The organism is Caulobacter sp. 05L422 (assembly GCF_056397765.1).
In genome coordinates, this window is the sequence record NZ_JBFTOB010000013.1 from 105,841 (window position 1) to 157,443 (window position 51,603).

Annotated in this window: 45 protein-coding genes, 1 tRNA gene and 2 pseudogenes (1 of these 48 only partly in view); 35 read left to right on the forward strand and 13 right to left on the reverse strand. The window is 68.3% G+C overall.

Translation table 11 applies throughout. The features are described from left to right. Both AC1DMQ_RS14035 and AC1DMQ_RS14040 read left to right on the forward strand, forming a co-directional pair. Positions 1 to 1,237 carry the 3' portion of a Y-family DNA polymerase gene (locus AC1DMQ_RS14035; RefSeq protein ID WP_477034172.1) on the forward strand. 218 nt of this gene lie to the left of the window's left edge, so 1,237 of the gene's 1,455 nt are visible here — the last part of the coding sequence; its start codon lies off the left edge, out of view; it ends in the stop codon at positions 1,235 to 1,237. A gap of 120 nt (positions 1,238 to 1,357) precedes the next feature. After that, positions 1,358 to 4,762 carry an error-prone DNA polymerase gene (locus AC1DMQ_RS14040; RefSeq protein WP_477034173.1) on the forward strand — a complete coding sequence of 1,135 codons (3,405 nt, stop codon included), beginning with the start codon at positions 1,358 to 1,360 and terminating at the stop codon, positions 4,760 to 4,762. Positions 4,763 to 4,775: 13 nt separating this feature from the next. Here AC1DMQ_RS14040 and AC1DMQ_RS14045 read toward each other — a convergent pair whose 3' ends face one another. The 3 genes and pseudogenes from AC1DMQ_RS14045 to AC1DMQ_RS14055 form a co-directional block, all read right to left on the reverse strand. Then, entirely contained in the window at positions 4,776 to 6,602 is a 1,827-nt protein-coding gene (locus AC1DMQ_RS14045; protein ID WP_477034174.1) for a response regulator, read from the reverse strand. A 141-nt stretch (positions 6,603 to 6,743) separates the two neighbouring features. Further along, positions 6,744 to 8,675 (reverse strand): polysaccharide biosynthesis protein, encoded by a 1,932-nt coding sequence (locus tag AC1DMQ_RS14050; protein WP_477034175.1) that lies wholly within the window; start codon positions 8,673 to 8,675, stop codon positions 6,744 to 6,746. A 105-nt stretch (positions 8,676 to 8,780) separates the two neighbouring features. Continuing rightward, positions 8,781 to 10,048: pseudogene (locus tag AC1DMQ_RS14055) on the reverse strand (molybdopterin molybdotransferase MoeA). A gap of 74 nt (positions 10,049 to 10,122) precedes the next feature. Here AC1DMQ_RS14055 and lepB point away from each other — a divergent pair. Then, complete coding sequence (gene lepB, locus AC1DMQ_RS14060; protein ID WP_477034176.1) at positions 10,123 to 10,947, forward strand: signal peptidase I; 825 nt, start codon at positions 10,123 to 10,125, stop codon at positions 10,945 to 10,947. Between the two features lie 43 nt (positions 10,948 to 10,990). Here lepB and AC1DMQ_RS14065 read toward each other — a convergent pair whose 3' ends face one another. Next, positions 10,991 to 11,833 carry a ferredoxin--NADP reductase gene (locus tag AC1DMQ_RS14065; protein WP_477034177.1) on the reverse strand — a complete coding sequence of 281 codons (843 nt, stop codon included), beginning with the start codon at positions 11,831 to 11,833 and terminating at the stop codon, positions 10,991 to 10,993. 456 nt (positions 11,834 to 12,289) lie between these two features. Here AC1DMQ_RS14065 and AC1DMQ_RS14070 point away from each other — a divergent pair, with 456 nt between their 5' ends. Further along, positions 12,290 to 12,508 carry a hypothetical protein gene (locus AC1DMQ_RS14070; RefSeq protein WP_477034178.1) on the forward strand — a complete coding sequence of 73 codons (219 nt, stop codon included), beginning with the start codon at positions 12,290 to 12,292 and terminating at the stop codon, positions 12,506 to 12,508. Positions 12,509 to 12,514: 6 nt separating this feature from the next. On the opposite strand, the gene AC1DMQ_RS14075 is transcribed toward AC1DMQ_RS14070, so the two are convergent. After that, the gene (locus AC1DMQ_RS14075) at positions 12,515 to 12,733 is read right to left on the reverse strand and encodes a hypothetical protein (RefSeq protein WP_477034179.1); all 219 of its coding nucleotides are present in this window, start codon (positions 12,731 to 12,733) and stop codon (positions 12,515 to 12,517) included. 246 nt (positions 12,734 to 12,979) lie between these two features. On the opposite strand from AC1DMQ_RS14075, the gene AC1DMQ_RS14080 reads away from it, so the two are divergent. From AC1DMQ_RS14080 to AC1DMQ_RS14100, 5 genes are all read left to right on the forward strand, one after another. Further along, positions 12,980 to 13,055 (forward strand) — tRNA-Trp (locus AC1DMQ_RS14080). Positions 13,056 to 13,119: 64 nt separating this feature from the next. Next, positions 13,120 to 13,440, forward strand: a complete 321-nt coding sequence (secE, locus tag AC1DMQ_RS14085) for a preprotein translocase subunit SecE (protein ID WP_477034180.1) — start codon at positions 13,120 to 13,122, stop codon at positions 13,438 to 13,440. Positions 13,441 to 13,448: 8 nt separating this feature from the next. Next, positions 13,449 to 14,006: a transcription termination/antitermination protein NusG gene (nusG, locus tag AC1DMQ_RS14090; protein WP_422178370.1), complete on the forward strand. Its 558-nt coding sequence runs from the start codon at positions 13,449 to 13,451 to the stop codon at positions 14,004 to 14,006. 138 nt (positions 14,007 to 14,144) lie between these two features. Beyond that, on the forward strand, positions 14,145 to 14,510 hold the full coding sequence (locus AC1DMQ_RS14095) for an ArsR/SmtB family transcription factor (protein ID WP_477034181.1): 366 nt from the start codon (positions 14,145 to 14,147) through the stop codon (positions 14,508 to 14,510). Beyond that, positions 14,488 to 14,976 carry an SRPBCC domain-containing protein gene (locus AC1DMQ_RS14100; protein ID WP_477034182.1) on the forward strand — a complete coding sequence of 163 codons (489 nt, stop codon included), beginning with the start codon at positions 14,488 to 14,490 and terminating at the stop codon, positions 14,974 to 14,976. The genes AC1DMQ_RS14095 and AC1DMQ_RS14100 overlap by 23 nt, the downstream gene beginning before the upstream one ends. 85 nt (positions 14,977 to 15,061) lie before the next feature. On the opposite strand, the gene AC1DMQ_RS14105 is transcribed toward AC1DMQ_RS14100, so the two are convergent. Together AC1DMQ_RS14105 and AC1DMQ_RS14110 are read right to left on the reverse strand one after the other, a co-directional pair. Further along, positions 15,062 to 15,430, reverse strand: a complete 369-nt coding sequence (locus tag AC1DMQ_RS14105) for an imine reductase family protein (RefSeq protein WP_477034216.1) — start codon at positions 15,428 to 15,430, stop codon at positions 15,062 to 15,064. A gap of 36 nt (positions 15,431 to 15,466) precedes the next feature. Next, positions 15,467 to 15,943: pseudogene (locus AC1DMQ_RS14110) on the reverse strand (NAD(P)-dependent oxidoreductase); the annotation flags it as partial. An 86-nt stretch (positions 15,944 to 16,029) separates the two neighbouring features. Here AC1DMQ_RS14110 and AC1DMQ_RS14115 point away from each other — a divergent pair. Then, positions 16,030 to 16,383 carry a winged helix-turn-helix transcriptional regulator gene (locus AC1DMQ_RS14115; RefSeq protein WP_477034183.1) on the forward strand — a complete coding sequence of 118 codons (354 nt, stop codon included), beginning with the start codon at positions 16,030 to 16,032 and terminating at the stop codon, positions 16,381 to 16,383. A 2-nt stretch (positions 16,384 to 16,385) separates the two neighbouring features. Here AC1DMQ_RS14115 and AC1DMQ_RS14120 read toward each other — a convergent pair whose 3' ends face one another. Beyond that, a complete protein-coding gene (locus AC1DMQ_RS14120; protein WP_477034184.1) occupies positions 16,386 to 16,793 on the reverse strand; it encodes a MerR family DNA-binding protein in 408 nt (135 codons plus the stop codon). 76 nt (positions 16,794 to 16,869) lie between these two features. Between AC1DMQ_RS14120 and AC1DMQ_RS14125 the strand changes: the two genes are divergently transcribed. From AC1DMQ_RS14125 to AC1DMQ_RS14135, 3 genes are all read left to right on the forward strand, one after another. Continuing rightward, positions 16,870 to 17,622, forward strand: a complete 753-nt coding sequence (locus tag AC1DMQ_RS14125; RefSeq protein WP_477034185.1) for a MauE/DoxX family redox-associated membrane protein — start codon at positions 16,870 to 16,872, stop codon at positions 17,620 to 17,622. Between the two features lie 102 nt (positions 17,623 to 17,724). After that, the gene (locus AC1DMQ_RS14130; protein ID WP_477034186.1) at positions 17,725 to 17,955 is read left to right on the forward strand and encodes a hypothetical protein; all 231 of its coding nucleotides are present in this window, start codon (positions 17,725 to 17,727) and stop codon (positions 17,953 to 17,955) included. 40 nt (positions 17,956 to 17,995) lie between these two features. Continuing rightward, complete coding sequence (locus AC1DMQ_RS14135; RefSeq protein ID WP_477034187.1) at positions 17,996 to 18,454, forward strand: N-acetyltransferase family protein; 459 nt, start codon at positions 17,996 to 17,998, stop codon at positions 18,452 to 18,454. 21 nt (positions 18,455 to 18,475) lie between these two features. Here AC1DMQ_RS14135 and AC1DMQ_RS14140 read toward each other — a convergent pair whose 3' ends face one another. After that, positions 18,476 to 19,054 (reverse strand): TetR/AcrR family transcriptional regulator, encoded by a 579-nt coding sequence (locus AC1DMQ_RS14140; protein ID WP_477034188.1) that lies wholly within the window; start codon positions 19,052 to 19,054, stop codon positions 18,476 to 18,478. Positions 19,055 to 19,159: 105 nt separating this feature from the next. Between AC1DMQ_RS14140 and AC1DMQ_RS14145 the strand changes: the two genes are divergently transcribed. Further along, entirely contained in the window at positions 19,160 to 20,128 is a 969-nt protein-coding gene (locus tag AC1DMQ_RS14145; protein ID WP_477034189.1) for an SDR family NAD(P)-dependent oxidoreductase, read from the forward strand. A gap of 72 nt (positions 20,129 to 20,200) precedes the next feature. Here AC1DMQ_RS14145 and AC1DMQ_RS14150 read toward each other — a convergent pair whose 3' ends face one another. Continuing rightward, complete coding sequence (locus tag AC1DMQ_RS14150; RefSeq protein ID WP_477034190.1) at positions 20,201 to 21,661, reverse strand: FAD-binding oxidoreductase; 1,461 nt, start codon at positions 21,659 to 21,661, stop codon at positions 20,201 to 20,203. A 246-nt stretch (positions 21,662 to 21,907) separates the two neighbouring features. Between AC1DMQ_RS14150 and rplK the strand changes: the two genes are divergently transcribed. The 3 genes from rplK (at position 21,908) to AC1DMQ_RS14165 (ending at position 24,377) form a co-directional block, all read left to right on the forward strand. Then, complete coding sequence (rplK, locus tag AC1DMQ_RS14155) at positions 21,908 to 22,339, forward strand: 50S ribosomal protein L11 (RefSeq protein WP_007661528.1); 432 nt, start codon at positions 21,908 to 21,910, stop codon at positions 22,337 to 22,339. A gap of 4 nt (positions 22,340 to 22,343) precedes the next feature. After that, on the forward strand, positions 22,344 to 23,033 hold the full coding sequence (gene rplA, locus AC1DMQ_RS14160; protein ID WP_056441045.1) for a 50S ribosomal protein L1: 690 nt from the start codon (positions 22,344 to 22,346) through the stop codon (positions 23,031 to 23,033). A 111-nt stretch (positions 23,034 to 23,144) separates the two neighbouring features. Beyond that, entirely contained in the window at positions 23,145 to 24,377 is a 1,233-nt protein-coding gene (locus AC1DMQ_RS14165; protein WP_477034191.1) for a BaiN/RdsA family NAD(P)/FAD-dependent oxidoreductase, read from the forward strand. On the opposite strand, the gene AC1DMQ_RS14170 is transcribed toward AC1DMQ_RS14165, so the two are convergent. Beyond that, positions 24,358 to 25,716 (reverse strand): alpha/beta fold hydrolase, encoded by a 1,359-nt coding sequence (locus AC1DMQ_RS14170; protein ID WP_477034192.1) that lies wholly within the window; start codon positions 25,714 to 25,716, stop codon positions 24,358 to 24,360. The two genes, AC1DMQ_RS14165 and AC1DMQ_RS14170, sit on opposite strands and share 20 nt — an antisense overlap. Positions 25,717 to 26,237: 521 nt before the next feature. On the opposite strand from AC1DMQ_RS14170, the gene rplJ reads away from it, so the two are divergent. The 11 genes from rplJ (at position 26,238) to AC1DMQ_RS14225 (ending at position 42,471) form a co-directional block, all read left to right on the forward strand. Next, complete coding sequence (rplJ, locus tag AC1DMQ_RS14175) at positions 26,238 to 26,756, forward strand: 50S ribosomal protein L10 (RefSeq protein ID WP_477034193.1); 519 nt, start codon at positions 26,238 to 26,240, stop codon at positions 26,754 to 26,756. Between the two features lie 44 nt (positions 26,757 to 26,800). After that, positions 26,801 to 27,184 carry a 50S ribosomal protein L7/L12 gene (gene rplL, locus AC1DMQ_RS14180; RefSeq protein WP_477034194.1) on the forward strand — a complete coding sequence of 128 codons (384 nt, stop codon included), beginning with the start codon at positions 26,801 to 26,803 and terminating at the stop codon, positions 27,182 to 27,184. A 205-nt stretch (positions 27,185 to 27,389) separates the two neighbouring features. Continuing rightward, positions 27,390 to 28,163, forward strand: a complete 774-nt coding sequence (locus tag AC1DMQ_RS14185; RefSeq protein ID WP_477034195.1) for an RDD family protein — start codon at positions 27,390 to 27,392, stop codon at positions 28,161 to 28,163. After that, the gene (locus AC1DMQ_RS14190) at positions 28,163 to 29,257 is read left to right on the forward strand and encodes a GYF domain-containing protein (protein WP_477034196.1); all 1,095 of its coding nucleotides are present in this window, start codon (positions 28,163 to 28,165) and stop codon (positions 29,255 to 29,257) included. Before AC1DMQ_RS14185 ends, AC1DMQ_RS14190 begins: the two co-directional genes overlap by 1 nt. Positions 29,258 to 29,325: 68 nt before the next feature. Beyond that, a complete protein-coding gene (locus tag AC1DMQ_RS14195; RefSeq protein WP_422178341.1) occupies positions 29,326 to 29,484 on the forward strand; it encodes a hypothetical protein in 159 nt (52 codons plus the stop codon). 89 nt (positions 29,485 to 29,573) lie between these two features. Continuing rightward, positions 29,574 to 31,946, forward strand: a complete 2,373-nt coding sequence (locus AC1DMQ_RS14200) for a glycoside hydrolase family 31 protein (RefSeq protein WP_477034197.1) — start codon at positions 29,574 to 29,576, stop codon at positions 31,944 to 31,946. Positions 31,947 to 32,072: 126 nt separating this feature from the next. Continuing rightward, positions 32,073 to 32,447 carry a hypothetical protein gene (locus tag AC1DMQ_RS14205; RefSeq protein ID WP_477034198.1) on the forward strand — a complete coding sequence of 125 codons (375 nt, stop codon included), beginning with the start codon at positions 32,073 to 32,075 and terminating at the stop codon, positions 32,445 to 32,447. 380 nt (positions 32,448 to 32,827) lie between these two features. Continuing rightward, positions 32,828 to 36,910, forward strand: a complete 4,083-nt coding sequence (rpoB, locus tag AC1DMQ_RS14210; RefSeq protein ID WP_477034199.1) for a DNA-directed RNA polymerase subunit beta — start codon at positions 32,828 to 32,830, stop codon at positions 36,908 to 36,910. Between the two features lie 98 nt (positions 36,911 to 37,008). Beyond that, the gene (rpoC, locus tag AC1DMQ_RS14215; protein ID WP_477034200.1) at positions 37,009 to 41,199 is read left to right on the forward strand and encodes a DNA-directed RNA polymerase subunit beta'; all 4,191 of its coding nucleotides are present in this window, start codon (positions 37,009 to 37,011) and stop codon (positions 41,197 to 41,199) included. A 159-nt stretch (positions 41,200 to 41,358) separates the two neighbouring features. Then, a complete protein-coding gene (locus AC1DMQ_RS14220) occupies positions 41,359 to 41,832 on the forward strand; it encodes a hypothetical protein (RefSeq protein ID WP_477034201.1) in 474 nt (157 codons plus the stop codon). Between the two features lie 90 nt (positions 41,833 to 41,922). Next, on the forward strand, positions 41,923 to 42,471 hold the full coding sequence (locus AC1DMQ_RS14225; protein WP_477034202.1) for a hypothetical protein: 549 nt from the start codon (positions 41,923 to 41,925) through the stop codon (positions 42,469 to 42,471). 3 nt (positions 42,472 to 42,474) lie between these two features. On the opposite strand, the gene AC1DMQ_RS14230 is transcribed toward AC1DMQ_RS14225, so the two are convergent. Further along, positions 42,475 to 43,398, reverse strand: a complete 924-nt coding sequence (locus AC1DMQ_RS14230) for a LysR family transcriptional regulator (RefSeq protein ID WP_477034203.1) — start codon at positions 43,396 to 43,398, stop codon at positions 42,475 to 42,477. Between the two features lie 94 nt (positions 43,399 to 43,492). Here AC1DMQ_RS14230 and AC1DMQ_RS14235 point away from each other — a divergent pair, with 94 nt between their 5' ends. The 3 genes from AC1DMQ_RS14235 to AC1DMQ_RS14245 all read left to right on the forward strand — a co-directional run bounded on the left by AC1DMQ_RS14235 (position 43,493) and on the right by AC1DMQ_RS14245 (position 47,034). Beyond that, positions 43,493 to 44,110, forward strand: coding sequence for a glutathione S-transferase (locus AC1DMQ_RS14235; RefSeq protein WP_477034204.1), 618 nt, complete (start codon positions 43,493 to 43,495; stop codon positions 44,108 to 44,110). Position 44,111: 1 nt separating this feature from the next. After that, positions 44,112 to 45,026, forward strand: coding sequence for a pyridoxamine 5'-phosphate oxidase family protein (locus tag AC1DMQ_RS14240; RefSeq protein ID WP_477034205.1), 915 nt, complete (start codon positions 44,112 to 44,114; stop codon positions 45,024 to 45,026). Between the two features lie 166 nt (positions 45,027 to 45,192). After that, positions 45,193 to 47,034 carry a methyl-accepting chemotaxis protein gene (locus AC1DMQ_RS14245; RefSeq protein WP_477034206.1) on the forward strand — a complete coding sequence of 614 codons (1,842 nt, stop codon included), beginning with the start codon at positions 45,193 to 45,195 and terminating at the stop codon, positions 47,032 to 47,034. On the opposite strand, the gene AC1DMQ_RS14250 is transcribed toward AC1DMQ_RS14245, so the two are convergent. Continuing rightward, positions 46,961 to 47,713 (reverse strand): hypothetical protein, encoded by a 753-nt coding sequence (locus AC1DMQ_RS14250; protein WP_477034207.1) that lies wholly within the window; start codon positions 47,711 to 47,713, stop codon positions 46,961 to 46,963. The genes AC1DMQ_RS14245 and AC1DMQ_RS14250 overlap by 74 nt on opposite strands. 473 nt (positions 47,714 to 48,186) lie before the next feature. On the opposite strand from AC1DMQ_RS14250, the gene rpsL reads away from it, so the two are divergent. The 4 genes from rpsL to AC1DMQ_RS14270 all read left to right on the forward strand — a co-directional run. Next, complete coding sequence (gene rpsL / locus AC1DMQ_RS14255; protein ID WP_007661566.1) at positions 48,187 to 48,558, forward strand: 30S ribosomal protein S12; 372 nt, start codon at positions 48,187 to 48,189, stop codon at positions 48,556 to 48,558. Between the two features lie 13 nt (positions 48,559 to 48,571). Further along, on the forward strand, positions 48,572 to 49,045 hold the full coding sequence (rpsG, locus tag AC1DMQ_RS14260; RefSeq protein WP_007661568.1) for a 30S ribosomal protein S7: 474 nt from the start codon (positions 48,572 to 48,574) through the stop codon (positions 49,043 to 49,045). Between the two features lie 114 nt (positions 49,046 to 49,159). Beyond that, a complete protein-coding gene (fusA, locus tag AC1DMQ_RS14265; RefSeq protein ID WP_477034208.1) occupies positions 49,160 to 51,238 on the forward strand; it encodes an elongation factor G in 2,079 nt (692 codons plus the stop codon). A 117-nt stretch (positions 51,239 to 51,355) separates the two neighbouring features. Next, the coding region (locus AC1DMQ_RS14270; protein WP_477034209.1) for a GTP-binding protein at positions 51,356 to 51,603 on the forward strand (248 nt) is incomplete at its 3' end.

Sequence of the window (51,603 nt, forward strand, 5' to 3'; positions counted from 1 at the left end):
GGCCGTGGCCCTCGACGGGCTGGACGGCCTGCTGCTGGACGTCGAGGGCGTCTCGCACCTGTGGGGCGGCGAGGCCGCCATGCTGGACGACCTGCTGGCCCGGCTGGAACGCTGGGGCGCGCCGGCCCGGGGCGCGATCGCCGACACCCCCGGCGCGGCCTGGGCCCTGGCCCGCTACGCTCCCGACCGCACGATCGCCCCGCCCGGCGGCCAAAGCTCGTTGCTGGCGTCCTTGCCGGTCGCCGCCCTGCGCCTGGACGAAGCGGCCCAGGCCCAGTTGCCGCGTCTGGGCCTGTTCCAGGTCGGCCAACTTCTGAGCCTGCCGCGCGCCCAGCTGGCCAAGCGGTTCGGGCTGAGCACGGTGCTGCGCATCGACCAGGCCCTGGGTGCGGCCCGCGAGGCCCTGGTCTTCCGTCGCCCGGCCACCCCGTGGTTCGACCGTCTGGCTTTCTTCGAGCCGATCAGCGCCCTGGAAGACCTGGAGCGGGTGACCGCCGACATCTGCGCCCTGCTGTGCGCGCGCCTGGAAGCCGAGGGGCAGGGGGCGCGGCGGTTCGAGCTGGTGTTCCACCGCCTGGACGGCAAGGACCAGCCGGTGCGCGTGGGGCTGTCGCGTCCGGGCCGCGATCCGGCCCGGATCGCCAAGCTGCTGAAGCCGAAACTGGACACGGTCGATCCGGGCTTCGGGATCGAAGTCGTCACCCTGTGGGCCGCCGACGTCGAGCCGCTGTCGACGGCGCAACGCAGCTTGGACGCCGACGGCGGGGTCAGTCTGGAGGAGGGCCTGGCGCCGCTGGTCGACCGGTTGATCAACCGCCTGGGCGAGGACCGGGTCTGGCGGGCCGATCCCTATGAAAGCCACGTGCCGGAACGCTCGGTGACGCGCGCCGCCCCGCTGGATCCGACGCCGGAAACGGGCTGGGACCCCGACCGTCCCCGGCCGTCCCGCCTGCTGCGCCGGCCGGAGGCGATCGAGGTCATGGCCAAGCTGCCCGACGACCCGCCGGTCCAGTTCCGCTGGCGCGGCAAGTCGCGCCGCGTGCGCCTGGCCGAGGGCCCCGAACGGATCGGCCAGGAATGGTGGCGCAAGGCCTTCGACGATGTCGGGCCCGGCAAGGTGCGGGACTATTACCGGGTGGAGGACGAGACGGGCGAGCGGTTCTGGATCTTCCGGGCGGGGCTGTATGGCGACGGGGAGAAGGTCCCGAAGTGGTGGTTGCATGGCCTGTTCGGCTGAGCAGTCCCTCCCCCTGTGGGGGAGGCGATCGCGTAGCGATCGGTGGGGGGATACGGCTGGGGTGGGACCACTCCCCCCTCCGGCCCATTCGGGCCGCCTCCCCCACAGGGGGAGGACCTGATGGCGCGCTACGCCGAGCTTCAGACCACCACCAACTTCTCCTTCCTGCGCGGGGCCTCCCACGCCCAGGAGCTGATGCTGACCGGCCAGGCCCTGGGTCTGAGCGCCGTGGGCGTCGCCGACCGCAACAGCCTGGCCGGGGTGGTGCGGGCCTGGACGGCGGCCAAGGACCTGTCGATCCGCGCCCTGACCGGCTGCCGGCTGGACTTCATGGACGGCACGCCCAGCCTGCTCTGCTACCCGTCCGACCGCGAGGCCTTCGCCCGCCTGACCCGGCTGCTGACCGTCGGCCAGCGCCGGGCCGAGAAAGGCGAGTGCCACCTGTTCTGGAAGGACTTCCTGGAGCACGCCGACGGCCAGCTGGCCCTGATCGTGCCGCCGGCCAAGCTGGACGAGGCCTTCGAGACCGACCTGACCCGCATGGCCGGCGAGCTGCGCGGCCGGGTCTGGCTGGCCGCCAGCCGGGCCTACGCCGCCCAGGACCTCAAGCGCCTGTCGCGGCTGTCGGACCTGGCGCGGGACGCCCGCGCGCCGATGGTCGCCACCAACGACGTGCTCTATCACGGCCCCGAGCGGCGGCCGCTGCAGGACGTGATGACCTGCATCCGGGAGGGCTGCACGATCACCGAGGCGGGCTTCCGGCTGGAGGCCAATGCCGAGCGCCACATCAAGACCCCGGCCGAGATGGCCCGACTGTTCGAGCGCTGGCCCCAGGCGGTGGAGCGCACGATGGAGATCGTCGAGCGCATCGGCTTCGACCTGGGCGACCTGAAGGAGCAGTACCCCGACGAGCCCGTGCCGCCCGGCAAGACGGCCATGCAGCACCTGACCGACCTGACCTGGCAGGGCGCGGCCTGGCGCTATCCGAAAGGCGTTCCGGACAAGGTCGCCGACCAACTGCGCGAGGAGCTGCGGCTGATCGCCAAGATGGACTACCCCAACTACTTCATCACCGTGCACGACATCGTCCACAAGGCGCGGGAGATGGGCATCCTGTGCCAGGGGCGCGGCTCGGCGGCCAATTCCTCGGTCTGTTTCTGCCTGGGGGTGACGGCGATCGACCCCACCGAGCACCGCCTGCTGTTCACCCGCTTCATCTCCGAGAACCGCGGCGAGCCGCCGGACATCGACGTCGACTTCGAGCACGAGCGGCGCGAGGAGGTGATGCAGTACGTCTATGCGCGCTATGGCCGCGAGTACGCCGCCATCTGCGGCACGGTGATCCACTACCGCCCGCGCAGCGCCATCCGCGACGTCGGCAAGGCCCTGGGCCTGACCGAGGACATCACCGCCATCCTGGCCAACACCGTCTGGGGCAGCTGGGGCGACGGCCTGCCCGACGAGCACATCCAGCAGACGGGACTGGACCCGAAGAACCCGCAGATCGCCCGGGCCATCGCCCTGGCCACCGAGCTGCTGCAGCACCCGCGCCACCTGTCGCAGCACGTCGGCGGCTTCGTCCTGACCAAGCGACGGCTGGACGAGACCGTGCCGATCGGCAACGCGGCGATGAAGGACCGCACCTTCATCGAGTGGGACAAGGACGACATCGACAGCCTGGGCCTGATGAAGGTCGACGTGCTGGCCCTGGGCATGCTGACCGCCATCCAGCGGGCGTTCGGCATGCTGCGCGCCGATCATGGCCAGCCGATCGTCGACCTGGCCGACGTGCCGGTCGAGGTGAAGGGCGTCTACGACATGCTGTCCAAGGCCGACAGCGTGGGCGTGTTCCAGGTCGAGAGCCGGGCCCAGATGTCGATGCTGCCCCGGCTGAAGCCGAACAAGTTCTACGACCTGGTGATCGAGGTGGCGATCGTGCGGCCGGGGCCGATCCAGGGCGACATGGTCCATCCCTACCTGCGGCGGCGACAGGGATTGGAGAAGGCCGAGTGGCCCGCGCCGTCGCCTGAGCACGGGCATAAGGACGAACTCAAAGGCATCCTCGGCAACACCTACGGCGTGCCGCTGTTCCAGGAGCAGGCCATGAGCCTGGCCATCGAGGCGGCCAAGTTCACGCCCGACGAGGCCGACGGCCTGCGCAAGGCGATGGCCACCTTCAAGAACCTGGGCGACCCGGCCCAGTACCGCGACAAGTTCGTCGAGGGCATGGTCTCGCGCGGCTACGAACGCGACTTCGCCACGCGGTGCTTCAAGCAGATCGAGGGCTTCGGTTCGTACGGCTTCCCGGAAAGCCACGCGGCCAGTTTCGCCAAGCTGGTCTATGTCTCGGCCTGGCTCAAATGGGCCTGGCCGGACGTGTTCTGCGCGGCCCTGATCAACTCCCAGCCGATGGGCTTCTACCAACCGGCCCAACTGGTGCGCGACGCCCGCGAGCACGGGGTGGAGGTGCGGGCCCCGGACGTGCTGATGAGCGACTGGGACTGCACGCTGGAGGCCAGCACTTTCTCCTCACCCGCCCACTCCTCACCCGCAACGCGGGGGAGGTGGCGCGATGCGGATACGCATCGTGACGGAGGGGGCGTCCAGCCGCCGCACGACGCCCCCTCCGTCACGTCGCTGCTAGCGACGCGCCACCTCCCCCGTTTCACGGGGGAGGAGAAGCGGATCGCCGATGACAAGCTCTTCAATCCAGATACCCGCCCATCCTGGAAGGCGGTGCGCCTGGGCCTGTGTCAGATCAAGGGGCTGAAGAAGAAGAAAAAGCCGGAGGACGCCGACCTCGACGCCGATCTCATCATGGCCGCCCGCGACGCCGGCGCACGGGCCCCCGCCGACTTCGCCCGGGCCGGGGTCTCGCAGCGCGGGCTGGAGCTGTTGGCCGAGGCCGACGCCTTCGCGTCCACGGGGCTCTCCCGCCGCGACGCCCTGTGGGCGGTCAAGGGGCTGAAGGGCGAGGTCAAGGTCGACAGCCAGGCGCCGCTGCTGGCCGGCCTGCCGCTGTTCGAGGACGCCGTCGCCCTGCCGACCATGGCCCTGCCCCAGCAGGTGGCCGAGGACTACCGCACCACCAGCCTGTCGCTGAAGGCGCATCCGCTGCGGTTCTTCCGACCGATGCTGGACCGGTTGAACGTCACGACGGCCGAGCGGCTGAAGGGTCTGCCCAACGGCCGCAAGGTCAGCGTCGGCGGCCTGGTTCTGATCCGCCAGCGGCCAGGCACCGCCAAGGGCGTGGTGTTCCTGACCCTGGAGGACGAGACCGGCGTGGCCAATGCGGTGGTCTGGAAGGACTGCTTCGACGCCAACCGCCGCACGGTGATGAGCGCCTCGTTCCTGATCGTCCACGGCAAGGTGCAGGCCGCCGACGGCGTGATCCACGTGGTGGCCGAGGGCTTCACCGACCTGTCGGCCGAACTGGCGCGGATGAAGGAGGACCCCGAGGGGCCGGCCCCGTCGGTGCGGATGCGGACGTCCGGCCGGCTGCAGCGGAGCCGGGATTTCCATTGAGGGTTTCCCTCTCTCAAAGAGAGAGGGATTCGGATGCGCGGCTTGCCGTTTCCTCGATCGCCACCTTCGTCCCCGCCACCTTGGCCAGCAGCGCGAACAGGGCCGCCGTGTCGATCGGCTTGCGCAGCACGCCGTCGGCGCCGTCGGCCCGGTAGCGGGCGACGTCGTCGTCGAAGACGTTGGCGGTCAGCATCCAGACCGGGGTGCGGGGACGCAGGGTCGCGATCTCGAGCTGACGGATCTGGGCCAGGGCCGCCACCCCGTCCAGCACCGGCATGTTGACGTCCATCAGCACCAGGTCGAAGGCCTCGGCCCGCCAGGCGTCCAGGGCCTGGGCGCCGTCCTCGGCGAAGACCAGCTCGACCGACGAGGCGGCCAGCAGGGCGGCCAGCACCCGGCGGTTGGCGGGGTTGTCCTCGGCCGCCAGCACCCGGATCGGCGTGGTCACGCGGGCCTCCGCCGCGGCGGCGGCGGCGGGCGCCGCCAGAACGTCCGCCTCGAAGGCGAACCAGAAGACCGCGCCGCGTTTGGCGCCCTTGGGCGGCTGGGCGTCGCCTTCGGGAATGTCGTCAACGCCGATCTCGCCGCCCATCAGGGCCAGGTTGGCCGCGCAGATCGACAGGCCCAGCCCGCTGCCGCCCAGGCTTCGTCCGCGCTCGGTCTGGTCGAAGGCGTCGAACATCCGTGGGCGATCTTCCGGCGGCACCAGCGCGCCGGCGTCGCGAACCTCGATCAGGGCGGTCAGCCTCTGGTCCTTCGCCATCCCAGCCAGGCGGACCACCACCGCGCCGCCCGACGGCGAGGCCTTCAGGCCGTTGGAGACAAGGTTGACCAGGGTCTGCTCCAGCTTGGCCTCGTCGGCCAGCAGGCCGTAGGCCAGGCTGGGATCGGCGTCCTCGAAGCTCAGCAGCACGCCGACCGCCTGGGCATGGGCGCTCCACACCCGCACCACCGTGCGGACCAGGCGGCGCAGGTCGACCGGCGCCAGGGTCAGGGCGGCCTGGCCGGCCTGGACCTTGGTCAGGTCCAGCACGGTGTCGAGCAGCCGGGTCAGCTGGGCGCCGCCCTCCAGCACGCCTTGGGCCAGGTCGGCCTGGGTCGGGGTCAGGAAGGTGTCGCGGCGCAGGGCGTGGGCGAAGCCGAGCACGGCGTTGAGCGGGGTGCGGATCTCGTGGCTGGCGACGGCCAGCAGGTCGGACTTGGCGAGGCTGGCGGCCTTGGCCTCGGCGACGGCCTCTGTCAGGTCGGCGTTCTTGCGGGCCACGTCGCGCAGGGCCTGGGCCAGGGCGCGGTCGGTCGTCTGCTGACGCCAGGTGGCGGTCAGGACGGCGGCGATGAACAGCAGCATGGCCGCCGCATAGTGGTTGGCGGCCAGCGGCGTGTGGCGGTCCAAGGCGATCCACAGCAGCGTCGCCACCGGCGGGGCGACGGCGGTGGCGTAGCTGATCTTGCCGGTGTGCACGCGCAGGGCGGCGAACAGCAGCACGCAGACCGCCAGCAGGGCGGCTTCCATCCGCATCGTCGGCTCGCCCATCAGCCGGATCTTCACGGCCAGGAAACAGGCGTTGGCCGACAGCAGGAAGACCAGGGTGATCGACTGCCAGCGCAGTCGCCGCAGGGCCTGGATGGGATCGGCATGGCGCAGCGCCAGCTCGGTGGCCATGAAGAGGGCCGCGTAGATCGCGATCTCGACCAGGCCGAACAGGGTCATGCTCAGGGGCGTATAAAGCGCCAGCAGAACCACGAAAACGGCGACCAGAGCCAGGCGGGCGCGCACGATGCCGCGCGTATATCGAACAAACCCGTCCAGGCGGGTGACGTCCACCGTCTGTTCGAACATCCAGGCTCCCGCCGACGCTACTGATGTCCCAAGGCTGAGACGGCTCGCCATTGCAAGCGTGGCGAGACAGAGCATGGGAGGCTGATTCTGGCTTTCCCGCTCGCCTCACACGCGATGTCGAGGCGACAAGATTCGGTCGGATCAGACCTGGGTCTTGGCCGCGGCGATCCTGCCCTTGCTCGTGGCGGCTTGGGCGGGAGAAACGGCCCGCAGGCCTTCGACCAGGGCGAACAGCTGGGTGCGTACGCTGAACTCGTCGCCGGCCAGGGCGGCGGTCTCCAGGGCGGCCAGGGCCTCGGGCGGGATCGGCGTCAGCGGCGTCAGCGGCGTGGCCTCGGTGACGCCCTCGGCCTTGGGGCGGGCGGTCTCGTTGATGTCGACCAGGGCCTCGGTCAGCTTCTCGCCGGGGCGCAGGCCGGTGATCTTGATCTCGATGTCGCGGTCGGGGACCAGGCCCTGCAGCTCGATCATCCGTCGGGCCAGGTCGATGATCTTGACCGGCTCGCCCATTTCTAGCGTCAGGACGCCGGTGGGGGGCTCCACGTCGCCGGCCGACAGGGCCACGGCCCGCAGCACCAGCTGCACGGCCTCGGGGATGGTCATGAAATAGCGTTCGACCTCGGCGTCGGTCAGGGTCACCGGACCGCCGCGGGCGATCTGGTGCTGGAAGATCGGCACCACCGAGCCGGCCGAGCCCAGCACGTTGCCAAACCGTACGACGCTGACCCGGGTATGGGATCCGTCCCCTTCGGAACCTTGGGCGAACTGGCGGACGACGGCTTCGGCCACCCGCTTGGTCGCGCCCATCACGCTGGCCGGGGCCACGGCCTTGTCGGTGGAGATCAGGGCCAGGTGGGCCGCGCCGCAGGCCTTGGCGGCGGCTGCGACGTTGCGGCTGCCCAGCACGTTGGTGCGCACGCCCTCGCAGGGGTGGTTCTCGACCAGGGTGACGTGCTTGAGGGCGGCGGCGTGGAAGACCAGTTCGGGCTTCTCGGCGGCGAACACCAGGTCCAGGCGGGCGGCGTCGCGCACGTCGCACAGCACGTCGCGGCGCGGCAGGGCGGGCCAGGCCTCGCCCAGTTCACGGTCGATGTGGAACAGGTTGGCCTCGGCGGCGTCCAGCAGGGTCAGCTGGGCCGGACCGCTGGCGGCGATCTGGCGGGCCAGCTCCGAGCCGATGCTGCCGCCGGCCCCGGTGACCAGCACCCGCTTGCCGGCCACCAGCGCGCGGACGGGCTGGGGATCCAGCCGCACCGGCGCCCGGCTGAGCAGTTCTTCCAGGCTGATCTCGCGCAGGGCCGAGGCGCCGCTGCCCGTCGAGGCCGCCATGTCCACCAGGCCCTGGCGGCGCAGCAGGCGCACGCCCTCGGTCTTCAGCCGGCCGAGACGCTCGGTCCCGAAGGCGCTGAGCGGGCCGTCGCTGAGGAACAGCAAGGCCGACGGCTGCAGGCCGCCGTCGCGCAGCTGGGCCATGACCGCGTCGAAATCGTCGATGACGCCCAGGATGCAGACGCCGCCCAGTTCATCGCCGGTCTCTCGGGCCTCGGGGGTCAGCACCCCGACCGGGGCGTAGCGTTCGCCCAGGGCGGCGGGGGCGCGCAGGAAGGCCTCGGCCTCGTTCGCCGAGCCGACGATCAGCAGGCGGGGCAGGGCGGGTGAGGCGGGCGCCGGGCGCAGTCGGGTCAGGGCGTCGACCAGCACCTTCTCGTGCAGGGCGCGGCGCACGATGCGCAGTCCGGCGAGCAGGGCGGTCAGCAGCAGGAAGGCGGCGGCCAGGGTGCGCAGGCCGCCCGGCTGGCGCACGTCCATCAGGCGGGCGACCAGGGCGAAGGTCAGGACCGCCAGCAGGGCCGAGCGCGCCAGGCGCAGGCCGTCGCTGGCCGCGAAGAACCGCCAGGGCGAACGTTCCACCTGGAACAGGATCTCGACCAGCAGGGCGCAGCCGGCGAACAGGGCGGCGAGGGCAAGGGGTGAGGCGGTGAAGGGCGTCGCGCCGGCGGTCAGCGCCTGGGCCGCCAGCATGGCCATGAAGGCCAGCACCATGTGCGCCGCGATCTTGCCCATACGACCCATACGCAAACTCCCGCCGCGGTCGCCGTAGAGCCGCTTCGAACGCGGCTTAGCACGCTCCGCGTGCGTCGTCGCCGGTTGAGGTGGCCGTGTCGTCGACGTCGTGCGTCAGCCCCGCGCCAGGGGCAGCAACTGGACCACCTCGCCGACCGCCGCCGCCGGCGCGCCGGCCGGGCGCATGACCAGGCAGTCGGCGCGGGAGAACACGCCGATCAGCGAGGAGTCCTGGTCGGGGAAGGGCGTGACCGTCACCCGGCCTTCGGCGTCGATGGCGCGGGCGGCGCGCATCCAGTGTTCGCGCGGGCCGGTGGCGGGCAGGGGCGCGGTCAGGACCCCGGCGCTGATCTCCAGGGCCGGATCGGCGCCGGTCAGGGCGGCCAGCAGCGGCCGCAGGAACAGCTCGGCGCAGACCAGGGCCGAGGCCGGGTTGCCGGGCAGGCCCAGCACGCGGCGGCCGTCCTTCCCGTTCTTTGGGGCCAGCGTTCCAAACCAGGTCGGCTTGCCCGGGCGCACGGCGATGGTCTGGACGCGCAGGTCCAGGCCCAAGGTCTCCAGGGCCGGCTTGACCAGGTCGTGGTCGCCGACCGAGGCCCCGCCGACGGTGACGATCAGGTCGGCCTCGGCGGCGTCGACCGCGCGGGCGATGGCGGCCAGGTCGTCGGCCTGGGCCTTCAGCTTGACGGCCTCGCCGCCCCAGGCCGTGACCAGGGCCGCCAGGCTGAACGAGCCGGACTCGAAGATCTGGTCGGGCGCCGGGGTCGCGCCGGGCGGGACCAGCTCGTCGCCGGTGGCCAGGATGGCGACGCGGGGCGGCGCGCGACGCTCAGGTCGGCGCGTCCGGCCGCGGCGGCCAGCGACAGTCGCCAGGCGTCGATCCGCGCGCCTTCCGCCAGCAGAAGATCGCCGGACCGGAAGTCGCCGCCGGCCGGCCGGATGTTGCCGGGCGGCGGGTCGCGATCGATCGTGAAGCCGACCGTGTCGCCGTCGCGCACGGCGTTCTCCTGGATCACCACCAAGTCGGCGCCGGGCGGCACGGGGGCGCCGGTGAAGATCCGCACCGCCTGGCCGGCCTCGACCGGCTGGGCGTAGGGCCGGCCCGCGGCGCTCTCGCCGACGATGCGGAACCGCGCTTCGGGCAACAGGTCGGCGCGGCGGATCGCCCAGCCGTCCATGGCCGAGGCGTCGAATGGCGGCTGGTTGCGGTCGGCGGCGATCGGCGCGGCCAGCACCCGGCCGATGGCGTCGGCCAAGGCGACCTGCTCGATCCCCAGCCGCGCGGCGTCGGCCAGCATCCGGCTCCGCGCCTCCACGACGGTCAGGTTCTTAAGTTGAAGCTCGTCGCCGCCCACACCCGCACTCCCGCAACCATGAGCCATTTGTAACGCGCGTCGCCGGGCCGCGCTGTTATGGTTTTCCGATAGCGGTCCTAGAATTGATCGGGGAGATCTTCGTGACCACCAAGCGCGACGGCGACGGCGACAACAGCCTCCGCGGCTGGCTGAGGACCATCCTCCTGACCCTGGCCATCGTGCTGGTCCCAAGGGTGGTGCTGTGCCAGCCCTTCACCATCCCGTCCGGCTCGATGGAGCCCACCCTGCAGGTCGGCGACTACATCCTGGTCAGCAAGTATCCCTATGGCTGGAGCCGGCACTCGATCCCGCTCAGCCCGCCGCTGCCGCAGGGCCGGCTGCTGGGCCAGGCGCCCGCGCGGGGCGACATCGTGGTGTTCAAGAAGCCCAACGACGGCCGCACCGACGTGATCAAGCGGCTGATCGGCCTGCCGGGCGACAAGGTCCAGATGGTCGAGGGCGTGGTTCGGATCAACGGCCGCCCCGTGCCGCGTGAGCTGGTCGAAACCTCGGTCGAGGCCCCGTTCGGCGAGGCGATCCCGGTCGGCCGGTTCAGGGAGACCCTGCCGGGCGGCAAGACCTATGTCACCAACAGCTGGGGCTCGGGCACGCCCGGCGCCAACACCGGGGTCTACACGGTGCCCGAGGGCTGCTTCTTCGTGATGGGCGACAATCGCGACAACAGCCTGGACAGCCGTTTCGACGCCGGCGCGATCCCCAAGGGTCAGTCGGCCTGCGCCTGGGACGGCGCGCTGGACGCCTATCTGCCGCCGGAACTGGGCATGGGCTACATCCCCGCCGACGACCTGGTGGGCCGGGCCGAACTGGTGGTGGCCTCGATGAGCCCGGGGGCGAGCGTGCTCCAGCCCTGGACCCTGGTCAGCCACATGCGCTGGGACCGGACGTTCAAGCGGTTGGGCGTCTAGGCACGGTTGGGGACAGGCGCATGCGCCTGTCCCCGTCGGTGGGTCACCCCACGAAGGCCCGCTCGATCACGAAGTCGCCCGGCTCGGCGTTCGAGCCTTCGACGAGGCCGTGGGCTTCCAGCAGGTGGGCGGTGTCCTTGATCATCGCCATCGAGCCGCACAGCATGGCGCGGTCGTGCTCGGGGTCGAACTTCACCTGCTCCAGGCCGAGGTCGGCGAACAGCTGGCCGCTCTCGATCAGGTCGGTGAACCGGCCCTGGCGCTCGAACGGCTCGCGGGTGACGGTGGGATAGTAGACGAGCTGGGCCTTGGCCTCGTCGCCGACCAGCGGGTCGTCGTGGATCTGCGCGGTGAACAGGTCGCGATAGGCCAGCTCCTGCACCTCGCGCACGCCGTGGGCGACGATCACCTGCTCGAAGCGGCTGTAGGCGTCGGGGTCGCGAGCCACCGACAGCCAGGGCGCCAGGCCCGTGCCGGTGCCGAACAGGAACAGGCGCTTGCCGGGCCGCACGGCGTCCAGCACCAGGGTGCCGGTCGGCTTCTTGCCCAGCAGGACCTGGTCGCCTTCCTTGATCTGCTGCAGGCGCGAGGTCAGGGGGCCGTCGGGCACCTTGATCGAGAAGAACTCCAGCTCCTCGGCGAAGTGCGGCGAGCCGATCGAATAGGCGCGCAGGATCGGCTTCTTCTCGCCCAGCTCCTCGCGGGGCGGCAGGCCGATCATCACGAACTCGCCCGAGCGGAAGCGGAAGCTGGCCGGGCGGGTGATGGCGAAGCTGAACAGGCGGTCCGTCCAGTGCTTGACCCACAGCACGGTCTCGGTGTGCCAGGCGGCTTCCTTGGGAGCCGGGGGGGCGGACGCGGGAGCGGTGGTTTCGATGGCCGTCATAATGTGCGTTTCAAGTCCTGGACGCGCGGCGGACCGCGAGGTTCGAAAGATGGCGCCGCCACGGCCCTGAAGCGACTGCGTCTCATGTGAGCACAGGCGCGTGGATGTCAACTTTGGTGGTCTGAAAGGGCTTTGAGAAAATCTTCCCCAAAAGCGTCAAAATGGCGGGCGCCTGTTTTTTGAACCGTGTCAAAATTGTGATTGCCGCCTCCCGAAACGGGGCGCACTCTTCCTCTTGTTTCCACGTCGCAAGACGACGCGGGGGCCAATGATACGGAGGAACGTATGCGGGTAAGGTTCGTAAAGGCCGCCGCGGCGGCCAGTCTGTTAGCGTTAAGCGTAGCTGCCTGCGGGCAGGAAACCGGAAGCTCAGCTCAACAAGCCCAACAGGTCTCCCTAGAGGGCAAGTCGGTCACGGCTTCGGGCTGCGTCCGGCCCGTGGAATCGACGTCGTGCATGGTGGTTCGCGGCCCAGGCGGCGGCTACTACGACATCTCCGGGGCTGCTCCAGCGCCGGATCCCACCAAGGGCGTGGCGATCTCCCTTCAAGGACGCGACCTGGGTGAGAACACCCAATGCGGCCGCAAGCTCGCGGACGTGAAGTGGTCGTACCTGAACATCCAATGCGCCGCCCTTACCCCGGCGCCCGCGCCGGAAGCCGAAAAGGCCGGCTGATAGACCTCAGGCTTCGCCGGAGCCCGGATCCGTCCGGGTCTTCGGTGAAGTCGAACTGCCCTTCGCGCCGGCAGGCTCGGTCGCGGGACGCGGCGCCTTTCCGCCGTCACGATCGGCGCCCTGGTCCACGCCTTGGGCGGGACGCTGGTTCTCGTTCTCCACCTCGCGGTTCGAGGGACGTTCCTGGCTAGGGTTGGCCGGGTTCGGGCTGGCGGATGTCGGCATGGCGCGTTTCCTCCGGACTTTGGTTTGACGCCAAGGCCTAACGCGTCGCGCCGACGGCTGATCCTTCGGACCCGGAGCCATCGAATGCGCGGATCGCGCTCCGGCCGCTTGCCGGGCTCGAACGACCCTGCTAAACGACGCGGCTCTGGCGATGAGACCAACGCGCTGGCGGGCTTCAAAGAGCCTACCGGCGCGATGTTCATTGTCGGAAAGCCGGAATCTCCGCTAAGGGGATCGCGGTTCCGCAGGAGTGTAGCTCAGCTGGTAGAGCATCGGTCTCCAAAACCGAGGGTCGTGGGTTCGAGTCCCTCCACTCCTGCCACTATATGTCATCGGTCACCCCGGCTTTCGGGCTGACCTATCGAAAGTCGCGAGCCTCTTAAGTCATGGCCAGGAAACCGGGTTCTAGCCCGTCTGCGATCAAGAACCGCGCCGCGAAGACGGCCGCGGCGCTCGCGCCCGCCGGTCAGGCGTCGACCGCCGCCGCCAAGGCTCCGGCCGCGCCGAAGAAGCCGTTCAATCCGCTTCGCTTCGCGCAGGAAGTCCGCGCCGAAGCCCGCAAGATCACGTGGACCACCCGCAAGGAGACTTGGATCACCTCGGTGATGGTCTTCATCATGGTGGTGCTGGCTTCGCTGTTCTTCACCTTCGCCGACTGGATCCTGGGCCTGGGCGCCAACCTGCTCCTCAAGATCGCCGCGGGATAAGAAACATCATGAGCACCGAAACCGCGTCCAATCCGAACCACAAGTGGTACATCGTCCACGCCTACTCGAACTTCGAGAAGAAGGTGGCCGAAAGCATCCGCGAACAGGCCAAAAGCCACGGTCTGGAAGACAGCTTCTCCGAAATCCTGGTTCCGACCGAGGACGTCGTCGAGATCCGTCGCGGCCGCAAGGTCAACGCCGAGCGCAAGTTCTTCCCCGGCTACGTGCTGGTGAAGATGAACCTCTCGGACGAAGCCTATCACCTGATCAAGAACACCCCGAAGGTCACGGGCTTCCTGGGCAGCGCTTCCAAGCCGCAGCCGGTCTCCGAAAAGGAAGTCCAGCGCATCATCGGCACGATCGAAGAGGGCGTCGAGCGTCCCAAGACCGTGGTGCTGTTCGAGGTCGGCGAGAACGTCCGCGTCACCGACGGTCCGTTCGCCAGCTTCAACGGCTCGGTCGAGCAGGTCGACGAGGAGCGGGCCCGCCTGCGCGTCACCGTCTCGATCTTCGGTCGCGCCACCCCGGTGGAACTGGAATACAGCCAGGTCGAAAAGATCGCCTAAGGGCGGCCTGATCGCCGAAGCTTCGAAAACCCCGCGTCGGAAACGGCGCGGGGTTTTTGCTGTCCGGAGCGCCGGGCGAGGGTTGACGTCGCCACTTCAATATAGCCAATTAGCAATATAGCTAAGAGGCAATCCACGATGCTCGCCGCTCAACCCCAGCAGCTGGACCTGGTGTTCGCCGCCCTGGCCGATCCCACCCGGCGGGCCATCCTGGCGCGGCTGGCCCAGGGCGAGGCCACGGTCAACGACCTGGTGGCGCCGTTCGACCTGGCCCAGCCGACCATCTCCAAGCACCTGAAGGTGCTGGAGGGCGCGGGCCTGGTGTCGCGCGGCCGCAGCGCCCAGTTCCGCCCCGTGCGCCTGGAGGCCGGCCCCCTGGCCAGCGTCGAGCAATGGGTCGGCGGCTACCGCCAGTTCTGGACCCAGAGCCACGACCGCCTCGAGGCCTATGTCAAAATCCTGCAAGCCGAGGAGACCTCGCATGACGCCCCCCACGAAGACTGAGTCCGAAACCGATCGTCAGATCATCATCGTCCGCCAGTTCGACGCCCCGGCCCGCGTCCTGTTCTTGGCCTACAGCAAGCCCGAGCACCTGAAGCAGTGGTTCGGTCCGGTGGGCTGGCCGCTGACGCGGTGCGAAATGGATTTCCGGGTCGGCGGGCTCTACCGCTTCGCCATGACCGGCCCGGACGGCGCCGAGGGCCCGCTGTTCGGCGGAGAGTATCTCGAGATCGAGCCCGGCAAGCGGCTCGTCTACACCAACGGCTTCGAGGCACCGGGCTCGCCGCGCTTCGAGGTGGCCATCACCTTCGACGAGGCCGGCGGCAAGACGACCCTGACCATGGTCTCGACCTTTGAGTCCAAGGCCGTGCGCGATCAGTATGTCGAGCTGGGCTTCAAGGAGGGGACGAACTCGGGCCTGGATCAGCTGGCCGGCGTGGCCGCGGCGCTGCAGGCGAAGGCGGACTGAGGCGGATCTGGGGACGCACACTCATGGCAAGGCCTCGCCAAATGTCGTGAAGACTCAGGTGTGAGTGTGTGTCCCCGCCCGTGGGCTAGGCGGCGCCGCGCAGCACCTTGATCAAGGCGGCCAACTCCTCGTCCGCCAGACCTCGCGCCTCGGCCTTGCGAAGCCAGGTGTTGACCAGGTTGGGCACGGCGTCGTCGAGGCCCAGGTCGCGCGAGCTGGCCAGGATACGCTCCACCGCCGAGATCGAGATGCGCAGCGGGCTTTCGCTGATCGTGAAGTCGTCGGACTGGATCACGCGGCCTTCGTGGGCGAAGAACGCGCCGAACGAGGGCGAGATGTCCTCCACCAGCTTGCCGTAGACGGCCACGTCGATGCCGACGGTCTCGGCGATGCGCGCGCCGTGCAGGAAGCCGGCATAGGCCCCGTAGACATAGGACAGAGTCGCCAGGTCCATGAAGGCGGCGGCGTCGATCCGCTCGCCCACCCGCACCAGGTTGCCGCCCAGCACGCGGAGCACGGGTTCGACGGCGTCGATATCGCCGGACGCGCCCGAGATCAGGATCGGCGTGTCCGGTTGGCCCATCTGGCTGGGCGCCGCCTGGATCGCGCCGTCGACATAGCGGCCGCCGGCCGCGGCGACGCGCTGCTCGAAGGCGCGTGCGGCCTCGGGGCCGCTGGTGCCGAGATTGACGATCAACCGGCCGGCCAACGACTGGCTGACGCCCTCGGCCGAGAGGACGGCGTCCGTGGCCGCGTCGTCGTAGAGGATCACCAGCGTGACCCGGCTGGCGGCGATGGCCTGGGCCGGACCCGAAGCCGCCTTCACCCCGCTGGCGGCCAGCGCGCGGGTCTTGTCCGGCGAGCGGTTCCAGGCCGTGACGGAATGGCCCGCGGCGACAAGGAGTTTGGCCAGGACCACGCCCATCTGGCCCAGTCCGATCAAGCTGACGTCCGACATTTGCGTTTTCTCCGATGCAAATCCGTTGGACGTCGGAAGTGGGGAAGCTACCTTCCCAACCGCAAGAACTCACCAATTTGTCAGGTACTTACCAAATGGTCAGTCATGGAGCGGCGGCGACGCCGAACTACGCCTGCGGCATCGGCCCGGCGTTCGCGGTGATCGGCGGCAAGTGGAAGGCCGCCCTGCTGTGGGAGCTCCGCGACGGCCCGCTCCGCTATGGCGAACTCAAGCGCCGCATCCGGGGCGTGACCGAGAAGATGCTGATCCAGCAACTTCGGGAACTGGAGCGGGATCAACTGGTGACGCGTCACATGTTTCCGCAGGTTCCGCCGCGCGTGGACTACCAGCTGACGGATTGGGGCGAACGGCTGAACGCGGCCCTGGCGCCAATCGCCGACTGGGGAGAGGCCTACGCCAAGGCGACAGGAACCTACCCCGAAGCGTGACCTCAGGCCTCCTCGAACGCCGACAGGATGGGGCAGGTGCCGGCGGTGGTCTCGCCGCAGGCTCGGGCCAGGCGCTTGAGCGCATCGCGGGCCGTCTCCAGCTCGGCGATCCTGGCGTCCAGGGCGGCGATGCGCTCCAGGGCCAGGCCGCGGGCCCGGGCGTGATCGTCGCTGGCGTCCAGGGCCAGCAGCTCGGCGACCTGCTCCAGGGTGAAGCCGGCGGCCTGGGCCGCGCGGATGAAGCGCAGGCGACGCACGTCGGCCTCGCCGTAGCGGCGCACGCCGCCGGCCGAGCCGCCGCCCTCGGGCCGGGCCGGCTGGTCCAGCAACCTGCGCCGCTGGTAGTAGCGGACGGTCTCCACGCCCACCCCGCCGGCCTTGGCCAGTCCCGCGATCGTCGTCGTCTTCATGTCTTGACTCCGTACCATGGTACGGAACCCATATGAGCGGGGTCCCGTTCTCGGGCAAGCCGGAGAGACCCTCGCGATGACCGCCGCCGCCAAGACCCCGCCCCGGACCGCCGTCCTCTATCGGATGGCCACCGCCCAGCACCTCTGTCCCTGGGGCCTGCGCGCCAAGGACCTGCTGCGCCGCCAGGGCTACGCCGTCGAGGATCACCTGCTGACCACGCGCGAGGCGATCGACGCCTTCAAGGCCGACCACGGCGTGGCGACCACGCCCCAGACCTTCATCGACGGCCGGAGGATGGGCGGCTACGACGACCTGCGCCGCCACTTCGGCAAGCCGATGCGCGACCCCAAGGCCAAGACCTACACGCCGGTGATCGCGGTGTTCGCCGTCACCGCCCTGATGGCCCTGGCCGCGAGCCGCGCCGCCACCGGCCAGGCCCTGACCCCGCAAGCCCTCCAGTGGTTCATCGCCTTCTCGATGTGCGTGCTGGGCGTCCTGAAGCTGCGCGACGTCGAGACCTTCGCCACCATGTTCCTGGGCTACGACCTGCTGGCCCGGCGCTGGCCGCCCTACGGCTATCTCTACCCGTTCGCCGAGGTCGGGGCGGGGGTGCTGATGATCGCCGGCGTCCTGACCTGGCTGTCGGCGCCGGTGGCGCTGTTCATCGGCGGCGTCGGGGCGGTGTCGGTGTTCAAGGCCGTCTATGTCGACAAACGCGAGCTGAAATGCGCCTGCGTCGGCGGCGACAGCAATGTGCCGCTGGGCTTCGTCTCGCTGGTCGAGAACCTGATGATGGTGGTCATGGCGATCTGGATGCTGGCGATGTAGCGGCCTTTACGCCCCGCTTACGCCGGCGGCGCGGAGTCGAATGGAGCCCTTACGCGGTTCGGCGCGACAAGGACGGGTGTTTCCCAGACTGGAACCCATCCGATGTCCGCCTTCCACTGCAAGCTCGCCTCCCTGGCCCTGGCCCTCGCCGCGGTCGGGGGCTTCGTCCTGTTGCTGGTGCTCGCCGCCCAGCATCCGCACGAGGCGCCGCTGCTGCGCATCCTGGCCTTCCTGTGGCTGGTCGCGGCGGGCGCGTCGAAGCTGGTCTTCGACCTGACCGAGGCGGTCGGGCGCCAGGAACGGCCCAAGCCGTTGCGCCGCGCCAAGGAATAGGGAGGATGCGCCCGCCCGCCGCCGCTTCCAGGACCCGACCATGACCGACCTCGTGATCCGCCCTGTGACCCGCGCGGACTTCGAGCAATGGCTGCCGTTGTGGGATGGCTACAACGCCCACTACGGCCGCTCGGGCGACACGGCGCTGGATCCGGTGGTCACGGCGATGACCTGGTCGCGGTTCTTCGACGCCTACGAGCCGGTCCATGGCCTGGTCGCCGAACAGGACGGCCGCCTGCTGGGCCTGGCGCACTACCTGTTCCACCGCAGCACCATCTCGATCGAGCCCAACTGCTACCTGCAGGACCTGTTCTCGACGCTCGGGGCGCGCGGCAAGGGCGTCGGCCGGGCGCTGATCGAGGCGGTCTACGACGCGGCCAGGGCGGCGGGGGCGAGCCGGGTCTACTGGCAGACCCACGAGACCAACACCACGGCCATGCGGCTGTACGACCAAGTGGCCGAGAAGTCGGGGTTCGTCGCCTATCGCAAGCTGCTCTGACCTCTTCCGCGCGGGAAGGCGCTACCTCGCCCGCAGCCCCGCCATCATCACGCTCAGCAGCCGCCGCGCGCCGGCGTCCCAGCCAGGCTGCTCGTAGCCGATGCTGAGGCCGCTCATCATCCTGAGGATGTCTTCGAAACCGATGTCGGGCCGGATGTCGCCGGCGGCGCTGGCGGCTTCGGTCAGGCGCTCCAGGGTCGGCAGGATGGTCGCGCCCGAGCTGGCGTAGAGTCTCGAGCCTTCGCCGGGATCGGCGCGCAACGCGGGGGCCACGACCCGCTTGGTGGCCATGTAGTCGATCAGCAGGTTCAGCCAGGCCTCCAGCGCTTCGCCGGCGGCGCGCTCCGCCAGCAGGGCGTCGGCCGAGGCGGCGAGTTGCTCGATCTCCCGCGCGTAGACGGCGGCGATCAGGGCCTCCCGCGTCGGAAAGTGGCGATAGAGCGTGCCGATGCCGACGCCGGCCCGCCTTGCGATCTCCTCCAGCGGCGCTTCGGCGCCCAACGCGGTGAAGGCCGTCTTAGCCGCCGTCAGCAGGAGGTCGCGGTTTCGCAGGCTGTCGGCGCGGGGCTTGCGGGCCTTGATTTGGGAATCTTCGGGCATCGGCCTTGAAAAACGGAGGGTGCCTCCGAATATGTATCCGGAGCCTTCCTCCATTTAATCTCCCCGGCGGGCTCGGACAACAACCCTGCAAGGGAATCGAGAGTCATGAGCGAACAATTCGGCGCCAAATCCACCACCGACGACGTCCTGGCCGGCGTCGATCTGACGGGCAAGCGCGTCCTGGTCACCGGCGTTTCGGCCGGGCTGGGCGTGGAGACCGCCCGCGTCCTGGCCGCCCACGGCGCGGACGTCGTCGGGGCGGCCCGCGACCTGGCCAAGGCCGAAGGCGCGACCGCCGTCGTCCGCGAAGCCGCCGCCAAGAGCGGTGGTTCGCTGTCGCTGGTCGAGTTGGACTTGGCGAACCTGAAGAGCGTCCGCGCCTGCGCCGACGCCCTGGTCGCCGACGGCAAGCCCTTCGACCTGGTCATCGCCAACGCCGGGGTGATGGCCCCGCCGTTCGGCAAGACCGCCGACGGCTTCGAGACCCAGTTCGGCACCAACCACCTGGGCCATTTCGTGCTGATCAACCGCATCGCCAGCCTGCTGAAGGCGGGTTCGCGCGTGGTGTCGCTGGCCTCGTCGGGCCACCGCTTCTCGGACGTGAACCTCGAGGATCCGAACTTCGAGACCACCGAATACGTGCCGTTCGAGGCCTATGGCCGCTCCAAGACCGCCAACATCCTGTTCGCCGTCGAGTTCGATCGCCGCCACAAGGATCGCGGCGTGCGGGCCGCGGCCGTCCATCCGGGCGGCATCCAGACCGAGCTGGCCCGGCACCTGGACCCGGCCTTCATCCAAGGTTGGATCGACCAACTGAACGCCCAGGCCGCCGCCGCCGGCCAGCCGCCCATCGAATGGAAGACCATTCCGCAGGGCGCGGCCACCAGCGTCTGGGCCGGGGTCAAGGCGCCGGTCGAAGAAGTCGCCGGCCGCTATAGCGAGGACTGCCACGTGGCCGAGCTGGTCGACGACGCCTCGCAGATCCGCGCCGGCGTGCGGTCCTACGCCCTGGATGCCGCCCGCGCTCAGGCGCTGTGGGCGCTGAGCGAGCGGATGGTCGGCGAGACGTTCTAGGGCCTATCGGCCTCCGGCGCTGGCCCTCGTCCTTCGGAGGACGGGGGCCATTGCCGCTCCCCGGTCCTCGGCTCAGGCGCGGCTCGCGAAGTAGCGGTCCCACATCGTGTTGCGAAACAGGCCGCGCGGATCGCGTCGGCGTTTCGCGGCGATGAAGCGCTCGAGGTTGGGATAGGCGCGATCCAGCTGGTCGGCGCGCGCATGCAGGCGGTAGGGCAGGTAGAAGGATCCGCCGTGCGCGATGGCGCGGTCGATCAAGGCCTGGGTCACGGGCTTCATCTTCGCGTCGGCCTCGGTCGTCTTCGGCTGAGAGAAGGACATGACCGCCGCCACGCGCTCGGTGGGGGCGAAGGCCATGACGCTGACGGGATCGGCGGCGATGTAGCGCAGGGTGACGTTGAGAAGCTCCGCGTCCGACTTGGGAATGATGTCCCGGCAATCGGCCAGGAAGCCGCCCAGGTTCGCGGGCGGAAGGAAGTACTCGTGTAGGATGTCGGTGCGATGCGGGTTCCGCTCCGCGAGATCGCTGACCGGCGAACTGATCAAGGTGTTGCGGGTGGTGAGCTTCGGATCGAGTTCGGGCTTCAGCACCGTCTCGGCGTACCACCGGGCGCGCTTCCAGGTCTCGGAACCGATCTGAGAGCGATAGACCTGCCGCGTCAGGCCCGAGAGGTGGTCCGGCTCGCTGGATAGGCGCGCCGGCGGCCCTTCGACCTGCTTGTAGGTGACCAGAAGCGTGTCCTGGAAGAAGTTGCGCCGCGCCACGGACAGGCGGCCATAGCCCATGGTGACGCCCGGGGCGTGCAAGGCCTTCACGAAGCGCGGCCCGAACTCCGCCGCCGGCATTTGCGCATAGCTGGGCGTCAGGCGGGTGTTCGCCGCCATCTCCACCTCGAAATCCAGGAGCACGCCGAACAGGCCGTAGCCGCCCATGGCCAGGCTGAACAGGTCCGACTCCACGCTCGGCGAGCAGCGAACGACCTCGCCGTCCGCCAGCATGATCGTCGCGCCGCGGACCGTGGACCCCATGGGACCCAGCGGCGCGGCCCAGCCGTGGGCGTTGACCGAAAAGGCGCCGCCGAGGGTGAAGTCGCTGTTGGCCTGGGTGACCTTGGGCGCGAAGCCGACGGGGTCCAGCGCGGCGATCACCTCGCGCCACCGCGTGCCGGCCGGGGCGCGATAACTCATCGCCCTGGCGTTCGGGGCGCACCATCCCTGGTCGAAGGTGATCGCGGTGCTGTCGCGCGAAAGGCTCTGTCCGCCCATGGAGTGCCGGGCGCCGCCCACGCAGACGGGGCGATTGTCGGCGGCGGCCGCTTTCAGCTCCCGCCGCAGGGCGTCGACGAACGCGCTGTCGTGGCTTCGAGGGCGCAGGTGGCGGGCGACCCGGGTCGCATCCAGACCGCTGGCGTCGTCGAGGACGATCGGCGGCGTCGCCGCCTTGGCCGCCGCCGTGGCCGAGGCGATGGGAGCCGCGAGCGTCGCGGCGACCGCCCCCTTGAGCGTTGCGCGACGCGAAAGTCTCCCAGACATCGGCGTCGCTCCAGCCCCGGCAAGTGGCGCAAGCTTAGCCGACCGAGCACGGGCGTCGAGCGTCTTGGCGCGCCGCCCCGTGCTAGACTCCCCGCATCCCACCTGCTACATGCCGCGCCTCGCTCCAGGACCCTGTCCCGGGGCGTGCTCGTCGTTATGGCGAGATCAAATCCGTGGAAGGGACGCCAAGCCCGCACCACGGCCAACCAGCGAAGGCCGTTAGCTCGGCTTTCTTGAGAGGATACAATGGCTAAGAAGATCCTGGGCTATATCAAGCTCCAGGTGAAGGCCGGCTCCGCCACGCCTTCACCGCCCATCGGCCCCGCACTGGGCCAGCGCGGCGTCAACATCATGGGCTTCTGTAAGGAGTTCAACGCGCGCACCGAGAACGTCGAAAAGGGCACCCCCCTGCCGACCGTGATCACCGTGTACCAAGACAAGTCGTTCACCTTCGTCACCAAGACGCCCCCGGCGACGCACTATCTGAAGCAGATCACCGGCCTGAAGTCCGGCGCCAAGCTGACCGGTCGCGAGACCGTCGGCGAAGTGACCCGCACCCAGCTGCGCGAGATCGCCGAAAAGAAGATGAAGGACCTGAACGCCAACGATCTCGAGGCCGCGGCCAAGATCATCGAAGGCTCCGCCAAGGCCATGGGCCTGAAGATCGTGGAGGCCTAAGACCATGGCCAAGCAACCCAAGCGCATCCAAGCCTGGACCGGCGATCGTGAAGCCGCCCACGCCGTCGCCGACGCCATCGCCCTGGTCAAGGCCAACGCCAAGGCCAAGTTCGACGAGTCGATCGAAATCTCGGTCAACCTCGGCGTCGACCCGCGCCACGCCGACCAACAGGTCCGCGGCGTCGTGAACCTGCCGTCGGGCACCGGCCGCGACGTCCGCGTCGCCGTCTTCGCCAAGGACGCCAAGGCGGCCGAAGCCACCGCGGCCGGCGCCGAACACGTCGGCGCCGAAGATCTGTACGAAAAGATCGCCGGCGGCTTCATGGACTTCGATCGCGTCATCGCGACCCCGGACATGATGGCCCTGGTCGGTCGCCTCGGTAAGGTGCTGGGCCCGCGCGGCCTGATGCCGAACCCGAAGGTCGGCACCGTGACCCCGAACGTCGGCCAAGCCGTGAAGGACGCCAAGGGCGGCGCCGTCGAGTTCCGCGTCGAGAAGGCGGGCATCGTCCACGCCGGCATCGGCAAGGTCTCGTTCACTGACGAAGCCCTGCTGCTGAACGTGAAGGCCATGGTCGACGCGCTCAACAAGGCCAAGCCGACCGGCGCCAAGGGCATCTACGTGAAGCGTATCGGCCTGTCGTCGACGATGGGCCCGGGCTTCAAGATCGACGTCGCTTCGATCAACGCCTAAGCCTCACGGCCTAGACTATGCGAGCGGGCGCTGGAGCGATCCAGCGCCCGCTTTGCGTTTGGGGCCCTATAAGAGCGATAACCTCTTCTCGCTGACGGACATCCAGCCCGCGTGACCGACCCCCAAGTTCTCGACGTCGCCGTGATCGGCGGCGGGCCGGCCGGGCTGATGGCGGCCGAGGTGCTGAGCGGCGCCGGGCTGTCGGTGGCGGTGTTCGAGCGGATGCCGACCCTGGGGCGCAAGTTCCTGATGGCCGGGCGGGGCGGGTTGAACCTCACCCATTCCGAGGGCTTCGAACGGTTCGTGACCCGCTATGGCGCGGCGGCGCCGGTTCTGCGACCCATACTGGAGGCGTTCACGCAGGCCGACCTCGTGGCCTGGGCCGAGGGGCTGGGGCAGGCGACGTTCGTCGGCACCAGCGGCCGGGTGTTTCCCAAGGCGCTGAAGGCCTCGCCGTTGCTGCGGGCCTGGATCGCGCGGCTGGAAGGGCAGGGCGTGGCGCTGAACCTCCGCTCGACCTGGACCGGCTGGAGCGCGGCCGGCGACCTGACATTCGATTCCGCCGAGGGGCCTCGAACGGTGCGGCCCCGCGCCACGATCCTGGCCCTGGGCGGGGCCAGCTGGGCCAGGCTCGGCTCGGACGGCGCCTGGGCGTCGCTGCTGGCCGCGCGCGGCGCGGAAGTCGCGCCGTTCCGGCCGGCCAATGTCGGGTTCACCGTGGCCTGGACCGAGGTGTTCCGCGAGCGGTTCGCCGGTTCGCCGCTGAAGAACGTCGCCCTGAGTTTTGAAGGACAGATCTCGCGCGGCGACGCCCTGGCGGCGGGCTACGGGCTGGAGGGCGGGGCGGTCTACGCGCTGTCGGCGGCTCTGCGCGACGCGATCCAGGCGCGGGGCTCGGCGAGGCTGGAGATCGACCTGCGGCCCGACGTCTCGCTGGAGCAGTTGACCGCGCGCCTGTCCAGGCCGCGCGGCGGGCAGTCGCTGTCGAGTTGGCTGCGCAAGGCCGCCCATCTGTCGCCGGTCGAGATCGGCCTGCTGCGCGAGGCGCACGGCGTGGCCCTGCCGGTCGCGCCCGACGCCCTGGCGGCGGCGATCAAGGCCGCGCCGCTCGTGCTGACCGGCGCCCAGGGGCTGGAGCGGGCGATCTCGTCGGCCGGCGGTCTGGGCTTCGACGCGCTCGACGGACTGGAACTGAAGGCCGCCCCCGGCGTGTTCGTGGCCGGCGAGATGCTGGACTGGGAAGCCCCGACCGGCGGCTACCTGCTGCAGGCCTGCTTCGCGACGGGCGTGGCGGCGGCTCGGGCGGTGGTGGAGCGGTTGGCCCCTACTTCATCGCCCCTCTGATCTTCGCGGCCACAGCTTCGATCGCCTTCGGATCGCCCTTCTCGTTCTCGACGAACATCAACGGCTTGCCGGCCGTGCGCGGGATGACGTGGATGTGCAGGTGCGGCACGCTTTGGCCGACGCCGTTGTTCTGGACGATCGTGAAGCCCTCGACGCCCAGGCCGTCGACCTGGGCCTGGCCCACGCGGGCGGCCACGGCCATCAGCCGCGACAGGTCCTGGGGCGAGATCTCCAGCAGGTTGCGGGCCTTGGAGGTCTTGGAGATCACCAGCACGTGGCCCGGCTCGGCCGGGGCGTGGTCCATGAAGGCCAGCACCTGGTCGTCCTCGTAGACCTTGGGCACGACGATCTCGCCGCGCAGGATGCGGGCGAAGGGATTGGCCTCGTCATAGGCGCCCTTCAGCGGCACCTGCGGCGTGCCGACCTTGGCCGAGGCGGGATCGAACTGGCCGAGCCACCGCAGCACCTCGGCCTCCAGCGCGATGCGGCTGTCCGAGAAGCTGTGGTCGGTGTCCATGTAGGTTTCGGTCAGAGCCTTGGCCCGGGCCTGGCGGGCGGCGGCGGCCAGCTTGCGGGTGGTGGGCGCGCCGGCGTGTTCGGCGCCGATCATCAAGACCGGGCGGTCGGCGATGCGGGCGCTGAGCGCTTCCAGGTCCAGCTTGGCGGAGGTGGTCTCGATCTCCTTGGCCAGCAGTTCGGCGCTGGTTCCGGCCAGGGGCGGGGTGCTGTCGCGCAGGCTCTCGAGGGCGGTCTTGCGCTTGGCCGGATCGACCAGGTCGGTCTTCTGCTTGCCGATGTCCCAGGCGTCGATGAGGATCGCCCCCGCCGCCTGGGGATCGCCGGCGACGGCGTCGGCGGCCATGAAGCCGCCCATGCTGTGGCCGGCCACCACGATCCGGGTCGGGTCGATGCGGTACTTGGCGACATTGGCCGGGTCGCGCAGGAAGGCCAGGGCGGCCTCGGCGTCGGCGCGGCTGTTGGCGAACGAGAACTTGCCCGGGCTGCCCCACGAACCGCGGTAGTTGACCCGCATCACGTTCCAGCCGGCGCGGCGCACGGCCTGCATCAGGTCGATATTGGTCTCGTTGCCGGGGAAGCCGTGCAGCATCAGCATCGTCGGATGCGGCTGGTCGCCCGAGGCCAGGTACATCATGGCGTTGACCCGCACGCCGCCGGTCGGAACGGTGAAGACGGCCATGTCGGCCGGATGGGCAGCGTCGCGGGCCGGATCGGCGATCACCGCCTTGGGGATCGGGGCGAAGCGCGGTTCGGCGTGGCTGGGCGCGGTGAAGCCGATGAGCAGCAGGGCGGCGAGGCCGGCGGTGAGCGTGCGCTTCATGGATGGGTCCCCGGTTTGCGGTCTCCTTTGTTAGCCAGGAAACCCCGGGCGGGGCCAGAGCTTCCCCTCTCCCCTTGCGGGAGAGGGTGGCGGTCCGTAGGACCGTCGGGTGAGGGGTCGATGGCCCGGTCAGCCGCGTAGAGCGGTCAGGTTTGAGCGACCCCTCATCCGTCGGCTTCGCCGCCACCTTCTCCCGCGAGGGGAGAAGGACAAGGTGACCGGTTGAAATCCTTCCCCAAACCGTCTATACGCCGCCCCTTCTCCGTCGGGTTCGCCCGGCGAAGACCTGTTTGTGAACAGCGGGGCGTGGGGTCACCAACGCCATAATCGAGGAAGAGCCCTTCCTCGCCGTCGGGAGACAGGGATGGACAAGACCACGCAATACCTCCTTCGGGATGGGGACGCGCGGCTGACTTTCCTTGGAACAGGCTGATGCAACTCGCGTGCGGGAGCGATCCTTCATGCGCCGAGCATTTGGCTGCCGGAATGGTCCGGCCGCTGTAATTGAGTAGGAGACCGCAATGGACCGCGCTCAAAAGCAGGAGTCGATCGAGTCGCTGAAAAGCGTCTTCGCCGGCGCCGGCGCTGTCGTCGTGACCCACTACATGGGTCTGACCGTTGCGGAAATGACCGAACTGCGTAGCCGCCTCCGCAAGGAAGACGCTACGTTCCAGGTGGTGAAGAACACCCTGGTCCAGAAGGCTCTGGACGGCTCGATCGGCGAAAAGGGCGATGCCCTGTTCACCGGCCCGGTCGCCATCGCCTTCGGCAAGGATCCTGTCGCCGCCGCCAAGATCGTCACCCAGTACGCCAAGGAAAACGACAAGCTCAAGCTCGTCGGCGGCATCCTGGGTCAGACGAACGTTCTGGACGAAAACGCGGTGCGGGCCCTGGCCACGCTGCCGTCGCTCGACCAGCTCCGTGGCAAGCTTATCGGCCTCATCCAGGCTCCGGCGACCAAGATCGCTGGCGTCCTGCAGGCCCCGGCTGGCCAACTGGCCCGCGTCTTCAACGCTTACGCGACCAAAGACGCCGCGTAACGGTCATCTCCGCATAAATCCCCTCATTCCATAGGAAATTGAACATGTCGAAGCTCGATAAGCTGGTTGAAGAACTGTCCACCCTGTCGGTCCTGGAAGCTGCTGAGCTCTCCAAGCTGCTCGAAGAAAAGTGGGGCGTCTCGGCCGCCGCTCCGGTCGCCGTCGCCGCCGCTGGTGGCGCTGCCGCCGCTCCGGCCGAAGCCGCCGAAGAGCAAACCGAATTCACCGTCGTCCTGACGGACGGTGGCGACAAGAAGATCAACGTGATCAAGGAAGTCCGCGGCGTTCGTCCGGACCTGGGCCTGAAGGAAGCCAAGGACCTGGTCGAAGGCGCTCCGCAGAACGTCGTTGAAAACGTTTCGAAGCAAGTCGCCGAAGAAGTCGCCAAGAAGCTGACCGAAGCCGGCGCCAAGGTCACCGTGAAGTAATTCACGTCCCCACGCCTCGCGCGTGGGGGACCTGCCGGCGTCAGTTCTCTGACGCACGAGTTGACGGCCCCGGAGGGAAACCTCCGGGGCCGTTTTCTTTGGCCGCCGCTACCGTCGAACGGTCGTCAACTCGCCTGTCGCGTCATCCTGGTTGCGGTCCCGCGAACGCTTCGCGTAGATGGGAGCGGGGATTGGGGGGATGCTTATGTCGACGGGACTCTGGGTCTATGACGGCGCCAATGGTTCAAGCGAACCGGTGACCGTCGAGGAAATCGCGCGGCTGCTGAGCGAGGGGCTCATCACCGGCGACACCCTGATCCGCCCCAGCGACGTGGTCAGCTGGGCGCCGGTCCTGACCTGGCTGCCCCAGCTCGCGCCGCCGGCCCCGCCCGAGCCGCCGAAGATCCCGCCGGTCAAGGGCGCCTGGATCGACACCAAGCCGCATCCCTGGCGGCGCTACTTCGCGCGGGCGATAGACGTGGTCGTGGTCGGGGGGCTGACCTGGGCCGTGATCGGCATCGTCTTCGGACTGGTCAATCCGGCGGGGGCCATGGCGTTCTTCGCCCTGTTCGACGGGCCGGGCGGCCGGATCCTCGATCTCATCCTGACCTTGCTGGCGACCGTCCCGGGGACGGCGCTGATGGTCGGGCTGACCGGCCTCTCGGTGGGCAAGTGGCTGTTCGGCGTCAAGGTGGTGCGGCGCGACGGGCGGCCGATCGGCGTCCTCGCCGGACTGATGCGCGAACTGAACGTGTTCTTCGCGGGCTTCGGCGCTGGCGTGCCGTTCGTTTCGCTGTTCACCCTGATCAATTCCTTCCGCAGGCTGACGAGCGACGGCCACGCCGCCTGGGACGAGCCCAAGCGCGTGGTCGTGCTTCACCGCCCGATGAACGCCCTGCAGGTCGTGCTGATGTGCCTGGCGATCCCGTTCCTGATCGCCGCGCGCATCGGCTTCTACATGCTGTCGCACGCCAGCTGATGTCGCTCTGGCATGTGGCCGACCAGGGTCGGCGGCTCGGCCCGTTCTCGGACGACGAGTTGCGGGCCGCCCGCGATCGCGGAGCCTTCGCCAAGGCGCGGGTCTGGCGCGAAGGCATGAGCGACTGGGCGCCGATCGCCGAATATTTTCCTCGGCCCCGCGCGGCGCCAAAGCGTGGCGGACTGGGCGTTGCGGTTTCAATGCTGGCGACGCTGGTCTTCCTCGCCGCGGCGGTCGCGAGCTTCGTGCTGGTCTATATCGACACCGACTTCGTGCCGCTGGGCCTGATGACCCAGGTCTGGATCGGGTGCGGGGTGGTGCTGGTCCTCACCTCGCTCGGCCTGCCTCTGATGTGGTGGAAGCGGTCGGGCCGCAGCGAGGCCGGCGGCATGGTCCGGATCATGGTCGTGCTGCTGGCGATCGCCGGGGTCAGCCTGGCCGGGCTCGAGCTGTTCCAGTCCGCCTATATCGGCCGGATCGCCGCCGCCTCCGAAGGCATGCGGGACTACAGGTTCGTCTATGATCCCGCCGCCAAGGCGCTGCGGGTTGACGGGCAGATCGGGCCGGGCTTCGCGCGGGGCCTCAAGGCCGAGTTCGACCGCCACGACGTCCGCCGGGTCGACATCACCAGCCGGGGCGGCCTGGTCAACGAGGCCATGATCAGCGCGCGGTTCCTGGAGACGCGGCCGAGCCTGGAAGTCGCGGCGCGGTCGCAGTGCGCCAGCGCGTGCATCATCGTGCTGATGGGCGGGACCAGGCGCCTGGCCGACTACGACATGGACATCCACTTCCACGCCGTCGACACCGTCGCGGACCTGGACAGTGACTGGTGGGACGTCATGACCGGCCGCCAGGGCCAGGAAGCCCAGCGCTACATGGAGCGTCGCGGCGCATCGAAGGCGGCCCTGGACGCGGCCGCCCGGCTTGGGGCGGGGAGGCTTTATCGGGTTCCCAGCGTGGACCTGGTGGAGCAGGGCATGCTGACGGGGCTGCTCGACAGCGAAGGCCAGTCCATCACCCCGGCGGGCGCGCGCGCCCTGATGCGTGACGAAGGCTGGGAGCCCGCGCCGGCGGCCGCCACGCCGAACCTCTGAGTTCGCCGAGCCCTTGAGTTTGGAAGGCGCGAGTGGAACCGCGCGCGTCCGGATCGCGTTGCCTCAGCATGCTCAAGCTCGCCGGAATCCTGCTGGTCCTGATGATCGTCTTCGGCATCCTCGGCTTCGTCGTTGACGTGGCCGGCGGCCTGGCCAAGATCGCGTTCTTCGTCTGCCTGATCGGCTTCGCGATCTCGCTGGTCGGCAAGGTCCTGCGACGCGACTGAGCGTCATTGATACTATCAATCTTATTGACGCTGCCCCGGCGCATCTCTAGCCATTGCCGCAATAGATAGCGGTAACATGGGGGGAAGCGATGGATCGGCTTCGTGAGAGCGCGCGGCGCTGGACGGCGGGACTGGCCTCGGGCCTGGCGCTGAGCCTCGCCACGGGGATCATGGCAAACCTGGCCGCGCCGACGGCCGCGGCCGCCGCGCCGGCGGTCATGGATCGCAACGGCTCGTACGTCTCGGTCGAGACCTACGCCCCCAACATCGTCCGGGTGACCATCAGCCAGGACAAGGCCCTGGTGGAAGCCGCGCCGGGCTACGGCTTCACGGGCGCGGCCGACGACAAGGGCTGGCGCCACGACCAGAAGGCCGGGGCCGACATCTTCACCTCCGGCGCCCTGTCGCTGGAAGTCGTCGCCCAGCCCTGGCCGGGCGCGCCCTCGCAGATGGAGCGCTACTTCGCGCCGTCCCTGCCGCCGGTTTCGGTCAAGATCCGCAAGGCGGATGGAGCCCCCCTCGTCAGCATGACGGGCTGGGAAATGGCTCCCCATGTCGTTTCGGGCGAGCGGACCTATCAGGCGGGCGCCAGCTTCTCGACCAGCGCCGACGAGCACTTCTACGGCCTGGGCCAGAACCAGGAGGGCATCCTGGACCTGCGCGGGCGGGCCATCGACTGCAAGCACGACTACGACGCCCCGCACGGCGAGACGGTCTGCGTGCCGTTCCTGGTCTCGAGCAAGGGCTACGGGATTCTCTGGGACAACCCGTCCGACACCCACGTCTATCCGGGCGTCAACGGCCGCACCCTGTGGCAGTCCAAGGTCGGCGAGCGGGTGTCGTTCTTCGTGATCACCGGCGGCTATGACGAGATCTACGCCGGCTATCGCAAGCTGACCGGCGTCACGCCGCTGCCGCCCAAGGCCGCCTTCGGCTACATCCAGTCCAAGGCCCGCTACGACAGCCAGGACAAGTTCCTGGGCGTGGCCAAGAGCTATCGCGACCGCGGCTACCCGCTGGATATCATGGTGCTGGACTGGTTCTACTGGACCCGCATGGGCCAGATGGACATCGATCCGACCCAGTTCCCCGACCCCGCCGCGATGAACAAGGAACTGCACGACAACGGCGTGCACACGATCATCAGCGTCTGGCCGCGCTACGAGAAGGAAGGCCGCTACTTCAACTATCTGGCCGACAAGGGCTGGTTCCTGAAGGACGCCGAGGGCAAGCCGGTCGACGGCCTGCCGTTCCGCAGCGACCGCACCGGCGCGCTGATCGACAGCACCAACCCCCAGGCCCGCGAATGGTTCTGGGGCAAGATCCGCGACAACATCGCGTCCAAGGGCTTCGACTGGTTCTGGCTGGATGAGACCGAGCCGGACCTGGTGCCGGAGGGCCACTTCTGGAGCATCGGTTCGGGCGACCGCTACCGCAACGTCTTCCCCCTGGTCCACACCCAGGGCGTGGCCGAGGGCTCGCGCCGCGACCGTCCCGAGAAGCGCAACCTGATCCTGTCGCGCGCGGCCTATATCGGCGCCCAGCGCAACGGCGCGCTGTTCTGGTCGTCGGATATCCAGCCGACCTGGGAAGCGCTGAAGCGTCAGGTGCCGACCGGCCTGAACTTCACCGCCTCGGGCCTGGCCTATTGGGGCAACGACATCGGCGGCTGGCAGTGGCTGCCGCAGACCACGACGGCCACCAAGGCGCCGCTGCTGGACCCGTCGGACGCCCGCGACGTGGTCGGCCAGAACAACGACTATCCCGAACTGTTCGCCCGCTGGTTCCAGTACGGGACCTTCACCCCGACCCTGCGCGTGCACGGCATGCGCAAGGACACCGAGGTCTGGTCGTTCGGCAAGGGCGCCGAGGCGGTGGTCGTGAAGTACCTGAAGCTGCGCTACGCCCTGATGCCGTACCTGTACTCGATGGGCCACTCGACCTACGAGACCGGCGCGCCGTTCATGCGCGGCCTGTTCATGGACTTCCCGAACGATCCCAAGACGGCGACCCTGGGCGACCAGTACATGTTCGGCCCGGCCTTCCTGGTGGCCCCGGTCACCGAGCAGGGCGTCGAGACCCGCGACGTCTACTTGCCGGCGGGCGCCGACTGGTACGACTACTGGACAGGCAAGAAGTTCAGCGGCGGTCAGACGATCAGCGTCCATGCGCCGATCGACACCATCCCGCTGTTCGTCCGGGCCGGCTCGATCATCCCGATGGGCGCGCCGATCCAGAACACCAGCCAGCCCCAGGCGATCAATGCGGTGAAGGTCTATCCGGGCCGCGACGCCGACTTCACCCTGTATGACGACGACGGGGTGACCAACGCCTACGAGAAGGGTGTCGGCAAGACCGTGAAGCTGCACTGGGACGACAAGGCCGGCAAGCTGACGGCCACTGGCGACAAGGCCCTGGCGGCCCAGGCGCTGGCGGCCGTGCAGGTGGTTTCGGTCAAATAGGCTTTCGCTCCCGCCCCTCTTCCGGCGTTCGCCGGGAGAGGGACGGTTCAATGGCGAGCAAGCCGCCCTGGCGTCCCGTTGTGGCACAAGACTTGCAACCTCTCGGCGAACCGCGAGGGGGCGAGCATGACCATTTCAGGGATCTCTGGAGGTTATTCGGGCTACGGCATGAATGTCGGCCGAGCCCTCGCCGTCGGCGGGATCAAGACCGAAGCGCAGAGCGATGTGGATTCGGTTCGCGAGAAGGGCCTCGTCGCCTTCGCGCGCGACGCCAAGAAGACCGCCTGGGAAGAGAAGCTCAAGCAATGGCGCGAGGAGGCGATGAAGGCCATGGGCCTCACGTCGGAGCGCCTCGACGCCATGCCGCCCGAGCAACGCTCGGCGGCGCTGAAGATGGTCGAGGAAGCCGTCCAGCAGAAGATCAAGGAAGCCATGGAAAGCGCCCGCAAGCAGGGCAAGGACGGCGTCTCGGTTCCGCAGTTCGTGGACATGAGCGTCTAGCCGGTCGGCAGGAACTTCCGACCGGCCTCGTATTCCCCCGGGGTTCGAGCAGGGCTTTGACGACCGCAAGGCCGGTTCCAGGCGTCTCCGCATTCTTTTGTGGATAAACCCCCTTCCCAACCCAGCCGGGGTGTCCTATATCCGCCGGCTCACGAAGATATTCGGCGGAGCGCGTACGCGTGTGTCCGCAAGATACGCCCCGAGGCGCGGTCAGCCGCCCTCCGATCAGCGCGAAGGGGCGCCCGTCAGGCTTCCGGTCCCGGTTGCCCTGACAGGGGAATTCCAGCGTCCAGCGTTCTCCCGCGAGGGGAACGGCGAGGGTGGACGCTAAGGCATTCGAATTTACGCGCGGACTCCGTTCCGCGCCGCAGGGAAAAAACATGGCGCAATCCTTCACCGGCAAGAAGCGGATCCGGAAGTCTTTCGGCCGCATCCCCGAAGCTGTGCAGATGCCGAACCTGATCGAGGTTCAGCGCTCCTCCTACGAGCAGTTCCTCCAGCGCGAAGTCCGTCCGGGCGTGCGCAAGGACGAGGGCATCGAGGCGGTCTTCAAGTCCGTCTTCCCGATCAAGGATTTCAACGAGCGCGCGGTGCTCGAATACGTCTCGTACGAATTCGAAGAGCCCAAGTACGACGTTGAGGAATGCATCCAGCGCGACATGACCTTCGCGGCGCCGCTGAAGGTCAAGCTCCGCCTGATCGTGTTCGAAACGGAAGAAGAAACCGGCGCCCGGTCCGTCAAGGACATCAAGGAGCAGGACGTCTACATGGGCGACATCCCGCTCATGACCGACAAGGGCACCTTCATCGTCAACGGCACCGAGCGGGTCATCGTCTCGCAGATGCACCGTTCGCCCGGCGTGTTCTTCGACCACGACAAGGGCAAGACCCACGCCTCGGGCAAGCTGCTGTTCGCCGCCCGCGTGATCCCGTATCGCGGCTCGTGGCTGGACTTCGAGTTCGACGCCAAGGACGTGGTCTATGTCCGCATCGACCGCCGCCGCAAGCTGCCCGCCACCACCTTCCTCTATGCCCTGGGCATGGACGGCGAAGAGATCCTGACGACGTTCTACGACGTCGTCCCGTTCGAGAAGCGCACCGCCGCCGGCGCCGAAGGCTGGGCCACCCCGTACAAGCCCGAGCGCTGGCGCGGCGTGAAGCCGGAATTCGCCCTGATCGACGCCGACACCGGCGAAGAAGTGGCTCCGGCCGGCACCAAGATCACCGCCCGCCAGGCCAAGAAGCTGGCTGACGGCGGTCTGAAGACCCTGCTGCTGGCTCCGGAAGCCCTGACCGGCCGCTACCTGGCCCGCGACGCCGTCAACTTCGAGAACGGCGAGATCTACGCCGAAGCCGGCGACGAACTGGACGTCACCTCGATCCAGGCCCTGGCCGACCAAGGCTTCAGCACCATCGACGTGCTGGACATCGACCACGTCACGGTCGGCGCCTACATGCGCAACACCCTGCGCGTGGACAAGAACGCCGTCCGCGAAGACGCGCTGTTCGACATCTACCGCGTGATGCGTCCGGGCGAGCCGCCGACCGTCGAAGCCGCCGAAGCGATGTTCAAGTCGCTGTTCTTCGACGCCGAGCGCTACGACCTGTCGGCCGTTGGCCGCGTGAAGATGAACATGCGCCTGGAGCTGGACGCTTCGGACGAGATGCGCGTGCTCCGCAAGGAAGACGTGCTGGCCGTCCTGAAGCTGCTGGTCGGCCTGCGCGACGGTCGCGGCGAAATCGACGACATCGACAACCTGGGCAACCGCCGGGTGCGTTCGGTCGGCGAACTGCTGGAAAACCAGTACCGCGTCGGCCTGCTGCGCATGGAACGCGCCATCAAGGAACGCATGTCGTCGGTCGACATCGACACCGTGATGCCGCACGACCTGATCAACGCCAAGCCGGCCGCGGCCTCGGTGCGTGAATTCTTCGGCTCCTCGCAGCTGTCGCAGTTCATGGACCAGACCAACCCGCTGTCGGAGATCACCCACAAGCGCCGTCTGTCGGCGCTTGGCCCGGGCGGTCTGACCCGCGAGCGCGCCGGCTTCGAAGTCCGCGACGTTCACCCGACGCACTACGGCCGCATCTGCCCGATTGAAACGCCGGAAGGCCCGAACATCGGCCTGATCAACTCGCTGGCCACCCACGCCCGCGTGAACAAGTACGGCTTCATCGAGAGCCCCTACCGTCGCGTCGCCGACGGCAAGCCGCTCGAAGAGGTCGTCTACATGTCGGCCATGGAAGAGTCGAAGCACGTCATCGCCCAGTCCAACATCAAGGTGTTGAACGGCGAGATCGTCGACGACCTGGTCCCCGGCCGGATCAACGGTGAACCGACCCTGCTCCAGAAGGAGCAAGTCGACCTGATGGACGTGTCGCCGCGCCAAGTCGTGTCGGTGGCCGCGGCCCTGATCCCCTTCCTGGAAAACGACGACGCCAACCGCGCCCTCATGGGCTCGAACATGCAGCGTCAGGCCGTGCCGCTGGTGCAGTCCGACGCCCCGCTGGTCGGCACCGGCATGGAAGCCGTGGTCGCCCGTGACTCGGGCGCCGTGGTCATCGCCAAGCGCACCGGCGTCGTGGAACAGATCGACGGTACGCGTATCGTCGTCCGCGCCACGGAAGAGACCGACGCCGCCCGTTCGGGCGTCGACATCTACCGCCTGTCGAAGTTCCAGCGTTCGAACCAGTCGACCTGTATCAACCAGCGTCCGCTGGTGAAGGTGGGCGACAAGATCAGCGCCGGCGACATCATCGCCGACGGTCCGTCGACCGAGCTGGGCGAACTGGCCCTGGGCCGCAACGCGCTCGTCGCGTTCATGCCCTGGAACGGCTACAACTTCGAAGACTCGATCCTGATCTCCGAACGCATCGTCCGTGACGACGTCTTCACCTCGATCCACATCGAGGAATTCGAAGTCATGGCCCGCGACACGAAGCTCGGTCCGGAAGAAATCACGCGCGACATCCCGAACGTCGGCGAGGAAGCCCTGCGCAACCTCGACGAAGCGGGCATCGTGGCGATCGGCGCCGAAGTCCAGCCGGGCGACATCCTGGTCGGCAAGGTCACGCCGAAGGGCGAAAGCCCGATGACGCCGGAAGAAAAGCTCCTGCGCGCCATCTTCGGCGAAAAGGCCTCGGACGTCCGCGACACCAGCCTGCGCCTGCCCCCGGGCGTCGCCGGCACGATCGTCGACGTGCGCGTGTTCAACCGTCACGGCGTCGACAAGGACGAACGCGCCCTGGCCATCGAACGCGCCGAGATCGACCGTCTGGGCAAGGACCGCGACGACGAATTCGCGATCCTGAACCGCAACATCTCGGGCCGCCTGCGCGAACTGCTGATCGGCAACGTCGCCCTGTCGGGTCCCAAGGGCCTATCGCGCGGCGCGATCACCGCCGAGGGCCTGGCTGAAGTCCAGCCGGGTCTGTGGTGGCAGATCGCCCTCGAGGACGAGAAGGCGATGGGCGAACTGGAAAGCCTGCGTCGTCTGTTCGACGAGAACCGCAAGCGTCTGGACCGTCGCTTCGAGGACAAGGTCGACAAGCTGCAGCGCGGCGACGAACTGCCCCCGGGCGTGATGAAGATGGTCAAGGTCTTCGTGGCCGTGAAGCGCAAGCTTCAGCCGGGCGACAAGATGGCCGGCCGTCACGGCAACAAGGGCGTCATCTCGCGCATCCTGCCGATCGAGGACATGCCGTTCCTCGCCGACGGTACGCACGTGGACGTCGTTCTGAACCCGCTGGGCGTGCCTTCGCGCATGAACGTCGGCCAGATCTTCGAAACCCACCTGGGCTGGGCCTGCGCCAACCTCGGCAAGCAGATCACCAACCTGCTGGAAGACTGGCAGGCCGGCGGTCAGAAGAAGGCCCTGGTCGATCGTCTGACCGAGATCTACGGCCCGGACGAGGAACTGCCGGAAACCGAGGAAGAGCTGGTCGAACTGGCCCGCAACCTCGGCAAGGGCGTTCCGATCGCCACCCCGGTGTTCGACGGTGCGCGCATCGGCGACATCGAGGAGCACCTGCGCATGGCGGGCGTCGATCCGTCGGGCCAGTCGATCCTGTTCGACGGCCAGACCGGCGACCAGTTCAAGCGTCCGGTCACGGTCGGCTACATCTACATGCTGAAGCTGCACCACCTGGTCGACGACAAGATCCACGCCCGTTCGATCGGTCCGTACTCGCTCGTCACGCAACAGCCGCTGGGCGGTAAGGCCCAGTTCGGCGGTCAGCGCTTCGGGGAAATGGAAGTGTGGGCTCTGGAAGCCTACGGCGCGGCCTACACCCTGCAGGAAATGCTGACGGTGAAGTCCGACGACGTGGCCGGCCGGACCAAGGTCTACGAGTCGATCGTCCGCGGCGACGACACGTTCGAAGCCGGCATCCCGGAAAGCTTCAACGTGCTGGTCAAGGAAATGCGCTCGCTCGGCCTGAACGTCGAGCTGGAGAACAGCTGATCCGGATCTCCCTCCTCCACCTAGCGGTGGGGGAGGGGCCTCTGCTCAGCCTCTCTCCACTTTGAATTTTCGCGGGTGATCCCGCAGAAGGAACCAAGATGAACCAGGAAGTCCTGAACATCTTCAATCCGGTCCAGGCCGCTCCGACCTTCGACCAGATCCGCATCTCGCTGGCCTCGCCCGAAAAGATCCGTTCGTGGTCGTTCGGCGAGATCAAGAAGCCGGAAACCATCAACTACCGCACGTTCAAGCCCGAGCGTGACGGCCTGTTCTGCGCCCGTATCTTTGGCCCGACCAAGGACTACGAATGCCTGTGCGGCAAGTACAAGCGCATGAAGTACAAGGGTATCATCTGCGAAAAGTGCGGTGTCGAAGTCACCCTGGCCCGCGTCCGTCGCGAGCGCATGGGCCACATCGAACTGGCCTCGCCGGTCGCCCACATCTGGTTCCTGAAGTCGCTGCCCTCGCGCATCGCCATGATGCTCGACATGCCGCTGAAGGACATCGAGCGCGTCCTGTACTTCGAATACTACATCGTCACCGAGCCGGGCCTGACCCCGCTGAAGCAGCACCAGCTGCTCAGCGAGGACGACTTCATGCGCGCCCAGGACGAGTACGGCGACGACAGCTTCACCGCCGAGATCGGCGCTGAAGCCGTCCAGAACCTGCTGAAGGCCATCGACCTCGACAAGGAGGCCGAGAAGCTGCGCGAAGAGCTGGCGGGCAACCCGTCGGACATGAAGCAGAAGAAGTTCAGCAAGCGCCTGAAGATCCTCGAAGCCTTCTCCGAGTCGGGCAACCGCCCGGAATGGATGGTGCTGACGGTCGTCCCGGTCATCCCGCCGGAACTGCGCCCGCTGGTGCCGCTGGACGGCGGCCGCTTCGCGACCTCGGACCTGAACGACCTGTATCGCCGGGTCATCAACCGTAACAACCGCCTCAAGCGCCTGATCGAGCTGCGCGCCCCCGACATCATCATCCGCAACGAAAAGCGGATGCTGCAGGAGTCGGTCGACGCCCTGTTCGACAACGGCCGTCGCGGTCGCGTCATCACGGGCGCCAACAAGCGCCCGCTGAAGTCGCTGGCCGACATGCTGAAGGGCAAGCAAGGCCGCTTCCGTCAGAACCTGCTGGGCAAGCGCGTCGACTATTCGGGCCGTTCGGTCATCGTCGTGGGTCCGGACCTGAAGCTGCACGAGTGCGGCCTGCCCAAGAAGATGGCTCTGGAGCTGTTCAAGCCGTTCATCTACGCGCGCCTGGACGCCAAGGGCCTTTCGGGCACCGTCAAGCAGTCCAAGCGCATGGTCGAGCGCGAGCAGCCCCAGGTGTGGGACATCCTCGAAGAGGTTATCCGCGAGCACCCGGTGATGCTGAACCGCGCGCCGACGCTCCACCGTCTGGGCATCCAGGCGTTCGAGCCGAAGCTGATCGAGGGCAAGGCCATCCAGCTGCACCCGCTGGTCTGCGCCGCGTTCAACGCCGACTTCGACGGCGACCAGATGGCCGTTCACGTCCCGCTGAGCCTCGAGGCCCAGCTGGAAGCGCGCGTCCTGATGATGTCGACCAACAACATCCTGTCGCCCGCCAACGGTCGCCCGATCATCGTGCCGTCGCAGGACATCGTCCTGGGCCTGTACTACCTGTCGGTCGCCCGCGAAGGTGAACCGGGTGAAGGCAAGATCTTCGCCGACCTGGGCGAGATCGAAGCCGCCATGGATGCCGGCGTCGTCAGCCTGCACGCCAAGATCAAGTCGCGCTTCACGGAAATGGACGCCGACGGCGTCATCCGTCGCCGGGTGATCGACACCACCCCGGGCCGGATGAAGATCGCCGCCCTTCTGCCCCAGCACACCGCGATCGGTCACCGACTGATCGAGAAGGCGCTGACCAAGAAGGAAATCGGCAACCTGATCGACGTCGTCTACCGTCACTGCGGTCAGAAGGCGACGGTGATCTTCGCCGACCAGATCATGGGCCTGGGCTTCAAGGAAGCGGCCAAGGCCGGCATCTCCTTCGGCAAGGACGACATCATCATCCCGAAGCGGAAGGAGGCGATCGTCGCCGAAACCCGCACCCTGGCTGAAGAGTACGAGCAACAGTACGCCGACGGCCTGATCACCAAGGGTGAGAAGTACAACAAGGTCGTTGACGCCTGGGCCAAGGCCACCGACCGCGTCGCCGACGAGATGATGGCCGAGCTTCAGATGAAGCATAAGGACGAGAACGGCCGCGAGAAGGAAATCAACGCCATCTACATGATGGCCCACTCCGGCGCCCGTGGTTCGCAAGCCCAGATGAAGCAGCTGGGCGGCATGCGCGGCCTGATGGCCAAGCCCTCCGGCGAGATCATCGAGACCCCGATCGTCTCGAACTTCAAGGAAGGCCTGACCGTTCAGGAGTACTTCAACTCGACCCACGGCGCCCGTAAGGGCCTGGCGGACACCGCGCTGAAGACCGCCAACTCGGGCTACCTGACCCGTCGTCTGGTCGACGTGGCGCAGGACTGCATCATCGTCGAGGAAGACTGCGGCACCACGCGGGGCATCACCCTGCGCGCCGTGGTCGAGGGCGGCGACGTCCTCGTCTCGCTGGGCATGCGCGTCCTGGGCCGCTTCTCGGCCGAGGACATCAAGGACCCGGCGACCGGCGAGATCATCATCCCGGCCGACACCTACCTGACCGAGAACATGGCCGACGCCATCGAAGCCGCTGCGGTGCAGTCGGTGAAGGTGCGTTCGGTCCTGACCTGCGAAGCCAAGGTCGGCGTCTGCGGCGCCTGCTACGGCCGCGACCTGGCCCGCGGCACCCCGGTGAACATCGGTGAAGCGGTCGGCGTCATCGCCGCCCAATCCATCGGCGAGCCCGGCACCCAGCTGACGATGCGGACCTTCCACATCGGCGGCACCGCCCAGGTGGCCGAGCAGTCGTTCTTCGAAAGCAGCAACGACGGTACGGTCCGCGTGACCGGCGCCACCGTGGTGGGTTCGGACGGCCAGCTGGTCGTCATGAGCCGCAACACTGCCGTCAGCGTCCTGGTCGACGGCAAGGAACGCGAGAACTACAAGCCGCCGTACGGCGCGCGCCTGAAGGTCAAGGACGGCGACAAGGTGAAGCGCGGCCAGCGCCTCGCCGATTGGGACCCCTACACCACCCCGATCATCACCGAAGTGGCCGGCCGCATCCGCGCCGAAGACCTGGTGGACGGCTTCTCCGTCCGCGAGGAGACCGACGAAGCCACCGGCATCGCGCAACGCGTGATCGCCGACTGGCGGACCTCGGCCCGCGCTTCGGACCTGCGTCCCGCCATGGGCGTGCTGGGTGAAGACGGCGCCTATGTTCGCCTGGCGAACGGCGGCGAGGCTCGCTACCTGATGTCGGTCGGCGCCATTCTCTCCGTCGCCGACGGGGACATGGTCAAGCCGGGCGAGGTCATCGCGCGTATCCCGACCGAAGGCGCCAAGACCCGGGACATCACCGGTGGTCTGCCGCGCGTCGCCGAACTCTTCGAAGCCCGCCGTCCCAAGGACTGCGCGGTCATCGCGGAAATGGACGGCCGTGTCGAATTCGGCAAGGATTACAAGAACAAGCGCCGCATCAAGATCACCCCGGAAGTCGACGCTGACGGCAACCAGGGCGAAGCGGTCGAGTTCCTGATCCCCAAGGGCAAGCACATCGCGGTGCACGATGGCGATTTCATCGCGCGCGGCGAGTACATCATCGACGGCAACCCGGATCCGCACGACATCCTGCGCATCCTGGGCGTCGAGGCCCTGGCCAACTTCCTCGTGGACGAAATCCAGGAGGTCTATCGACTGCAGGGCGTGCCGATCAACGACAAGCACATCGAGACGATCGTTCGTCAGATGCTGCAGAAGGTCGAGATCCTCGAGCCGGGCGATACGGGTCTGATCAAGGGCGATCACCTCGACAAGCCCGAGTTCTACGTCGAGCAGGACAAGGCCGTCGCTCGCGGCGGTCGTCCGGCCACGACGCAGCCCGTGCTGCTCGGCATCACCAAGGCCTCGCTGCAGACCAAGAGCTTCATCTCGGCCGCGTCGTTCCAGGAAACGACTCGCGTCCTGACCGAAGCCTCGGTGCACGGCAAGACCGACACCCTGGAAGGCCTGAAGGAAAACGTCATCGTGGGTCGCCTGATCCCCGCCGGTACGGGTTCCTACCTGCGCAGCCTGCAGCGCGTCGCCGCCAAGCGCGACGAGCAACTGGCCCAGCAGCGCGAAGAAGCGATGGAGCCGCTGCCGGCCGAAATCGCTTCGGCGACCGTGGAATAACTGGACGGCGACAAGCCTTCTGGTTGTGCTAGTCAAGAGCGGTMGGGACCTTGGTCCCGGCCGCTCTTTGCGTATGGCCGCACGTGTTTCGGGGGGAACGTGGTCCGTAAGATTGTCTTCTGGGCGCTTGGCCTGGGCGTGGCGGCCGCGGGGGCGGCCGTGATCCTGTACAAGCCGCCGGAGCCGCCGAAACTGTCCGACCGTTTCACCGCGCCCGCCGACAAGGCGTTCGTCGATCTCGCCTCGGGCAAGATCGCCAGGCGGTTCGAGGCGCCGGAAAAGGTCAGCTTCTGGGACCCGGTGGTCAGCCGCATGCCCAATGGCGCGGAGGCGCTGTGCGTCGACGCCAGCGGACCCGGCCGAGGCTGGACGGGCATGATCGCCGCCCATGACCCCGGGGCCGCCGGTTTCATGATCTATCGCGGCGGAGACACCCTCACCGCCAGGGCCCGCTTCCAGTGCCGCGCGATCCTCCGGCGCGCGCTCGCGAATCCTGGCGGGCCGCTCATGTCGACGATGATGGACTATGAGCGGGCCGGGTGCGCGGGGCGGCTCGACCAGCGCTATCTGTTCGCCTACGCACGCTACTGCACGGGCGTCGAGGCTCGTCCGGCGGTGGCGGACGCGTCGTAATCGCGGGGCTTCCCCGATCGGGGGCATGTGCTAATTGTGAAGCTATGGCAGGACCCATCAGGGCCGCCTTTTCGCGTTCGGGGGGAAGCGATGACCAAGTGGGGAATGGGGGCCGCTGCCCTGGTGATGCTGACGCTGCAGGCCTGCGCGCCGGAGCCTCCGCTCGCGCCCAAGCCCAAGGTCTCCGACGGCTTCCTCCTGCCGGCCGATCGCGCCTTCGTCGAGGCCGCCTGGGCCAAGGTCGTCAAGACCTACGAGGAGCCTGGCAAGCTGCCTGGCAAGGTCTTGTACAAGGGCCTGACCATCAGCGAAGACGCCAGCGGACGGACCCTGTGCGGAGAGTCGTCCGAGGAGGGGCAGTTGTCGCGGGGCTTCGTGGCAACGCAGGAGGCGGGCAAGACCGCCTTCGAGGTCATCCGCCAGCACGACAACATCAGCCCTCGGGCCGTGAAGGCGTGCAAGCCCTTGATCCGCAAGCACATGGGCCAGGCCAGCGTCGATACGCCCGAGATCCAGCAGGCCATCATCCAGAACGGCTGCGACAGCATCGATCCGGTCTACTGGCGAGCCCACAAGGACCGTTGCTACAAGACCCTGACCGTCGCCGGCGGCGTCGCCACGCCCGCGCCGCCGCCCTAGGCCTCACTGGGCCGTGTCGCGGCGCGCGTCGGCTGCCCGCAGCACCGCCAGCCGCTCCAGCCGCGGCCCCGCGAAGTCCAGGAACGCCCGCACCAGCGGCGGCATGAACCGGCCGCCCACCGTGACCAACTGCACCGGCAGGGGCGGGGGCTCGAAGTCGGGCAGCAGGCGGACCAGCCTTCCCGCCGCCAGGTCCTGCGCCACCTGGTACGACAGCGCCCGGCCGATCCCGCGCCCGGCCAGCATCGCCGCCAGGGCCGCTTCGACATTGTTGACCCGCAGCCGGGGCTCCAGCCGTACGGCCCGGGCCTTGCCCCGATGCTCGAAACGCCACTCGGGCGAGGCCGAAACCACGGTGGTCAGGATCAAGTCGTGCTCGGCCAGGTCGCCTGGCTCCAGCGGAGTCCCGCGCCCGGCCAGATAGTCGGGCGAGGCCACGACCACGCGAGCCACCTCGCCCAGCTTGCGGACCAGCAGGCTGGAATCGGCCAACGGCCCGATCCGCACGGCCACATGCAGCTCGCCCTCGATCAGGTCCAGATTGCGGTCGTGCAGGGTCAGGTCGGCCTGGACGCCGGGATGCTGCGCCAGGAAGTCGGCGACGACCGGGGTCAGGTGCCGGCCGCCGAACACGGTCGGGCCGGTGATCCGCAGCGTGCCGCGCACCGCGTCCGGGGCCGGAGCCTGGAGCGCGGTCTCATAGTCGGCCAGCAGCCGCCGGGCCCGTTCGGCCAGGTCGCGGCCGGCCTGAGTGGGCGCCAGGCGGCGGGTGGTGCGCTCGATCAGCCGCGCGCCCATCCGCTCTTCCAGCGCCGCCAGGGCCCGGGTCATGGCGGCGGGCGAACGCCGCAGCTTGCGCCCGGCCGCCGCCAGGCCGCCGGCGTCGATCACCGCGACCAGCAGGGCCAGCTCGTCCAGACGATCCATTGCAAAACCCGCAATTATGACTTGCCGATTTGCTCAATTCATTCCGCACGACGCAAGAGCGAAACTTCCCCATCGCAACACGGGGAGACCTCCCATGACCAAGACCGAAATCGTCCTGCACGGCGTCAGCCTGTCGGGCCACACCCACCGGGTGGCCCTGATGCTCAACGCCCTGGGCCTGAGCTATCGCTTCGAGGACGCGCCCGGCCCGGTCCGCGCCAGCCCGGCCTTCCTGGCCCTCAACCCGCTGGGCCAGATCCCGGTGCTGCAGGACGGCGAGCTGATCTTGGCCGACAGCAACGCCATCCTGGTCTATCTGGCCCGCCGCTACGCCCCCGACAGCGCCTGGCTGCCGCAGGAGCCGGTCGCCGCCGCCCGTGTCCAGCGCTGGCTGTCGATCGCCGCCGGCGAGGTCGCGCACGGCCCGGCCACGGCCCGGCTGATCACGCTGTTCGGCTTCCCCGACGACCCGGCTCGCGCCGCCCGCATCGCCGCGCGGATTCTGACCTTCATGGACGAGCACCTGAAGGACCGCGCCTTCCTGGCCGCCGACCACGTCACCATCGCCGACCTGGCCTGCTACTCCTACATCGCCCACGCCCCCGACGGCGGCGTCGACCTGGAGCCCTATCCGGCCGTGCGGGCCTGGCTGGCCCGGGTCGAGGTCCAGCCGTGGTTCCAGGCGATCCCCGACTTCGCCAAGGCGGCCTAAGGTGGAAAGCCCGTTCCATCGCGGGGAGCTGATCGCCCAGACCCTGGCCGGAACGGGCGCGCCCGGCATGACCGGCATCCGGCCGTTCATGCCCGACCAGCACCGCGAGTTCTTCGGCCTGCTGCCCTACTTCTTCATCGCCACGACCGATGACGATGGCTGGCCGGTGGCCACCGTACTGACCGGCCAGCCCGGCTTCATCCGGAGCCCGGACTCCAACACCCTGACCGTCGCGGCCCTGCCTCGGGCGGGTGAGCCGGGGGCCAAGCTGTTCGTCGCCGGTCGCCCGTTCGGAGGGCTGGGCCTGGACTTCGCCACCCGCCGCCGCAACCGCGTCAACGGCCAGATCACGGCGGCGGGGCGGGGCGGGTTGACGCTCGAGGTGCTCCAAAGCTTCGGCAACTGCCCGCAGTACATCCAGACCCGCGCCGTGGCGCCGGGGCCGGCCTCCACGACCCCGGCCGCGGCCCTGGCCTTTCCGACCGCCGAGGCGCTGGCCCAGATCGTCCACGCCGACACCATGTTTGTCGCCACCAACGCCGCTGGCGAGAACGGCGGCGTCGACATCTCGCATCGCGGCGGCCTGCCGGGCTTCGTGAAGGTGGCGGGCGACGTGCTGACCATCCCGGACTTCCGGGGCAACCGGTTCTTCAACACCCTGGGCAACCTGGTGCTCGACGATCGCGCGGCCCTGCTGTTCGTGGATTTCGAGACCGGCGACCTGCTGCACCTGCAGGGCCGGGCCGAGATCGACTGGGAGCCGCCGGGCGGCGAATGGCCCGAGGGCGTCCAGCGCCAGTGGCGGCTCACGGTCGAACGCGCCTGGCGCCGCCCCGCCGCCTTGCCCCTGCGCTGGGCGTTCGGCGACTACTCGCCGGTGACGCTGATGACCCAGGCCTGGAACGCGGCGGCCTAGGTCGCCGGCTCCTCGGACTGAACCGTGAAATCGAAGCGCCCAGGCCTTGGGTGCGGCGCAACGTCGCGATTTTTGTTTGTCGGACCAATGTGCAGCAAGGTTAAGCCTTGCTTGAGATGTTGCGATGCAAACCGAAAGACAGGTTTCTCCAGACATCGGCGCCCCAATGCGTTCTGACATCTCCACCAAGGTCAGCCTCACGGTTGTGGCGGCCTTCATAACCCTGCTGCTGGCCTTGCTGGCTATCGTCGGCAAGAACTCGCTCGACTTCGCCAAGTCGCAGGCGGTCAGCCAGCAAGAGGCGAGCATGCGCGTGGCCTGGGACGCGGTGGGCGGCAAGGACGCGGCCTTCGCGCGCGACGGCGACAAGCTGACGGTGGGCGGCAAGGCGCTGAACGGCGACATCGCCACGGTCGATCACGTCAAGGACATGGTCGGCGGCACGATGACCATCTTCATGGGCGACACCCGCATCGCGACCAACGTCCAGAAGCCGGACGGCAGCCGGGGCGTCGGCACGCCCCTGGCCAAGGGCCCGGTCTACGACTCGGTGCTGGGCCGGGGCGAGCCCTATCGCGGCGAGACCAAGGTGCTGGGCAAGCCGTACTTCGCCGCCTACGACCCGATCAAGAACGCTTCGGGCGAGGTGATCGGCATCCTCTATGTCGGCGTGGCCAAGGCCGACTATTTCCAGCCGGTCTATCGTCAGCTGATCTGGCTGGCCGTGGCCGGCGTGGTGCTGGCAGGCCTGGGCGTCGCCGCCTCGGTGATCGTGGTCCGCCGCCAGCTGTCGCCGCTGCGCGACCTGCGCGACGCGATGAAGCGGGTGATGGGCGGCGACCTGACCGTCGCCCTGTCGTTCGCCGGCCGCCGCGACGACATCGGCCTGATGGCCGACGCGGTCCACGCCTTCCGCGACGAGGCCCGCGAGAAGGGCCGCATCGAGGCCGACGCCGAAAGCCATCGCCAGGCCGCCGAGGCCGAGCGCCGCCTGTCCGCCGATCGCGACAGCCAGCAGGCCGAGCAGCAGGCCCTGGTGGTCTCGCGCCTGGCCCATGGCCTGGACCGGCTGTCGGCCGGCGACCTGACCGTGCGCCTGACCGAGGCCTTCGCTCCCGACTACGAGCGCCTGCGCGCCGACTTCAACCAGGCCGTCGAGCGGCTGGAGCGCGCGCTGGGCGCGGTGATCTCCGCCGTGGGCGGCCTGACCTCGGGCGCCAACGGCATCGCGGGCGCGGCCGGCGACCTGTCGGCCCGCAGCGAGCAGCAGGCCGCCAGCCTGGAAGAGGCCGCCGCGGCCCTGACCGAAATCACCAACGCCGTCCGCGTGGCCGCCGACGGCGCCCGCGGCGCCCGCGAGGCGGTCAGCCAGGCCCAGGCCGAGGCCGGCCGCTCGCGCACCGTCGTCGACGAGACCATCCAGGCGATCAGCGGCATCGAGGCTTCCTCGCACCAGGTGGCCCAGATCATCGGCGTGATCGACGAGATCGCCTTCCAGACCAACCTGCTGGCCCTGAACGCCGGCGTCGAGGCCGCGCGTGCGGGCGACGCCGGTCGCGGTTTCGCGGTCGTGGCGCAGGAAGTGCGGGCCCTGGCTCAGCGCTCGGCCGACGCGGCCAAGGAGATCAAGGTCCACATCGCCGACTCCGCCCGCCAGGTCGAGGCCGGCGTCGTGCTGGTGGGGCGCACCGGCGAGGCCCTGCAGAAGATCGCCGGTCAGGTCGGGGCCATCGACGGGGTGATCGGCCAGATCGCCGCCTCGGCCGCCGAGCAGGCTTCGGGCCTGTCGGAGGTCAATATCGCCGTCAGCCACATGGACCAGGCCACCCAGAAGAACGCCGCCATGGTCAACCGCTCGGCCGCCGACAGCATGACCCTGGTGCGCGAGGTCGAGGGCCTGGCCGCCCTGATCAGCCATTTCAAAGTGGGCGCGGCTAGCGCTGATCGGTCTGGCGCTCGGCCTGCTTCCGACGCTCGTCGGCCTTCCGCGCATCGTCCAGCCGCTTAAGAGCCTGCTGCTCGGCCGATTTCTGTCGGCCTAGCCCGTCCTGCCCGGCCCCGCCGACCCACGGGATGTCCTTCATCGTTCCCGGACCTTCGCGGCTGCGATGGTCCACGCCGACGCCCATCGGCGCGTCGCGATAGGCGCGGTCGGCCTGCTGCCTGAGCGCCTGGGCGTCGAAGCCTCGTCGCTTACCGGCGTCCATCGGCGCGTCGTAGACAGGCGCGTTGCGGGACGTCTCGCCGAACTTCTCGTCGCAATGTTCTTGCTCACGCCGGTTGAGGCCGACCGCATCGGCGTTGGCGCAGCCGGCGGCGCTGCCGCGCAGGGCGGTGCGAAGATCGCCGCGCGGGCCTTCCGGCAGCGGCGCGGGATGGGCTCCGGTCTCGCGGTTGGCGGGCGCGGGCGGCCCGGGAACCGGCGCGACGCCCAGCGGCCTCACCCAGGGCGGCGCGACCAGGCGCGGCGCGCGCGGTTGCACGGGCAGGGCCGCGGCGGCGCGGTCGGGGCTGGCGACGGTCTCCGGCGCGAGCCGTCGAGGCACGAGCTCGCGCTCCAGGGTGACGCTGATGGCGTCCTCGTCGTTGGACCGGTCCTGGAAGCGCGCCACCACCGGCCAGCCCAGGACGGCCAGGATCACGGCGTGCAGCAGCAGGGACCCGCAGAAGACGGCGCCGTTTCTCAACCGGGTTCTGCGCGCCGCGTTCTGGGACAAGGACAAACTCGACAGGAGCAAGGGCGCGAGGTTTGCCACCGCAAGTGGCGAAACCGTGGCCCGCGAACTTTAGATGGGATGCGCGATCGCTTGCGCCACTAGGGTTTTCGGGGATAGGTCCCCGGGACGACGACCCAGCGGGCGACCGCGAAAGCGTGGCCGTCAGGACGGCCTTGACCGACCTAAACCCGCGATTTGACTCGGCATTGACGTGGCGAACGTTCGCGAGTAGTTTCCGCGCTCTTTTCGAGGCGGACCCTGTCCGTCCTGATGAGCGCCCGTCCCTTACCCGACGGATAGCCCGCCGGAACGCCTTCCGCGTCCCGGCGAGTTTCGTGTTTATCAGGTCCCCCTCGGGGGCCGAGACAAGCCGGAATAAAAACGACAAGGACCCTGAAGCGCTTCGGCCGAAAGGCACACGCTTCCATCAGAGCAGAGACTTAATGCCTACCGTCAACCAGCTCATCCGCAAACCGCGCCAGCCTAAGCCGGTCCGGAACAAGGTGCCCGCCCTGAAGGGCTGCCCCCAACGTCGCGGCGTTTGCACGCGCGTCTACACGACGACCCCGAAGAAGCCGAACTCGGCTCTGCGTAAGGTCGCCAAGGTCCGTCTGACCACCGGCATCGAAGCCGTTTGCTACATCCCGGGCGAAGGCCACAACCTGCAGGAGCACTCGGTGGTGCTCATCCGCGGCGGCCGCGTCAAGGACTTGCCCGGCGTCCGCTATCACATCCTGCGCGGCGTCCTCGACACCCAAGGGGTCAAGGATCGTAAGCAGCGTCGTTCGCTCTACGGCGCCAAGCGTCCGAAGTAAGGAATAGAAGAAGATGTCCCGCCGCCGTCGCGCCGAGAAACGCCAAGTCCTGCCGGATCCCAAGTTTGGAGATCTGATTGTCACGAAGTTCATGAACTACGTGATGTACGAGGGCAAAAAAGCCGTCGCCGAAAACATCATCTATGGTGCTTTCGACATCCTGGAAAACAAGCGCAAGGACCAAGGTCCGCTTGAGACCTTCCACTCCGCCCTGGACAACGTCGCCCCGGCGATCGAAGTCCGGTCGCGTCGCGTCGGCGGCGCCACCTACCAGGTGCCCGTGGAAGTCCGTCCGGACCGTCGCCGTGCGCTGGCCATCCGTTGGCTGGTGACCGCCGCCCGCAAGCGCGGCGAGAACACCATGACCGAAAAGCTGGCCGGTGAGCTGCTCGACGCCTCCAATAACCGCGGCACCGCGGTGAAGAAGCGCGAAGACACGCACAAGATGGCTGAAGCCAACCGGGCGTTCTCGCACTACCGCTGGTAACCTTTCTTACCAGCACTCTTTCAGGCGCGGGCGGTTTGAGATAAACCGCCCGCGCCGCACGTTTAAATGTCCCTGCCCCAGCTTGGGGCCGGGCTGTCACGCAGAGCTAGATCCATGGCCCGCCAGCATAAAATCGAAGACTACCGTAACTTCGGCATCATGGCGCACATCGACGCCGGAAAGACGACGACGACCGAGCGGATCCTGTATTACACGGGTAAGTCGCACAAGATCGGCGAAGTCCACGACGGCGCCGCGACCATGGACTGGATGGACCAGGAACAAGAGCGCGGCATCACCATCACGTCGGCCGCGACGACCGCTTTCTGGAAAGACAAGCGCCTCAACATCATCGACACCCCCGGACACGTCGACTTCACGATTGAAGTCGAGCGCTCGCTCCGCGTGCTCGACGGCGCCGTGGCGGTGCTGGACGGCAACGCCGGCGTTGAGCCGCAGACGGAAACCGTCTGGCGCCAGGCCGACAAGTATCGCGTTCCGCGCATCGTCTTCGTCAACAAGATGGACAAGATCGGCGCCGACTTCGACAAGTCGGTCGAGTCGATCCGCGACCGTCTGGGCGCCAAGGCGGTTCCGATCCAATTCCCGATCGGCTCGGAAACCACCCTCAGCGGCCTGGTCGACCTGGTCCGCATGAAGGCCGTCATCTGGGACAACGACGCCCTGGGCGCCAACTTCCGCGACGAAGAAATCCCGGCCGACCTGCTGGACAAGGCCAAGGAAGCCCACGCTTACCTGGTCGAAGCCGCCGTCGAGCTCGACGACGAAGCCATGGAAGCCTATCTGGGCGGCGAAGAGCCCTCGGAAGCCGTGCTGAAGAAGTGCATCCGCAAGGCCGTGCTGACCGGCGCCTTCTATCCGATCCTCTGCGGCTCGGCCTTCAAGAACAAGGGCGTGCAGACGCTCCTGGACGCCGTCGTCGACTACCTGCCGTCGCCGCTGGACATCCCGCCGACCAAGGGCATCGACTTCAAGACCGAAGAAGAAGTCGTGCGTCGCGCTTCGGACGAAGAGCCGCTGTCGGTTCTGGCGTTCAAGATCATGGACGACCCCTTCGTTGGTTCGCTGACCTTCTGCCGCATCTATTCGGGCAAGCTGGAAACCGGCATGAGCCTGCTGAACGCCACGCGCGACAAGCGCGAGCGCGTCGGCCGCATGCTGCTCATGCACTCCAACAACCGCGAAGACATCAAGGAAGCCTATGCCGGCGACATCGTCGCCCTGGCCGGCCTGAAGGAAACCCGCACCGGCGACACCCTGTGCGATCCCCTGAAGTCGCCGGTCATCCTGGAGCGCATGGAATTCCCGGCCCCGGTCATCGAGATCGCCGTGGAACCCAAGTCCAAGGCCGACCAGGAAAAGCTGGGCGTCGCCCTGGCCAAGCTGGCCGCCGAGGATCCGTCCTTCACCGTCTCGACCGACTTCGAAAGCGGCCAGACGATCCTGAAGGGCATGGGCGAACTGCACCTGGACATCAAGATCGACATCCTGAAGCGGACCTACAAGGTCGAAGCCAACATCGGCGCGCCGCAGGTTGCCTATCGCGAAAGCCTGGGTAAGCGGGCCGAGATCGACTACACCCACAAGAAGCAGACCGGTGGTACGGGCCAGTTCGCCCGCGTCATGATCACCTTCGAGCCGGGCGAGCCGGGTTCGGGCTTCGTGTTCGAAAACTCGATCGTCGGCGGCGCGGTGCCGAAGGAATACATCCCCGGCGTCGAAAAGGGCCTGATGTCCGTGAAGGACAACGGCCTGCTGGCCGGCTTCCCGCTGATCGACTTCAAGGCGACCCTGACGGACGGCAAGTACCACGACGTCGACTCCAGCGTGCTGGCGTTCGAAATCGCGTCGCGCGCCGCCTTCAAGGAACTGCGTGAAAAGGGCGCTCCCAAGCTGCTCGAGCCGATCATGGCCGTCGAGGTCGTGACCCCGGAAGAGTACCTGGGTTCGGTCATCGGCGACCTGAATGCTCGCCGTGGCATGATCCAGGGCCAAGACATGCGCGGCAACGCCACGGTGGTGAACGCCTTCGTGCCGCTGGCCAACATGTTCGGCTACGTGAACACCCTGCGCGGCATGAGCCAAGGCCGCGCCCAGTTCACCATGCAGTACGACCACTACGAGCCGGTGCCGCAACACGTCGCCGACGAAGTGATCAAGAAGTACGCGTAAGCTTTTTCCCCGGAAAAAGCGTACGAGATGAATAGGACGGGCTCTGATGAGCCCGTCCGCCTACCACCCCAGAAGTTCAACCATTGAAGGCCCCTCTGGGGTCCTGGAGCTAAGAAAATGGCCAAGGAAAAGTTCGAACGTAACAAGCCGCACTGCAACATCGGCACGATTGGTCACGTTGACCATGGCAAGACGACGTTGACGGCCGCGATCACCATCATCCTGGCTAAGTCGGGTGGTGCGACCGCGAAGAACTACGCCGACATCGACGCCGCGCCGGAAGAAAAGGCCCGCGGCATCACGATCAACACCGCGCACGTGGAATATGAGACGGCCAACCGTCACTACGCCCACGTCGACTGCCC

Excerpts from the sequence above, each read along its gene's own strand:
- AC1DMQ_RS14095 (WP_477034181.1), top strand. The coding sequence starts at position 14,145 with ATGCTCGCCGCTCAACCCCAGCAGCTGGACCTGGTGTTCGCCGCCCTG.
- AC1DMQ_RS14185 (WP_477034195.1), top strand. The coding sequence starts at position 27,390 with ATGTCGACGGGACTCTGGGTCTATGACGGCGCCAATGGTTCAAGCGAA.
- AC1DMQ_RS14070 (WP_477034178.1), top strand. The coding sequence starts at position 12,290 with ATGGTGGTTCGCGGCCCAGGCGGCGGCTACTACGACATCTCCGGGGCT.
- AC1DMQ_RS14190 (WP_477034196.1), top strand. The coding sequence starts at position 28,163 with ATGTCGCTCTGGCATGTGGCCGACCAGGGTCGGCGGCTCGGCCCGTTC.
- AC1DMQ_RS14045 (WP_477034174.1), bottom strand. The coding sequence starts at position 6,602 with ATGTTCGAACAGACGGTGGACGTCACCCGCCTGGACGGGTTTGTTCGA.
- AC1DMQ_RS14225 (WP_477034202.1), top strand. The coding sequence starts at position 41,923 with ATGACCAAGTGGGGAATGGGGGCCGCTGCCCTGGTGATGCTGACGCTG.
- AC1DMQ_RS14040 (WP_477034173.1), top strand. The coding sequence starts at position 1,358 with ATGGCGCGCTACGCCGAGCTTCAGACCACCACCAACTTCTCCTTCCTG.
- AC1DMQ_RS14075 (WP_477034179.1), bottom strand. The coding sequence starts at position 12,733 with ATGCCGACATCCGCCAGCCCGAACCCGGCCAACCCTAGCCAGGAACGT.
- AC1DMQ_RS14135 (WP_477034187.1), top strand. The coding sequence starts at position 17,996 with ATGACCGACCTCGTGATCCGCCCTGTGACCCGCGCGGACTTCGAGCAA.
- AC1DMQ_RS14065 (WP_477034177.1), bottom strand. The coding sequence starts at position 11,833 with ATGACGGCCATCGAAACCACCGCTCCCGCGTCCGCCCCCCCGGCTCCC.
- fusA (WP_477034208.1), top strand. The coding sequence starts at position 49,160 with ATGGCCCGCCAGCATAAAATCGAAGACTACCGTAACTTCGGCATCATG.
- AC1DMQ_RS14105 (WP_477034216.1), bottom strand. The coding sequence starts at position 15,430 with ATGGACCTGGCGACTCTGTCCTATGTCTACGGGGCCTATGCCGGCTTC.
- AC1DMQ_RS14125 (WP_477034185.1), top strand. The coding sequence starts at position 16,870 with ATGACCGCCGCCGCCAAGACCCCGCCCCGGACCGCCGTCCTCTATCGG.
- AC1DMQ_RS14145 (WP_477034189.1), top strand. The coding sequence starts at position 19,160 with ATGAGCGAACAATTCGGCGCCAAATCCACCACCGACGACGTCCTGGCC.
- nusG (WP_422178370.1), top strand. The coding sequence starts at position 13,449 with ATGAGCACCGAAACCGCGTCCAATCCGAACCACAAGTGGTACATCGTC.
- rpoB (WP_477034199.1), top strand. The coding sequence starts at position 32,828 with ATGGCGCAATCCTTCACCGGCAAGAAGCGGATCCGGAAGTCTTTCGGC.
- AC1DMQ_RS14245 (WP_477034206.1), top strand. The coding sequence starts at position 45,193 with ATGCGTTCTGACATCTCCACCAAGGTCAGCCTCACGGTTGTGGCGGCC.
- secE (WP_477034180.1), top strand. The coding sequence starts at position 13,120 with ATGGCCAGGAAACCGGGTTCTAGCCCGTCTGCGATCAAGAACCGCGCC.
- AC1DMQ_RS14130 (WP_477034186.1), top strand. The coding sequence starts at position 17,725 with ATGTCCGCCTTCCACTGCAAGCTCGCCTCCCTGGCCCTGGCCCTCGCC.
- rpsG (WP_007661568.1), top strand. The coding sequence starts at position 48,572 with ATGTCCCGCCGCCGTCGCGCCGAGAAACGCCAAGTCCTGCCGGATCCC.
- AC1DMQ_RS14050 (WP_477034175.1), bottom strand. The coding sequence starts at position 8,675 with ATGGGTCGTATGGGCAAGATCGCGGCGCACATGGTGCTGGCCTTCATG.
- AC1DMQ_RS14205 (WP_477034198.1), top strand. The coding sequence starts at position 32,073 with ATGACCATTTCAGGGATCTCTGGAGGTTATTCGGGCTACGGCATGAAT.
- rpoC (WP_477034200.1), top strand. The coding sequence starts at position 37,009 with ATGAACCAGGAAGTCCTGAACATCTTCAATCCGGTCCAGGCCGCTCCG.
- rplJ (WP_477034193.1), top strand. The coding sequence starts at position 26,238 with ATGGACCGCGCTCAAAAGCAGGAGTCGATCGAGTCGCTGAAAAGCGTC.
- AC1DMQ_RS14115 (WP_477034183.1), top strand. The coding sequence starts at position 16,030 with ATGGTCAGTCATGGAGCGGCGGCGACGCCGAACTACGCCTGCGGCATC.
- AC1DMQ_RS14100 (WP_477034182.1), top strand. The coding sequence starts at position 14,488 with ATGACGCCCCCCACGAAGACTGAGTCCGAAACCGATCGTCAGATCATC.
- rplA (WP_056441045.1), top strand. The coding sequence starts at position 22,344 with ATGGCCAAGCAACCCAAGCGCATCCAAGCCTGGACCGGCGATCGTGAA.
- AC1DMQ_RS14170 (WP_477034192.1), bottom strand. The coding sequence starts at position 25,716 with ATGAAGCGCACGCTCACCGCCGGCCTCGCCGCCCTGCTGCTCATCGGC.
- AC1DMQ_RS14150 (WP_477034190.1), bottom strand. The coding sequence starts at position 21,661 with ATGTCTGGGAGACTTTCGCGTCGCGCAACGCTCAAGGGGGCGGTCGCC.
- AC1DMQ_RS14200 (WP_477034197.1), top strand. The coding sequence starts at position 29,574 with ATGGATCGGCTTCGTGAGAGCGCGCGGCGCTGGACGGCGGGACTGGCC.
- AC1DMQ_RS14235 (WP_477034204.1), top strand. The coding sequence starts at position 43,493 with ATGACCAAGACCGAAATCGTCCTGCACGGCGTCAGCCTGTCGGGCCAC.
- rpsL (WP_007661566.1), top strand. The coding sequence starts at position 48,187 with ATGCCTACCGTCAACCAGCTCATCCGCAAACCGCGCCAGCCTAAGCCG.
- AC1DMQ_RS14195 (WP_422178341.1), top strand. The coding sequence starts at position 29,326 with ATGCTCAAGCTCGCCGGAATCCTGCTGGTCCTGATGATCGTCTTCGGC.
- AC1DMQ_RS14140 (WP_477034188.1), bottom strand. The coding sequence starts at position 19,054 with ATGCCCGAAGATTCCCAAATCAAGGCCCGCAAGCCCCGCGCCGACAGC.
- rplK (WP_007661528.1), top strand. The coding sequence starts at position 21,908 with ATGGCTAAGAAGATCCTGGGCTATATCAAGCTCCAGGTGAAGGCCGGC.
- AC1DMQ_RS14120 (WP_477034184.1), bottom strand. The coding sequence starts at position 16,793 with ATGAAGACGACGACGATCGCGGGACTGGCCAAGGCCGGCGGGGTGGGC.
- rplL (WP_477034194.1), top strand. The coding sequence starts at position 26,801 with ATGTCGAAGCTCGATAAGCTGGTTGAAGAACTGTCCACCCTGTCGGTC.
- AC1DMQ_RS14230 (WP_477034203.1), bottom strand. The coding sequence starts at position 43,398 with ATGGATCGTCTGGACGAGCTGGCCCTGCTGGTCGCGGTGATCGACGCC.